The organism is Kitasatospora sp. Root107, assembly GCF_001424875.1.
GTDB lineage: Bacteria > Actinomycetota > Actinomycetes > Streptomycetales > Streptomycetaceae > Kitasatospora.
The window spans coordinates 106,648-160,574 of the sequence record NZ_LMCT01000072.1; the positions used below are offsets into that span (position 1 = coordinate 106,648).

The following is a 53,927-nucleotide window of genomic DNA, read 5'->3' on the forward strand; positions in this document are numbered from 1 at the left end:
ACCGAGGCGCCCCCGGACCGATCGGTCCGGGGGCGCCTCGGTGTCCGGAGGTCAGCGGCCCGCGCGCTCGGCCCAGACCGGGCTCTCGAAGTAGTGGTTGTCGAAGTGCTGCCCGGACTCCCGGATCTCCTGCACGCTCGCCTCGCCCTTGTTCACCCGGTCGAGCAGGCGGTAGTAGTCGAAGCGGTCCATCCCGGGGGTGAAGACCACCAGCACGTCGGCGGTCGAGTCGGCGGCCGGGGCGAACGCGTGCGGGGTGCCGGGCGGCACCGCGAGGAAGTCGCCGCGGCTGAGGGTCTCGATCCGGTCGCCGATCAGGACGTCCAACTGCCCCTCCAGGCCGAAGAAGAACTCGGTGGCCCGGGTGTGGAAGTGCGGGGGAGCGCCGATCGCGCCCTTCTCGAACGTCGCCCGGTTGCTGGTGACCTTGCCGCCGGTCTGCGCGGAGTCGGCCAACAGGGTGATCAGGCTGCCCGGTGCGTCCGCCAGAACCTCGGCATCGGCGGCACGGACCAGGACGACATCGTGAGCGTTGGACATGGTGCGTTCCCCTCGAACTGCTGTGCTTGTCTTGACATCTCCTAACCTACCGAGCCGACGGCCCATCAGTTCGGTGCATTTGATCATCACTTCCTTGGGCCAATTACGCACCGACCGGAGCCCGTACACTTCCGCCATGGACGCCTCCCCCGAGCAGCTCGAACGTCTCCGCAGCCTGGCCGCCGGGAGCTACCTGCTGCTGACCACGTACAAGAAGGACGGCACCCCCGTCCCCACCCCGGTCTGGGTGGTGCGCGACGGCAACGCCCTCGGCGTCTGGACGGTCACCGACTCCTGGAAGGTCAAGCGCATCCGCAACCGCGCGGACGTCCTGGTCGGCCCCTGCGACGTGCGCGGCAAGTCCACCGGCGACTCCGCCCCCGCCACCGCCGAACTCCTCACCCCCGAACAGACCGCCGCCTACCGGACGTTGCTGCGCCGCAAGTACGGCCTGCTCGGCGTGGTCACCCTGCTCGGCAGCAAGCTCCGCCGAGGCGACCGCGGCACCATCGGCATCCGCATCACCCTGAAGGACTGAGGCAGCCCGGCCGGTCCTGGTCAACGAGCAGCCGACCCCGGATCGTAGGCTTCCCGCATGCGAGATTTTGTGGCGGGGATCGGCTACCTGGTCAAGGGTCAGAAGTGGGTGGCGCGGCACGGGCGTTGGTGGGGCTTCGGGATGATCCCGGCGCTGATCGCCCTGGTCGGGTACGTGGCGGCGCTGGCCGCCCTGGTGGTCTGGTCGGGGGACGTGGCCGACTGGGCCACCCCGTTCGCCGACGACTGGGGTTCACCCTGGCAGGGCCTGGTCCGGGGCGCGGTGCTGGTGGCCCTGGTCGGTGCGGGGGTGGGGCTCTCGGCGGTGACCTTCACGGCGGTGACGCTGCTGATCGGGCAGCCGTTCTACGAGTCGCTCTGCGAGCAGGTGGACGAGACCGAGGGCGGCGCCCCGGCGAAGCCGGAGCTCGCGCTCTGGCAGGAGCTGGTGATCTCGGCCCGGGACAGCTTGTACGTGCTGGTCCGGGTGCTGGCGTTCGGGATCGTGCTCTTCCTCTGCGGGTTCATTCCGGTGGTCGGCCAGACCGTGGTGCCGGTGGTCGCGCTCGCCGTCTCCGGCTACTTCATGGCGGCCGAGCTGACCGCCGTCGGTCTCCAGCGGCGCGGTGTCCCGCAGCGGGAGCGGCTGCGGATGCTGCGCGGGCGGCTCGGGCTGGCGCTCGGGTTCGGGATGCCGCTGATGCTGCTGATGCTGGTGCCGTTCGTCACTGTGCTGGCGATGCCCGGTGCGGTCGCTGGCGCCACCCTGCTGGCACGCGACCTGGCGCCGGTGGAGCAGCAGCCGGAGGAGGACGAAGAAGAAGCGGAATTGCCGCACCAGTAAGTAAATATGAGATACCGGTGGGAATTTGACATTCCGTCCGAACCTGCACGATAACTGCCGACATGAGTGCAACGGCGGATATCGGTTCGCGGCGGACGGACCTGGGAATTCCCACCGGCATCGACCTGGCGGACCCGGAGTTCTGGCGGCTCCCGCTGCCGGAGAGAGCCGCCGCCTTCGCCCGACTGCGTACCCTCGGCGGCCCGGTGTACTTCACCGACCTGCGCACCGGCAAGGGCTTCCACGCGCTGGTCCGGCACGCCGACGTGGTCGCCGCCAGCCGGACGCCCGAGGTGTTCATCAGCGGCCCCGGCGTCACCACGCCCGAACCGGCGCGCTGGGTACGGACCCTGTTCGGCGACTCGATGGTCAACCTGGACGACCCCCGGCACGCAGACCTGCGCCGGATCGTCTCCCGGGCCTTCACCCCGCGTCTGATCGCCAAGGTCGAGGACGACATCCGGGCGGTGGCCCGGGAGTTGGTGGACGAGGTGATCGCCCGCCGCCCCACCGACTTCGTCGGCGCGGTCGCCGCCGAACTGCCCTATCGGGTGATCTGCAACATGATGGGCATCCCGGAGCCGCAGCGGAACCGGATCCTGGCCCAGATCAACCACGCCTCGGAGAACACCGGCGTGGCCCGCAGCCGTATCCGTATCCCCGGCAAGGGACTTCGGGCGCTGGCCCGGATGCAGGGCTCGATCGCCGCCCTCGGCCGGGAGCGCCGTCGCCGCCCGACCGACGACCTGATCTCCGCGTTGGTCACCGCCGACGTGGACGGCCGCCGACTCAACTCCCGTGAGCTGGGCGCCTTCTTCTCCCTGCTGCTGGTCGCCGGGGTGGAGACCACCCGCAACGCGCTCGCCCACGGCCTGCACCTGCTCACCGAACACCCGGACCAGCGGGAGCTGTTGCTCACCGACCTGGACACCCACCTCGGCGGCGCGGTCGAGGAGATGGTCCGGCACTCCACCCCGATCATCCAGTTCCGCCGCACCGTCGCCGCCGACCACGAGCTGAACGGCACCCACCTCGCCAAGGGCGAGAAGGTGGTCCTGTTCTTCGGCTCCGCCAACCGGGACGAGGCGGTCTTCACCGACCCGGACGCCTTCGACATCACCCGCACGCCCAACCCGCACCTCGGCTTCGGCGGCGGCGGCCCGCACTTCTGCCTCGGTGCCTACCTGGCCCGCCAGGAGATGAAGGTGCTGTTCCGGGAGCTCCTCACCCGCCTCCCCGACATCCACTCGATCGGCGAGCCCGAGCTGATCCACTCCAACTTCGACAACCGGGTCAAGGCCCTGCGCTTCGGATACCGGGTTCCGTCCAGCTGATCAGTTCGATTACGGTGCCCGGCATGACGACTTCACCCCGCCTCGTACCGGTCACCGCCGACAACCTGGACGCCGTACTCGGTGTGCAGGTGCACCCCGAGCAGGAGGTCGCGGTCAGCCCGGTGGTCAAGTCGCTCGCCGAGGCGTACGTGCACCCGGGGGTGGCCTGGCCGCGCGCGATCGTCGACGGCGAGCGGGTGGTCGGTTTCGTGATGGCCTTCCTCGACATCGACTGGCTCGGGGACGGCCGGGGGACCGACATCCGCTCCGGCCTGTGGCGGCTCAACATCGCCGCCGGCGAACAGGGCCACGGCTACGGGAAGTTCGCGGTGCACGCGGTGGCCGAGGAGATCCGCCGCCGCGGCGGCACCCGACTGACCGTCACCTGGCACCCGGGCGAGCACGGCCCGGAGGGCTTCTACCTCGGCCTCGGCTTCCGGCCCACCGGTGAGCAGAGCGGCGGCCAGACGGTCGCCGAGCTGGAGCTGTAGCGGAGCGACAAGCGGCGGCGCGTACGGTTTCGCGGCGCCGCTTGTCCGTTCCGGCGGGGACCGGCTGCCGGGGAGTGGCCCTAGCGTTCCGGGGCATGAACGAGTGGCTGATTCACGACTACCGCGAGGACGACCTGGCCGCGGTGGTGCACCTGATCGACACCACGGCCGAGCTGGGCCAGGAGTCGGTGTACTCGCTGGCCGAGTGCATCACGGCGCTGACCTCCCGTCAGCCCGCCGTGGTGGCGGTCAGCCGGGGCGTGCCGATCGGGGCGGCGCTGGCGCACCTGGCGGGGGACCGGGCCTGGGTGATGCGGATCGCGATCGCCCCCGCCTGGCGCGGCCGGGGGCTGGCCAGCGGGCTGCTGCGGGAGCTGGAGCGGCGGCTGCTCGAGCGGCGGGTGCGCCGGATCGCGTACGTGCTGCCGGAGGAGGAGCTGCTCGGCGAGGGCCTGCGCAACGCCGGGTACACCAGGCGGCCGGCCGTCGCGTACTTCGAGAAGGCCGAGCCGACCGGGCCCGGCGGCAACGCGCTGGAGGAGCTGGGTGGCCGGCTGCTGCCCGGTGACCTGTGGGGCAAGGTGGCCGGGATGGCGGCCGAGAAGGACCTGATCGAGCGTCGGGTGGTGCAGCCGCTGGCCGAGCCGGAGCGGGCGGCCCGGCACGGGGTGCGGCCGCCCCGGGCGATCGCGCTGTTCGGGCCGCCCGGCACCGGCAAGACCACCTTCGCCCGGGCGGTGGCCTCCCGGCTGGGCTGGCCGTTCGTCGAGCTGCTGCCGTCCCGGCTGGCCGACGAGGGCAATCTCGCGGCGGCGATGCGGACGGCCTTCGGGCGGATCGCCGAGCTGGAGCGGGTGCTGGTCTTCATCGACGAGGTGGAGGAGATCGCGCCGGTCCGGGGCGAGGGGGCGCAGTCGGGGCTGCACGGGGTGACCAACGAACTGCTCAAGCTGATCCCCGGCTTCCGGGAGGGCGAGGAGCGGCTGCTGGTCTGCGCGACCAACTCGATCCGCTCGCTCGACCCGGCCTTCCTGCGGCACGGCCGGTTCGACTACCTGATCCCGATCGGCACGCCCGACCCGGTGGCCCGCGAGGCGATCTGGGCCCGGTACGCCGAGGGCCGGGCCGGGGTCGAGCTGGACCTGCTGGTGCAGCAGAGCGAGCTGTTCACCCCGGCCGACATCGAGCACGCCGCCCGGAGCGCGGCCCAGGCCGCCTTCGAACGCGACCTGGCGGGCGACGGTCCGGCGGGTGCCACCACCGGGGACTACCTGACGGCGATCGACCAGTGCCGCCCGACCGTCACACCCGCGATGATCGAGGACTTCACCGCCGACATCACTTCGCACGCCCGGACGTGACGCCCGGGTGAGTGCCGACCGCGTCGCGGATCTGCTCGCCCAGGCCGCCGTCGCGGCGGGCGCAGTTGGCGCAGCAGAAGAACTTGCCGGAGACCTCGACGCCGTGGCCGACGATCCGGACCTCGCAGTACTCGCAGCGCGGCGCCAGCTTCTCCATCGCGCACTCGAAGCTGTCGAAGGCGTAGGTGTCGCCGGTGACCGTCTTGATCTCGAAGGACAGCCAGTAGTCGTTACCGCAGGTCGCGCAGACCGCCATGGGGAAGCTCCGTCTCTCAGCGGGGATTGCCCGGCCGGGCTCGGCCGTGCTGTCTCCAATCTCCGGGTGGCGGCCGGGCCCGGCAATCGGCGTGCGGCCGAACGGATACTGGAGGCAGTGGGCTCGGAGGTGGTCGAAATGATCGTCCGGATCTGGGAGGCGCAGGTGGCGCCCCGACGGGTGGACGAGTTCTGCGCCAAACTGTGCGACGAGGTGCTCCCCGCGCTGCGGGAGACCGACGGATTCGAGGGCGCCGAACTGCTCAGGTCGGCGACCGAGCAGGACCACCGGGTGCTGCTGCTGACCCGCTGGCGGGACGAGGCGGCGGTGCGGGCGTACGCCGGGCCGATGTGGCGGATCAGGCCGGTCTGGGCGGAGGGCGAGCTCGGCTACCTGGAGCACCCGCCGACCGTCTCGCACTTCCGGCCGACCCTGCTTTAGACCGACCGGTCTTAGCGGGACCGGACGATGCCCGTCGGCAGCCCCTGATCGGCCTTCACCTGCTTCATCGTCAGGTGCGAGTTCACCTGGGCGATCCCGGGCAGCCCGGAGAGCACGTCGGTGATGAACCGCTCGTACGCCGCGATGTCCGCCACCGCGATCCGCAGCAGGTAGTCCGGGTCGCCGAACAGGCGGTGCGCCTCGACCACCTCGGGCAGCTCGGCGACCTGGCGCTCGAAGGCGGCCACCGTCGCTTTGTCCTCGTGCCGCATCACGATGGTCACGAAGGGCTGGAAGCCCCGGTCCAGCGCCGCCCCGTCGAGCAGGGCGCGGTAGCCGCGGATCACCCCGTCCTGCTCCAGCTGCCGGACCCGGCGCAGGCACGGGGACGGAGTCAGGTCCACCCGGGCGGCGAGCTCGGCGTTGGTCAGGCGGCCGTCCTGCTGGAGCTCGTGCAGGATTCTGCGGTCAATTCGGTCCATAGCGCAATATTGTGCCATTCCGCCGCCCTGACGAGCACGAAGTGGCCATCGGCTGCCGGGGCGTTCCGCCTACCTTCGGAGATCGACGGCCCGATCCCACCGAGGAGCCCCACCGCACCATGGCACCGCACACCCTGCTGCTCTTCCTCGGCGTGGATCTGCTGCTCGTCCTCACCCCCGGGCCCGACTGGCTCTACGTCGCCGCGCGCGGCCTCGGCCAGGGCCGCCGGGCCGGCCTGCTCGCGGTGGCCGGGGTCTGCGCCGGGTACGCGGTGCACACCGTGCTCTCCTCCGCCGGTCTCGCCGCCGCGCTCCGGGCGGTGCCCGCCGTGCTGCCCGCGCTGCGCTGGGCCGGCGCGGCGTACCTGGCAGTGCTGGCCGTCACCATGCTGATCGGCCTGCGCCGGACGGGGGGTCGGCTGTCGCCCGCGCCCGCGCAGTCCACCGGCACCGTGCTGCGGCAGAGCATGCTGACCGCGCTGCTCAACCCGAAGGGGCTGCTGCTCTACCTGTCGCTGGTGCCGCAGTTCGTCGAGCCGGGCAGCGGGATGCCGGTCGGCGGGCAGGTGCTCGCGCTCGGCAGTCTGAACGTGCTCTGCTGCGCGGCCGTGTACGGTGCGGTCGCCGTGACGGCGGCCCGGTTCGGCGGCTCGCTGGCGGGTACGCCGACCGCCGCCCGGCGGCTGACGGCTGTCTCGGCGGTGCTGCTCCTGCTGGTGGCCGGGGCGACCGCAACGGCCTGACCGGCCCCGGCTCAGACCCCGATCGGGAGCTCCTTGGCCCGGTGGCGGACCTGCAGGGCGGTGGCGATCTCGATGACGCCGAGCACCAGCAGGCTGCAGCCGGCCAGGATGGTCAGCGCGGTGACCGAGTGGGCCGGCCAGACCATCAGCAGGACCCCGGCCACGGTGCTGACCGAACCGCCGAAGAACTGCCAGCCCCGGGCGGGCATCGCCGGGTCGGAGGCGGCCGCCGCGATCTGGGTGATGCCCCGGAACAGCCAGCCGATGCCGATCCAGATCGCCAGCAGCAGCACCGACTGCGCGGCACTGCGGAAGCAGAGCAGCCCCAGCAGCACGCAGATCGCGCCGCTGATGAAGGCCAGCACCCGCATCGCGGTCGAGGCGTGGGTGCCGAACGAGGCGACCAGCTGGACGATGCCGATGATCAGCAGGTAGAGGCCGAACAGCACGCCGACCACGAACAGGGTCTGCTTCGGCCAGACGAAGACGATCACGCCGAGGATCAGCGAGGCGATGCCCGCCCCGAGCAGCGCCTGCCAGGCGGCGTGCGCGAGCCGCTGGATCGGACCCTCCATCACCTGGCCCTCCAGCGGCGGTGGGACGTTGGGGTCGTGCGGGTTGGTCATGGCGTCTCCTGACGGGCAGTGGTGTTGATCATCCCCACTCTCCCGGTCCGGCAGCGGCCCCGCCGGGTGGGAGCGGCCGTTCGGGGGATACGAACTGATGGCCCATCAGTCGCCCTGCCGACACCCGGTGGACACCCCGCTCGATATGATCGAGGTCAAAGGACTGCGGAGCAGCATGGTCGGGGGGCCGGTGAGTCACTACGTCGTGTGCGGCGGCAACGCGCTCGCCCATCGGTTGATCCGGGAGCTGATCGAGCAGTACGAGGTCCCGGTGGTCGCCCTGGTGCCGGATCTGACCCAGGGTCACGGGCCGCAGATCAGCCAGATACCCGGCCTGTCCGCCGTACACGAGTACGCGACCGTCTCGGCCGAGGCGCTGCGGGCCTGCGGGGTGGAGACGGCGGGCGGCATCGCGCTGGTGGACGGCACCGACGAGGGGAACATCCACGCCGCGCTGGCCGCCGCGAACCGCAACCCCGGGATCCGGATCGTGCTGCGGATGTTCAACCACCGCCTCGGCGAGCACCTGGAGCGGCTGCTGCCGAACTGCGCGGCGCTCTCCGGCTCGGCCACCGCCGCGCCCGCCTTCGCCAACGGCGCGCTGGACCGGCCCAACTCGGTCCGGGTGGGCAGCCGGTACCTCTACGTGGCGTACGACGGCGAGATCCAGGACAACCAGCTCTGCGTGGTCGCTGACCGGATCGACCCACAGGACCTGGGGCGGATGCGGCTGCTGCCGCAGACCGCGGGGCGGGCGGCCGAGTTCATCGCGCTGGCCCGCCGGTTCGGCGACGAGGGGGAGATCGGGCCGAGGTCGCTGGAGGAGCACGAGCAGCGCGGCGGGATCGCCGCCCTCCAGGCGCTCACCGAGGAGCCGCCGCTGCGGATCCCCTGGTGGAGCAGGCTGCGCTGGTGGCTGGTGGACACCCTGCGGTTCTTCACCAGCGCCCGGTTACGGCTGCTGCTCACCATCGCGATGGTGGCGGTGCTGCTCAGCGGCGCGGTGATCTGGTACTCCACCGGGCACCTGGGCTGGGCGCTCTACTACACCCTGCTGGACATGGCGGGCGCGGCCAGCCCGGACCAGCCCGGGCAGACCATGCCCGGCGGCGGCTGGCAGCGGATCGCCCAGGTGGTGATCACCTTCTGCGGCATCACCTTCGTGCCGGTGGCCACCGCGATCGCGGTGGAGGCGCTGGCCAGCGGACGCCGCGGCCTGCCCCGGGCACCCGGCGCGGGCACCAGGGACCACGTGGTGGTGGTCGGGCTGAACCACCTCGGCACCCGGGTGGCTGGCATGGTGCGGGAGTCCGGGGTGCCGGTGGTCTGCATCGAGCGTGACCCGCAGGCCAGGGGCGTGGCGGCGATGCGGGCACTGGGCGTACCGGTGCTGGTCGGTGACGGCCCGTTGGCCGGGCAGCTGGTCCGGGCCAGGGCCCAGCACGCCCGCGCGGTGGTCTCGGTGACCAGGGACGACGCGGCCAACCTGGAGGTGGCGCTGGAGGCCAGGGCGCTGCAGCCCGAGGTCCGGATGATCCTGCGGCTGTTCGACGACGACTTCGCGCACCAGGTGTACGCGACGCTCGGCAACGTCGTCTCGCGCTCGATGTCGTACCTCTCCGCGCCCGGCTTCGCCTCCGCCCTGATGGGCCGTGAGGTGCTCGGGACGCTCTCGGTGTACCGCCGGGTGCTGCTGGTCGCCGAGCTGACGGCGGAGCCGGGCTCCGGCCTGGTCGGCCGCAGCGTGCACGACCTGGAGGAGCCCGGTGGCGTCCGGGTGGTGGCCGTCCGGCTGGCCCGGCTGCCCGACGAGTACCAGTGGAACTACCCCGACCGGGCCCGGCCGCTGAGCGAGGGCGACCACATCCTGGTGGCCGCCACCCGCAGCGGCCTGGCCCGGCTGAACACCGACCAGGCGGCGGGCTGACGCGGGCTGACGCGAATGGCCGGGCAGGCCCTATGCTGCTGAGCTCGCGAGACTACTGGCCGGTAGGACAGGGGAGTTCGGATGACGGGCGAGCGGGTGCACGCGTTCGGGGACGACGCGTTGGGCGAGCACGACGCGGTGGCGCTGGCGGCCGCGGTGCGGGCCGGTGAGGTCAGTGCCCGGGAGCTGGCGAGCGCCGCCGTCGAGCGGGCCCGCCTGGTGGACGGGCGGCTGGCACCGGTGGCGTTCGAGGCGTACGGCAGCCCCCGGGCGGGGCGGGACGGTGCAGATGCCGCGCTGGCCGGGGTGCCCACCTTCCTGAAGGACAACGTCGACCTGCGCGGTATGCCGACCGGGCAGGGCAGCGCGGCCTTGACGGCGGGCTTCGCGGACCAGCTGCTCGGCACCGGGCTGACCGTGCTGGGCAAGACCCGGCTACCCGAGTTCGGCCTGAACGCCTCCACCGAGTACGCCGCCGCCGAGCCGGTGCGCAACCCCTGGCGGCCCTCGCACTCGCCGGGCGCCTCCTCCGGCGGCGCCGCCGCGCTGGTGGCCGCCGGGGTGGTGCCGATCGCGCACGCCAACGACGGCGGCGGCTCGATCCGGATCCCGGCAGCCTGCTGCGGACTGGTCGGCCTGAAGCCGACCCGGGGCCGGCTGGTGGCCAACGAGCAGAGCCGCCGACTGCCGATCGACCTGATCACGGACGGCGTGCTGACCCGGACGGTCCGGGACACCGCCGCCTTCTTCGCGGCGGCCGAACAGCAGTACCGCAACCCGGCGTTGCCACCGCTGGGCCTGGTGGCAGGCCCGGGCGGCCGGCCGCTGCGGATCGGACTGGTGCTGGACTCGCCGCTCGCGGTCACCGACGAGCAGACCCGGCGCGCGGTGGAGCAGACGGCGGCCCGGCTGGAGGGTCTCGGGCACCGGGTCGAGCCGACCGCGCTGCCGTTCGGCGAGCAGTTCGCCCATGACTTCACCCTGTACTGGGGCTACCTCGCGTTCCTGATCGCCGCCACCGGCAAACTGGTGCTCGACCGGGGGTTCCAGGCCCGCAAGTTGGACGGCCTCACGCTGGGGCTGCGCCGCAGCTACCGGCGCGAGTTCCTGCGGACCCCGGGCGTGCTGCGGCGGCTGCGGCAGGCGGAGCGGACGTACGCCGGAATGTTCGAGGCGTACGACGTGATCCTCAGCCCGGTGCTCGGCCATGTCGCGCCGGCGATCGGCCACTTGAGCCCGAACGTGCCGTTCGAGGAGCTGATCGAACGGCTGCGCCGGTACGTCGCCTTCACCCCGGTGAACAACGTGACCGGTGCGCCCGCCATCTCGCTGCCGACCGGCGAGACCGACGACGGCCGGCCGATCGGGGTGCACCTGCTGGCCCCGCACGGCGGGGAGCAAGTACTGCTGGAGCTGGCCTTCGAGCTGGAGCAGGACCGGCCCTGGCGCCGGATCCAGGACTGAGTGGCCGGGCCCGGCTGACGTGACATCAGCCGGGCCGGACAGGCTAGCGGTTCTCGAAGGACGGCTTGCGCTTCTCGGCGAAGGCGGCCATGCCCTCCTTCTGGTCGGCGGTGGCGAAGACGGCGTGGAACAGGCGGCGTTCGAACCGGACGCCCTCGGCGAGGGTGGTCTCGAAGGCCCGGTTGACGCTCTCCTTCATCATCACGGCCGCCGGGGCGGACATCGCCGCCACCGTCTCGGCGGTGGCCATCGCCTCGGTGAGGAGGTCGGCGGCGGGGACGATGCGGGAGACCAGGCCGGCCCGCTCGGCCTCCTCGGCGCCCATCATCCGCCCGGTCAGACAGAGGTCCATCGCCTTGGCCTTGCCGACCGCCCGGGTCAGCCGCTGCGAGCCGCCGATGCCGGGGATCACCCCGAGCTTGATCTCCGGCTGGCCGAACTTCGCGGTGTCGGCGGCGATCAGGATGTCGCAGAGCATCGCCAACTCGCAGCCGCCGCCCAGCGCGAAGCCCGCGACCGCGGCGACCACCGGCTTGCGCAGCCGGCCCAGCTCGTCCCAGGGCCCGAGCCAGTCGTCCAGGTAGACCTGGGGAAAGGCGTTGCCCTGCATCTCCTTGATGTCGGCCCCGGCCGCGAACGCCTTCTCCGAGCCGGTGATCACCAGCGCACCGATCGAAGGATCGCGGTCGAAGGCGGTCGCCGCCGCCACCACCTCGCGCATCAGCTGGTTGTTCAGCGCGTTCAGCGCCTCCGGCCGGTTGAGCGTGATCAGCCCGACCCGGCCCTTCTGCTCCACCAGGATCGTCTGGTACTCGGTCATCGCCGTTGACTCCCTCGGTACTTGAGTTCCGTGACGAGGGACACCATCTCCGACCGACCCACCCGGGCGCCAGTCTCGCGATCCGAGACGATGATCACGTGTCGGCGCGCAGCAGGGTGGCCAGCGGGCGGGCCTGGACCTGGGGAGCGGGTCGGGAGACGTACAGCTCGGCGTGGAACCAGCCCTCGCTCTCCAGCCCCGCCGGGTCGAGGCCCGCGTCGAGCACTGCGCTCAGGACGCCGGCTCGCTCCTCGATGCCGGTGAAGCGGCGCTGCCGGAAGGTCCGGGCGAGCCGCTCGGTGACCAGTCCGTACTCGGCCAGCACCTCGGCGATCGGTCCGTACGGGACGGCGCGCAGTACGAAGGCGGCCACCCAGGGCGGGGTGTCGACGCAGGCCAGCAGGCGGTCGAAGCTCTGGGCCGAGACGTAGCCGACGCCGCCGGTGACGGTGACCAGTCCGGCGTCGGCGACGGTGGCCCGCAGGGCGGGGGAGGGGGCGGTGCGCTCCAGGTTCTCGGCGAACCCGGCGGCCAGCAGCCCGGCCCTGCGGGCGTACTCGACCGGTCCGCTCGCCACGTCCACGCCGACCACCGGGACCGCCTCCGGGCGGCGCCGGGCGGCGTAGAACTGCCGGTCGCGGAGCGAGAGTTCGGGGGTGGAGAGGTCGTCCAGGGCCCGATCGGTGTACCGGTGGTACAGCTCCGCCAGGGTCAACTGGTGGTTGAGCAGAGCCGCGTTGATCCCGTACGAGCAGCACAGGTCCACCACCGTGCGCGGCTCCCGGGCGGCGGTGAGCAGCCGGAACACCCGCTGGGCGTGGTGCGGCGTGACGTACTCGTACGGGCCCAGGGCGCGGAAGTACCCGCGCGGGTCGGGCTGCTCGTAGGCCTCGGCGAAGCTGGCCTTGCCCGGGACGGAGTGGCCGCTGGTCATGGGTGCGCACTCCTCCGTGCGAAGTCGGTGCCGACACCTTCCAGTCAAGCGCTCCGGGGCGCACCGGGCAACGGCTGGTCAGGCGGGTCGGTCAGGTGGTCGGCCAGTTGCGGAGCAGGGCGTCCAGGGCGTCCAGGATGCGGGTCCAGCTGGTCTGCGAGTCGCGGGCGGTGTGGCCGAAGGCACCGGCCTGCTCCAGGGTGACGTAGCCGTGGAAGGTGCTGCCCAGCAGGCGGATCGCGTCGGTCTGGTCCGGCTCGGCCAGGTCGTAGCCGCGCAGGATGGCCCGGGTCATCGCGGAGTGCTTGCCGGCCGCGCTGGCCAGCGCGGTCTCGGCGTCGAGTTCGAGCTGGGCGGCGGCGTACCGGCCGGGGTGCTCCCGGGCGTAGTCGCGGTAGGCGTCCGCGAATGCGGCGAGCGCGTCCTTGCCGGACCGGCCGGCCAGTGCGGCGGCGACCCGGTCGGCGAGTTCGGCCAGGGCGAGCAGGGCGATCCGGGTCTTCAGGTCCTGGGAGTTCCGGACGTGCGAGTACAGGCTGGCGTCCTTGACCCCGAACCGGCGGGCGAGCGCCGAGACGGTCACCTTGTCGAAGCCGACCTCGTCCGCGAGCTCGGCTCCGGCCAGGGTCAGCCGTTCCTTGGTCAGCCCGACTCTTGCCATGGCCATCACTCCGTTTCACTTGGTTGATTAATTATTTGCCTAATACTCCTAGGTATCTTAGCGTCTCTCCCATGAAGCCGTTGACTGAGCAAGAGATCCGGGCCGCGTTCGTGAACTGCACCAAGGGCGAGGCCAAGCGCCTGAACGTGCCGCGCGGGCTGCCCGAGCTGCCCTGGGAGGACCTCGACTTCCTGGGCTGGCGTGACCCTCAGGCGCCCGAACGGGCCTATGCGGTAGCCGAGTTGGACGGCCGGCTGACCGGAGTCGCACTGCGCCTGTCGACCGGCGGGGTCGGGCAGGCCCGCCGGAGCATGTGCTCGCTGTGCCTGACCACGCACAGCGGTGGCGTCTCGCTGATGGTGGCCCCGCTGGCCGGCAAGGCCGGGCAGCAGGGCAACTCGGTGGGCGCCTACATGTGCACCGACCTGGCCTGCTCGCTGTACGTCCGCGGCAAGCGGGACGCCGGGGCCGGCGCCCGGCTGCACGAGTCGCTCACGCTGGAGGAGAAGTCCGAACGGACCCTGGCGAACCTCGCGGCGTTCGTCGCGAAGGTGACGGCCTGACCACCGCTCAGCGGGACAGGCCGAGCTCGCGGTCGCCCAGGTCGGCGAAGAACGCCGCCACCTGGCGGTCCGTCACCTCGGCCAGGGTGGCGGGGGACCAGTGCGGGTTGCGGTCCTTGTCGACCACCTGCGCGCGGATGCCCTCGACCAGGTCGGGGGCGTCCAGCGCGGCGCAGGAGATCCGGAACTCCTGGTCCAGGGTCTCGGCCAGCGTGCGGTGCGTCCGGGCCCGGCGCAGCGCGGCCAGGGTGACCTTGAGCGAGGTCGGTGACTTGGCCCTGATCTGCTCGGCGGCCTCCTTGGCCGCGGTGATCCCTGCTGCGTCCAGCCGGGCCAGGATCTCCTCCACCGTGTCGGCCGCGTAGCAGGCGTCGATCCACTCCCGCTCTCCCCCGAGCGCGGCCTCCGGCGCCTCGGTGGCGTACCGCGCCAGCGCCTCGGCCGGGGCCGACCCGGTCAGTGCTGCGGTGAAGTCGGCCAGCGCGGCCACCGGGACGAAGTGGTCGGCGAAACCGCAGAGCAGGGCGTCGCCCGGGCCCATCGCCGCAGCGGTCAGACCCAGATGGGTCCCGAGCTCGCCCGGGGCGTGCGCCAGCAGCCGGCTGCCGCCGACGTCCGGCATCAGGCCGATCCGGGTCTCCGGCATCGCCACCGTGGAGCGTTCGGTGACCACCCGGACGCCGCCGTGCGCCGAGAGGCCGACCCCGCCGCCCATGGTGATCCCGTCCATCACCGCGACGTACGGCTTCGGGTAGCGGGAGATCAGGTGGTTCAGCCGGTACTCGTCCCGGAAGAACTGCCGGGCGTCCGCACCGCCCAGCTTGGCGTCGTCGTGCAGCGCCCGGATGTCCGCCCCGGCGCAGAGCCCGCGCTCCCCGGCGCCGGTCAGCAGTACGGCCGCCACGCTGTCGTCGGTCGCCCAGACGGTCAGCTGCGCCTCGATCGCCAGCAGCATCCCGTGGGTCAGCGCGTTGAGCGCCCGGGGCCGGTCCAGCGTGATCCGGCCGAGCCGGCCGACCTGCTCCAGCACCACATCCGTCGTCATCGGGGCCCACTCCGTTCGCTTACGTCTGTCGGGAGAACCCCGCCACCGTACCCGTCTAGGATTGGCCCGCTGATCACCAAGGGGGGTGTGCGCGTTGGTCTTCTCACTGCTCAACGACGAACCGGTGCACGGTGCCGGGGACGAGGACGTGCTCGGGACGGCGCGGGCGGCCCGGGACCTGGCGAGGCTGATCCAGGTCTCGCGGGCGGCGACACCGTTCACCATCGCGATCGACGCGGACTGGGGGATGGGCAAGAGCAGTCTGATGCACCAGATCGAGGCGGAGCTCAGTGCGGACCGCAGCGTCGAGTGCGTCTGGTTCAACGCCTGGACGGCGGACGGCACCGACGCCCTGGAGGGCGTCATCAAGTCGGTGCTCCAGCGGTTCGACCGCAGCCTGCTGCGCCGGGTCTGGTACCGGACCGGCCGCCGAGGCCCACTGCTGGCGGGGCTGCGGCTGGGGGTCACCCTGCTGGCAGGGGTGTTCCGGGTGGACCGGATCGTCGACGAGCTCTGGGAGCGGATGGCCGCCGATGCGGCGGCCCGGAACCAGATCCGCGAACTGATCTCGCAGTCGGCCACCGAGTGGGCCGCGGCGCCCGGCAGTTGGGACCAGCGGCGGCTGCTGGCGGTCTTCGTGGACGACCTGGACCGCTGCTCGGACGAGACCATCCTGGCGGTCTGCGAAGCGATCAAGGTCTACCTGGACGTGCCTGGCCTGGCCTTCGTGCTGGGCTGCGACCAGAGCCGGATCGCGGACGTGGCGGAGGCCTCGGGGCAGGCCCTCAGCGCGGACTACCTGCAGAAGATCGTCCAGGTCAACTACCGGATCCCGCCGATGGATCCGGCCCAGGCAGCCCGGCTGGTCCGGAGCTACGCCGAGCGGTCCGGGACGGCCGGGCTGCTGACGCCGCCGCTGGAGGTGCTGCTGGCGGAGCGGATGGGCCGCAACCCCCGGCGGATCAAGCGGCTGATCAACAGTTTCGTGATGGAGTACCACCTCAACGTCGGGTGGCAGGAGTTCGGCGCGGAGGGACTGCTCAGGTCGGTGCTGCTCCAGCACCTGTACCCGGACTTCCACCGGGCGCTGGTCCAGCCCGGCGGTCCGGACCGGGTGGCCGAGTTCGTCACCTACTACGAGGTGCGCGGGCTGGTCCGGCGGGGTGGCGACGGTCTCGACCCGGAGCCCGCGGCCCGGCTGGTGGTGCTGGCGGACCGGCTGGACCTGCGGCTGCCGGAGGAGTGGCCGGCCGCCCTGGAGCAGCTGGAACGGGCGCTGCCGCCGGAGTACCCGCTGCTGGCCGCCGACCGGGGGTTCGTCCGGCTGATCCTGGACCTGGCCCAACTGCCGGACGCCGACGCCCTGCTGGGCTGGCTGCGACGGATCGCACCGCTGGAGCCGGTCCGACCGCGGATGCCGCTGGAGCAAGGCCGGCCGCCCGCGTTCTCGCAGCTAGGCATGACGGCCGCGCCGGCGTTGGCGGGGGCCCCGCCGCTGAACCTGCACGGGGCGCGGGTGCTCTGGGTCGACGACGTGCCGAGCAACAACGCCGAGCTGGCGGGGCTGTTGCGGAGATCCGGGGCGGAGGTCCGGCAGGTCGAGAGCACGGCCGAGGCGCTGGCCGGCCTGGGGTGGCAGCCGCACGTGGTGATCACCGACATGCGGCGGGAGAGCGACAAGCGGGCCGGGATCGACGGCACCAGGGCCGTCCGGGCGCGCGGATTCACTGGGCCGGTGATCCTCTACTCGGAGACCCGGAACCTGACACTGCTGGCCGAGGCCGAGCAGGCCGGGGCGACGTCCGTCCGCTCGCCGACCGCGATGGTGGACCTGATCGAGGAGGCGCTGGCCCGCTGACGCGGGACCGCCGCCCCGCTCGGACGGGAGCGGGGCGGCGGGGCAGTCAGGAAGCCGGCAGGTCAGGGCACGATCCGCCCGGTGACCTCGCCGAACGAGATCAGCGTGCCGTCCGGGCCCGGGGCAGTGGCCGTGATGGTGACGGTGTCACCGTCCTCCAGGAAGGTGCGGGTGGTGCCGTCCGGGAGCTTGACCGGGTTCTCGCCGCCCCAGGTCAGCTCGATCAGCGCGCCCCGGGTCTCCACCTCCGGGCCGCTGACGGTGCCGGAGGCGTACAGGTCGCCCGGGCGCACCGAGGCGCCGTTGGCGGTCAGGTGGGCGAGCTGCTGGGCGGCCGTCCAGTACATCGAGGCGAACGGCGGCCGGGAGATCACGTGGCCGTTCAGTCGGACCGTCAGGGCGAGGTCCAGGCCCCACGGTTCGCTGTCCTGGTCGTCCAGGTAGGGCAGCAGCTCGACGTCGCGCGGCGGCGGGCTGACCCGGGCGTGCTCCAGCGCGTCCAGCGGGACCACCCAGGGCGACAGCGAGGTGGCGAAGGACTTGCCGAGGAACGGGCCGAGCGGCACGTACTCCCAGGCCTGGATGTCGCGCGCGGACCAGTCGTTGAGCAGGCAGACGCCGAAGACGTGCTCGCGGAAGTCGGCCAGCGCGACCGGCTTGCCGAGCTCGCTGCCCGCGCCGACCACGAAGGCCACCTCGGCCTCGATGTCGAGGCGTCGGCACGGGCCGAAGGAGGGCAGCGGCTCGCTCGGTGCCTTGCGCTGGCCGTGCGGGCGGACGATCTCGGTGCCGGAGGCGACGATCGTGCCGGACCGGCCGTGGTAACCGATCGGCAGGTGCTTCCAGTTGGGGGAGAGCGGTTCGGTGCCGGGGCGGAAGAGCTTGCCCAGGTTGGTGGCGTGGTGCTCCGAGGCGAAGAAGTCGACGTAGTCGGCCACCTCGAAGGGCAGGTGCAGGGCGACCTCGCCGACCGGGTACAGGTGCGGGGAGACGGCGGCCCGGTGGGTCTCGTCGCTGAGCCAGCGGGTGAGGGCGGCCCGCACCGAGGTCCAGGTCGGACGGCCCGCCGCGAGCAGCGGGTTGAGGGTGTCGGCGTCCAGCAGGACGGAGGGTTCGCCGACCGCGCGGGCGGCGGCGCCCGCGTCCAGCACGAAGTCGCCGACGGCCACGCCGATCCGGCGCCGGTCCTCCTGGTCGGCGGTGCTGAAGACGCCGTACGGCAGGTTGTGCAGGCCGAACGGGGAGTCCTGCGCGGACTCGAGCCAGCTGGTGGTCAACGGATCTCCTGCGAGAGTAGGCCGAGTTCGGCCAGATCGGTGAGCGGCTCCGCGATGCTGCAGGTGCCGAAAGCGGTGAAGGATGCGCGGGCGGACGCCACCTGGTGGTCGGTCAACTCCCGTGCGGCGTCGGCGAGTACGGCGCCGGAGCGCTCGGCCAGTGCCTCGGCGGCCCGGTCCGGATCGGCGGCGGCGAGCAGCACGTTGAGGAAGCCGTGGTGCTCGAAGCCGGTCACCTTGTCGGTGTGCCGGACGGCGTTGTGCAGACCCGCCGTGCACTTGTACGGCACGCCGAGTTCCGCGCAGGCGGTCAGCGCGGCGGCCAGCTCGGCCACGGTCGGGAAGGCGTCGGCGGTCAGCCCGCCGGTGCGGAACTTGGCCCGGTGCGGTGTCCCGGCCAGCTGGTCGAGCTGCTTGAACAGCTCTTCGCCGTAGGGGAGTTCGAGGGATCCCGGCACTCCGGCGGGCAGTCGGGGCACGACCGTGGCGGCTACCTCGACACCCACCACGTCCAGTCCGGGCAGCGGGACGTACTCGCCGCCCGGCGCCAGCACCAGGGCGACCGGGAACTCCGGCCGCAGCGCGGCCAGTTCACCGGCCCGGCCGGCCCCGCAGAGGAACGGGCCGACCGCGTCGGCGTACCAGGCCGAGCGGTGCCCCAGGTGCGCGGGCACCGCCTCGGCCAGCGGCAGGTCACCGGGCGGGAAGACCGCGGCGTCGTCGAACAGCCCCCGGAACAGCGGCGGTACGGTCATCGCCGACCGCCCGACCAGGTCCAGGCGTAGTTGTCGTCCTCGCTCGCGGCGGCGCCCTCGCCCAGCTCCAGCGGGCGGAAGGTGTCCACCATGACGGCGAGTTCGTCGAAGAACTCGGCGCCGATCGAGCGCTCGTACGCGCCCGGCTGCGGTCCGTGGGTGTGGCCGCCGGGGTGCAGCGAGATCGAGCCCTGGGCGATGCCGGAGCCCTTGCGGGCCTCGTAGTTGCCGCCGCAGTAGAACATCACCTCGTCGCTGTCCACGTTCGAGTGGTAGTACGGCACCGGGATGGAGAGCGGGTGGTAGTCCACCTTGCGCGGCACGAAGTTGCAGATCACGAAGTTGTTGCCCTCGAAGATCTGGTGGGCCGGCGGCGGCTGGTGAATCCGGCCGGTGAGCGGCTCGAAGTCGGCGATGTTCAGCGCGTACGGGTAGAGGCACCCGTCCCAGCCGACCACGTCGAACGGGTGGTGCGGCACCGTGTACCTGGTGCCGGCCACGCCGTTCGGACCGCGGTGCTTCACCAGCACGTCCACGTCACCCTGCTCGACCAGCAGCGGGCCGACCGGCCCCCGCATGTCCCGCTCGCAGTACGGCGCGTGCTCGAGCAGCTGGCCGAACCGGGAGAGGTAGCGCTTGGGCGGGGTGATGTGGCTGTTCGCCTCGATGCAGTACGCGCGCAGCGGCGCGTCCGGGCCCGGCACCCAGCGGTGCGTGGTGGCCCGGGGGATGATCACGTAGTCACCCTCGCCGACCGCCAGCGAGCCGAACACCGTCTCCAGGACGGCGCTGCCGGACTCGATGTACACGCACTCGTCGCCGAGCCCGTTGCGGTACAGCTCGCTCGGCGCCCCGGCCACCACGTAGGACAGCCGGACGTCACCGTTGCCGAGCAGCAGCCGCCGCCCGGCGACCACGTCGGTGTCCTTCCACTCCTCGCCCTGGAACAGCTCGTGCAGCTTCAGGTGACGGGGGATCAGCGGGTGGTTGGGGGTGGTGCGCTGATCGGGGAGCTCCCACGGCACGGCGGCCGTGATCGCCGACGGGATGCCCCGGTGGTAGAGCAGCGAGGAGTCCGAGGTGAAGCCCTCCTCGCCCATCAACTCCTCGTAGTACAGCCCGCCTTCAGGCGTGCGGTGCTGGGTGTGCCGCTTGGGCGGGATGCTGCCCAGCTGCCGGTAGTGCGCCATTGTCCTGATCCTCCCGAGCCGGTCTCAGAGGTTGCCGCGCTTGTCCTGCTCACGCTCCAGGGACTCGAACAGGGCCTTGAAGTTGCCCTTTCCGAAGCCCAGCGAACCATGCCGCTCGATGAACTCGAAGAACACCGTCGGCCGGTCGCCCTGCGGCTTGGTGAAGATCTGCAGCAGGTAGCCGTCCTCATCACGATCGACCAGGATGCCGCGCTTCTTGAGCTCCTCGACCGGGACCCGGACCTTGCCGATCCGCTCGCGCAGCAGCGGGTCGTCGTAGTACGAGTCCGGGGTGTTCAGGAACTCCACGCCGTTGGAGCGCAGGATGTCCACCGTGGTCAGGATGTCGTTGGTGGCCAGCGCCAGGTGCTGGCAGCCGGGGCCGCCGTAGAACTCCAGGTACTCGTCGATCTGCGACTTCTTCTTGGCGATCGCGGGCTCGTTCAGCGGGAACTTCACCCGGTGGTTGCCGCTGGCGACCACCTTGCTCATCAGTGCCGAGTACTCGGTGGCGATGTCGTCGCCGACGAACTCGGCCATGTTCTCGAAGCCCATGACCCGGTTGTAGAAGCCGACCCACTCGTCCATCTTGCCGAGCTCGACGTTGCCCACCGCGTGGTCCAGGGCCTGGAACAGGCGCTTGGGGTGGCCCTCCGGGCGCTGCACCCGGGTCTGCGCGGTGACGAAGCCGGGCAGGTAGGGGCCGTGGTAGCGGGAGCGGTCGACCAGGGTGTGCCGGGTCTCGCCGTAGGTGGCGATCGCGGCGCGGCGGACGGTGCCGTGCTCGTCGGTGACGTCGTTCGGCTCCTCCAGCACGGTGGCGCCGGTGGCCCGGGCGTGCGCGATGCACTTGTCCACGTCCGGGACCTCCAGTGCGAGGTCGACCACACCGTCGCCGTGGCGGCGGTGGTGGTCCAGCAGCGGGCTGTCCGGGGAGACCCCGCCCTTGATCACGAAGCGGCAGGAGCCGGAGCGCAGCACGAAGGCCTTGCGGTCCCGGCGGCCGGTCTCGGGGCCGGAGTAGGCGACCAGCTCCATGCCGAAGACGGCCTGGTAGAACTGGGCCGCCTGGGTGGCGTTGCCCACCACGAAGACGATGGCGTCCTGGGCGATGACCGGGAACGGGTCACCGGCAGCGTCGTGCTCGACCAGACCCACCAGGCGGCGCAGCTGCTCCGCGTCGAGGCCTGCCTCGAGCTCCTCGGGGGTCAGTTCAACGGCGTTGGCGGTCATGGGTTCCTCCACGTTGAGGCTTGCAGTGCGCTGAGCTTGCTCCCGCCCGGGTGATTGGGCAACAGATGGATGATCCGCTGCTCAATGTGTACAAGCTGAGCAGCACCGGGCCGCCTGGGGTGGTCAGATTGTCCAACGGCGATGGTGGCTCTTGTGTCGCGTCCGGTCAGCCGAGTAGGGCGTCCAGCACCTCCGCGTCCGTGGTCTGGTCGAAGTCCGCGTAGAACGCGCCGATGGCCATGAACCCCCTGGGCTCGTGCACGCAGACCAGCTGGTCGGCCTCGCCGCGCAGCTCGTCCCGCCAGTCGGCCGGCGCTACCGGGACGGCCAGCACCACCCGGGCGGCGCCGCGCTGCCGGACGATCCGGCAGGCGGCCTTGGCGGTGAAGCCGGTGGCGATCCCGTCGTCCACCACCACCACGGTCCGCCCGCGCCCGCCCCGGTAGCGCTCGGCCCGGCGGGCCAGCTCGGCCTGCTCGTCGCGCTCCACCGCAGCGAGCTGAGCGTTCGTCACATGGGCCGCCTGGCGGACGTACTCGTTCAGCACTCGGGCCCCGCCCTCGCCGATCGCGCCCATTCCCAGCTCCGGCTGGCGCGGCACCCCGAGCTTGCGCACCACGCAGATGTCCAGCGGGGCCCCGAGCGCCCTGGCCACCTCGGCGGCCACMGGTACGCCGCCACGCGGCAGGCCCACCACCACCGCGTCGGGGATCGTCCCGAGCCGGGCGGCCAGCTGCCGCCCCGCGTCTTTCCGGTCGGTGAAGTACATCGCACTGCCTCCGCATCCCACCGTACGTCCCGGTCGGCCAACGGGACCGGGTGCGGGCGGAGCCCCCGTGTGTCCGGGACCTCGGGATCGCGAAGGTGGAGCTCCGAACCGAGAACGACAGAGGAGGCCACCGTGGCAGGCAGCACGAACACCCCCGCCCACGGCCTGTTCACCACCGGCGAGCCGGTCAACGCCTGGACGGTCAGTACCGCCCTTCCGATCACCTACCAGGTCGGCTTCACCCCGCAGCTGCTCCACCCGGGCAACCCGGCACTCGCCACCGCCGGTGCCACCGCCGGGCGGCGTCTGGTGGTGGTGGAGGAGACCGTGCACGCGCTCTACGGCGAACGGATCCTGGCCTACTTCGGGACCCGCGACCTGGAGGTCGAGCTCTGCGTGCTGGCGGCGCACGAGGAGGTCAAGACGATGGAGTCGGTGTTCCGGGTCGCCGACCGGATGGACCGCTTCGGGGTCTCCCGGCGGGCCGAGCCGGTGATCGCGATGGGCGGCGGCGTCCTGATGGACGTGGTCGGCCTGGCCTGCAGTCTCTACCGCCGCTCGACCCCGTTCGTCCGGGTGCCCACCACGCTGATCGGGCTGGTGGACGCGGGCGTCGGAGCAAAGACCGGGGTCAACTTCGGCCGGCACAAGAACCGGCTTGGCACCTACCACCCGGCGGTGGCCACGCTGCTCGACCCGGCCTTCCTGGCCACCCTGGACCAGCGGCACCTGAGCAACGGCCTGGCGGAGATCCTCAAGGTCGCCCTGATCAAGGACCGGCGGCTGTTCGAGCTGCTGGACCGGACCGGCGAGGCGCTGATCGACCAGCGCTTCCAGGGCCCGGCCCCCGGCGGCGAGGTGCTGGTCCGGGCGGTGCACGGGATGCTCCAGGAGCTCCAACCCAACCTCTGGGAGCACCGGTTGGAGCGCTCGATGGACTACGGCCACTCGTTCAGCCCGACCGTGGAGATGCGGGCGCTGCCCGAGCTGCTGCACGGCGAGGCGGTCTGCCTCGACATGGCACTGACCACCGTGCTCGCCCAGCGGAGGGGACTGGTCGAGGCCGCCGAGCGGGACCGGATCCTCGGGCTGATGCGCCGGCTCCGACTCCCGGTCCGGCACCCGCTGTTGGAGCCGGAGACGCTGGCCGAGGCGCTCACCGACACGATCCGGCACCGGGACGGCCGACAGCGCTTCCCGCTGCCGGTCGGGATCGGCGACGGCTGCTTCGCCGACGACCTGACCGCCGCCGAGATCGGCCGGGCGGCCACCGAACTGGAGGAACTGGCATGCGTGGCACCGTAATTGTCGCCGGCACCCGCGGCCCCGCCGAGGTGCACGGTGTGCACGGCGCCCAGGGGCTGACCCGGTGGGCCTGCCTGGCCCGCAGGCCGGGACTGCTCGGCAACTGGGAGGCGGTCGAGTGGGCCAGCCTTCCGCCCGGCGGTGTCAGCGGTGAGCACCTGCACACCCGCACCGAGGAGGTCTACGTGCTCCTCACCGGCCGAGGGGAGATCATCCTCGACGGCCGGCCCCATCCCGTCGAGGCCGGTGATGTCGTACTCACCGGCCTCGGCACCACCCACGGTCTCCGCAACGCGGGCACCGAGGCGCTGGACTGGCTGGTGATCGAAATGCCCGCACTACCCCGACTGAGGACCCCGATCCTGCGGCACGCCGTGGTGACCAACCTGCGCCGGGTCGGCCCGATCGACCCCGGCGCGGTGCTCACCGGGCCGCTGCGGCACCTCGAACTGGTCCGGCTGCGAGCTGGCCAGCGGGTCGAGCTGGCCGCCGACGCGACCGAGCACACCGTCTTCGTGACGGCCGGCCGCGGCCGGGCCGCCGCCGCGGACGTCCGGGTGCCGCTGGAGCCCGGCCGGTCCGTCACCCTCCCGCTCGGCAGCTCGGCGTCCTTCACCGCCGGGAACGACGGGCTGGAGTACGTCCACGCGGTGCTCACCGTGCCGCCCTCCGAACATCCTGGAGAGCTCCGATGATCGTCACCGACACGGCCCACGCGGCCGTGCACCTCGGCCCCGGCACCCAGCGGGTCCGCACCTGCTGCCTGGCCCGCCGGGGCATGCTGCACAGCGAGACCGAGGCCGTCGACCACGTCCGGCTCAGCCCCGGCGCCTGCTACGACCTGGCCGGCCGGGCCGGAACCGAGGCGGCCTGGTACGTGCTGCGCGGGCCGGTAGCGCTGCTGGACTGCCCTGAGCAGCCGCAGCACCTGCTGGCCGAGGGCGACCTGCTGCTGGCCCCCGAGGGCGGCCGGGTGCACCTGCACGGCGGCCCGCTCGGCGCCGAGCTGCTCTGCCTGACCGTGCTGCCGGACGCGGTCAGTCGCGAACTCCCGGACCGCAAGCCCGAGATCGGGACACCACGCCCTGTTGCCCGGGACAACGGGCAGGACACCGTCGAAGCATCAGGTCCGAACAAGGAGCGTCAGAGATGACCAGCACCGCGATCACCGCCCTCCGCCGGGGCCGCGCCGTGGACCCCGGCCAGGTGCTCACCGGTCCGCTGCGCGGGGTCGGCCTCAGCTGGCTCGACCCGCAGCAGAGCATCGAACTGACCGCCGACGGTGTCGAGCACACGCTCTACGTCACCGCCGGAGCCGGCCGGGCGAGCACCGACGAGACCGACGTGCCGCTGGCCGAAGGCACCGCCGTCACGCTGCCGCTGGGCGGCGAACTCGTCCTCACCGCCGGGGAGTCGGGCCTGGAGTACTTCCACGCCGTCCTGGCCGTACCGGGAGAAGGCCCCCGGTGATCGTCACCACCGCCTCAGCCGCCGCCATGACCGTGGTCGGCCCCGGCAGCGAGCGCACCCGCGTGAGCTGCCTGGCCCGCCGCGACCTGGTCACCGCCGACTGCGAGTCCTTCGAACACCTCCGGCTCAGCCCCGGCGGCACCCACCACCGCGCGGGCCGCCCCGAGACCGAGGCCGCCTGGTACGTGCTGCGCGGCCCGGTGGTCGCCGAGCAGCGGCCGGGCCGGGCCCAATACCTGGCCGACGCCGGTGACCTGCTGCTGGTCCCGGCGAGCCAGAACCTCGACCTGACGGCCGGCCCACTCGGCGCCGAGCTGCTCTGTCTGACCCTCGGCGCCGCCCCGGCCCCGCACCGCCGTCCGCTGCCCCGCCGCCGCACCCGCCCCTGATCCGCTGGGAGTCCTCATGAGCGCCGTCCCCGGTGCCCTCGCCGTGCACCACGTCGCGTACACCGTGCCCGATCTGGACCAGGCGGTCGCCTTCTTCACCGAGGTGATCGGCGCCGAACTGCTCTACCGGACCGGTCCCGTGCACGACCCGGACGGGGACTGGATGACCCGTCAGCTCGGCGTCCACCACCGGGCCGCCGCGTACGTGGCGATGCTCCGGCTGGGCCCGGTGACCAATCTGGAGCTGTTCGAGTACAGCTCGCCGGACCAGCGCCGCGAGCTGCCCAGGAACAGCGACTGGGGCGGTCACCACCTGGCCATCGCGGTCACCGACGTGGACGCCGCCGCCGCGTACCTGCGGGAGCAGCCCGGCGTGCAGGTGCTCGGCCGGCCGGAGACGGTGGCCGACGGCGGCCCGATCGACGGCGACCGCTGGGTCTACTTCCGGACGCCGTGGGGCCTGCAGCTGGAGCTGATCGACCTGCCGCCCGGGCTGCCGTACGAGCGGCAGACCGAGGCCCGGCTCTACCGGCCGACGCAGAACTGGAGTTGAGCGAGATGCCGAACGCCACCGCCGCCGTGGTCCGGGGCCCGGGGCAGCCGTTCACCCTGGAGCCGGTCCGGCTGGACGACCCGCGTCCCGACGAGGTGCTGGTGCGGATCGCCGCCGCCGGGATCTGCCACACCGACCTGAGCGTCCGGGCCGGGCACACTCCGGGCCCGCTGCCCGCCGTGCTCGGCCACGAGGGGGTCGGGACGGTGCAGGCGGTCGGCAGCGCGGTGACCCGGCTGACGGTCGGTCAGACCGTGCTGCTCACCTTCGCCTCCTGCGGGGCCTGCCCCGACTGCCGGGACGGGCAGCCGGTCCGGTGCGCGCACTGGCCCCGGCTCAATCTGTTCGGCGGCAGCCGGCTGGACGGCAGCGCCACGCTCAGCGGCGCGGACGGTTCGCCGCTGCACGGGCACTTCTTCGGCCAGTCCTCGTTCGCCACCCTGGCGCTGGCCACCGAGCGCAACGCGGTACCGGTGCCGGACGGGGTGCCGGCGGAGCTGCTGGCCCCGTTCGGCTGCGGCGTACAGACCGGCGCGGGGGCGGTGCTGAACGTGCTGCGGCCCGGGCCGGGCGACACGGTGGCGGTGTTCGGCGCCGGGGCGGTCGGGCTCTCGGCCCTGCTGGCCGCCCTGCTCACCCCGGCGGCCCGGCTGGTGGCGGTGGACGTCCGGCCGGACCGGCTGATGCTGGCGCGCGAGCTGGGCGCCACCGACGTGGTGGACGCCACGGCCGAGGACCCGGTCGAGGCGATCATGGAACTGACCAAGGGCAGGGGTGCCGGGCACACCCTGGAGACCAGCGGGCAGCTCGGCGCACTCGGCGCAGCGGTCCGCGCGCTCGCGGTCGGCGGCACCTGCGCGGTGGTCGGGGCGCCGCCGACGGGCAGTCAACTCGCCCTGGACGTACCGGCGCTGCTGGACCGGGTACCGAGGATCGTCGGCGTCAACCAGGGCGCGAGCCGGCCCGGGCGATTCCTGCCCGCGCTGGTGGACCTGCACCTGGCGGGCCGGCTGCCGGTCGACCGGCTGGTGCGGACCTTCCCGTTCGCCGATGTGGAGCGGGCCGCGACGGCCGCGACGGCGGGGGAGGTGGTGAAGCCCGTCCTGGTGATGCCCTGACGGGCCGACAGGTGACACTCGGTCATATATCGCTCACTGGTAGTGTCGGCCGGGTGGACGAGCTGCAGCGGGACACCGGTTCGGTGCGGGTACTGATCGTGGACGACCATCCGCTCTTCCGGGAGGGTCTGAAGGCCGCCCTGCAGAGCGCCGACGGCATCGAGGTGGTCGGCGAGGCGGAGACCGTCGCGGCCGTACCGGGCGCGGTGGCCGAGTGCCTGCCCGACGTGGTGGTGCTGGACCTCTCGCTGCCCGACGGCTCCGGTCTGGAGGCGGCCCGCAGGCTGGCCGAGCAGACCCCGACCGTACCCGTCCTGATGCTCACCATGGCCGACGACGACGGCAGCCTGCTGGCCGCCCTGCAGGCCGGAGCACGCGGCTACCTGGTCAAGGGCGCCGGGCGGGACGAGGTGCTGCACGCGGTGCGCACCGTGGCGGCCGGCGGCGCGGTCTTCGGCTCCGAGATCGCGGCCCGGATCACCGCCCTGCTGGCCGGCACCAAGCTGCGCGAGGCGGGCCAGCTGTTCCCCTCGCTCACCGCCCGCGAGGCCGAGGTGCTCGACCTGGTGGCCCGGGGCCTGGACAACCGCCGGATCGCCCGCGAGCTGGTGGTGGCCGAGAAGACCGTCCGCAACCACGTCACCCACATCTTCGAGAAGTTGCACGTCGCCACCCGCGCGGAGGCGGTGGCCCGGGCCAGGGACATGGGGCTGGGCGGCGAATAGGACCACGGCCCCGTGCGGTCGGGACAGCGGGCCGGGGAGCATGGACCGCCCACAGGCAGCCAGGGTCGAGGGAGTGTCGTACATGAGCGAGAACGAGATCACCAGCGCCAGTACGGCCCGGGCACTCGCGGCCGCGGCCTTCGCCCTGCTCTGCGCTCTCGGCTGGTCGGTGCTCGCACTGACCCACCGCGACGCCGAGGGGATCAGTGAGTACTACCTCTTCGACGGCACCGTCGTCGCGCTCGGCCTGACCTTCGCGCTCTCCGGCCTGTTCCTGGTGATCAACCGGAACGGCCGGGGCCTGGGCGTGCTGCTGCTGGTCGCCGGGGGGCTGCAGGTCCTGCAGATGCTCCTGGGGCTCGCCGCCGAGCTGGCGGGAGCGGGGCCCGCGGTGATGAACGCCGTCCTGGCGGTGGTGATCGCCGCCGCGATCGCCAACGCCTTCATGATGCTGGCCTTCCCGCTCTGGCTCCCGGACGCCCGGCTGCCCGGCGGGTTCTGGCGGATCGTCACCGGGCTGGTCGCGGCGTGGTGCGTGGTGGTCGGCGTGCTCAACGCGGGCCTGCACACGGGGTACTACACCCGGGCGAACCCGCTTGAGGGCACCGCACTGCTCGACTGGCTGGAGGAGCACGTCGAGCCGTACTCCTACGACGTCTTCACCGTCGGTGTGGCCCTCACCCTGACCGTCGCCGCCGTCCGCTGGTGGCGCTCGCCGGGACCGCACCCGCACCTGCGGGAGGTGGCCGCGGCCTACCTGGTCTGGGTCACGCTGATCACCGTCCCGCACTATCTCGACGACTACCCCGACTGGGTCCCGTACGCGGTGGTCTTCGTGGGCGAGGCAGTCTGGCTGCTGGTGCCCGTCCTCGGCTTCCGCCGGGACCGCTCGCTCTCGCTGGACCGGGCCACCCGGCGCTATCTGGCCTCGTACGCCTTCTGCACGCTGCTGTTCATCGTCGTCCTGCTGCTCGCCTATCTGATGGGCAGTCTGCTCCCGGACGCCGGGCCCGACGCCGGGCCCGGCGTCCGCTGGTGGCTGCTGCCGGCGGCGGCGCTGCTCGGCGCGCTGCTGCGCCCGGCGGCCCGGTTCGTGGTGCGTGCCGTGGACCGGTACTACTACGGCGAGCGGGCCCACCCGTACCAGGTGGTGCGCAAGCTGGCCGAGCGGATGAGCCAGGCCGTCGGCCCCGCCGAGGCGCCTTCGCTGCTCTGCCAGACCGTGGTGATCGCGCTCGGCCTGCCCGGCGCGTGCGTACGGGTCGGCACCCGCAGCGGGCCCCGCGAGCTGGCCGGGCTCGGTGACGCCGAGCTCCCCGCCGAGAGCTTCCCGCTCAGCTACGAGGGCGTGGTGATCGGCGAGCTGTCCGTGCCGCCGCGCTCCGGGCAGCGCGAGCTGGACCGGCAGGACCGCGAGGTGCTCCGGCTGCTCGCCGACCAGGCCTCGCCCGCGATCGCCTCGCTCCGGCTGTACGAGGACCTGCAGGCCAGCCGGAAGCGGATCGTGCTGGCCCGGGAGGAGGAGCGGCGGCGGCTCCGGCACGACCTGCACGACGGGCTCGGGCCCGCGCTCTCCGGCCTGCGCCTGCAGATCGACGCGGCCCGGACCGGCATCGCGCCCGAGTCGGAGGCCGCGGTCTCGCTCGGCACCGCCTCGGCCGGGATCGGCCAGGCGATCACCGAACTGCGCCGGATCACCGACGGGCTGGCTCCCGCCGCCCTCGGCAGCGAAGGTCTCGCAGGGGCGCTGAGGCGGCTCGCCGACGGCCTCGGCCACCACACCCTCCGGGTCACCCTCGACCTCGACCCCGACCCGCTGCCCACCCTGCCCGCCGCCGTCGAGGTCGCCATCTACCGGATCAGCGGCGAGGCCCTCAACAACGTGGTCCGCCACTCCGGCGCCGCCGCCGCCCGGCTCACCCTCCGGGTCCGCCCCGACGAGGTCACCGTCGAGGCCACAGACGACGGCGCGGGCTTCCCCGCCCACACCGGCGGTGCGGGCGTCGGCCTGCGCTCGATGGCCGAACGCGCCGAGGAGCTGGGCGGCACCTTCACCGCCGCCAACGACTCCGACGGCGCGGTCGTCCGGGCCGTCTTCCCCCGGGTTCCCGCGTAGCGGTCCGCCGGTCCCGGCTCAGGTGGGGACCAGGAGCTCATGTGGGTGGGACCGGGGCGGGGGGACAGTGGTGGAAAGCCCGCCGAGCGGAAGCGAGAGACCTGATGGCAGCGAACCTCGACCCCAGGCAGTCCGGCAAGGGCGGCAGCCCCTGCGGAGGCCCGGGACAGCCGCCGTGCCCGAAGAAGAAGAACGACGACGAACCCGAGGACGAGGAGGAGCATGCGGTGCCGCACCGCTGAGACCCTCTGGATGTGAACCGGCCGCCCGGCCAGGGAATCCCTGGCCGGGCGGCGTGCTGTGCTGTGCGGGTCAGTGCTCGTGGTGCATGCCGCCGTGGCCCATGCCCGGGTCGAGGGCCATCACGGCGGCCGGGGAGACGGTGAAGGGGCGCATCATGCCGTCGTCCTCGTGGTCGAGGATGTGGCAGTGGTACATGAACTTGCCGGTGGCCCCGGTGAACTGGCCTGCCACCCGGACGAGTTCGCGCGGTGCGACGGTGACGGTGTCCTTCCAGCCCTGCTCGGCGGGGTCGATCGGGTTCTGGGCGCCCCAGCTGACCGGCTTGCCGATCGGGGTGCCGCCGCTCACCGGGTCGAAGCCGGTGGTGTCGACGGTGGCCCGGGTGAGGATCTGGAACTGGATCAGGTGGATGTGCACCGGGTGCAGCGCCAGCTGCGCCAGGTTGATGATGGTCCACTGCTCCCAGGCGTCCTCGTCGATCCGCCAGTTGAGGCGGTCGTTGAAGTCGGCCGAGATCCGCCGGTAGGTGTGGACGGCCTGGCCGGCCGCCTGCACCTGGACGATCCCGTCCTGGACGGTGCCGACGGGCGGTACCTCCGCCGCCGGGACCTCCTCCATCTCCCAGAAGTGGAACATCGTGCCGCTGTCCTGAGTGATCATCAGGACCCGGTGGCCGTGGTGCGGGATGTCGTCGTGGGCCAGCCGCCGGAAGCTCGGCGAGAGCACGGCGGGCAGTGCGAACGGCTCGGGCTCGGCGGTGGCCGAGACCCGGAACTCCATCACCTCGGGGTCCGGCAGCCGGTTGGCCGGGTCGGCGATGCCGACCGCGTCGTGCTCGCCGATCGGGGTGCCCTCGGCGGGGGCCGGGGCGGAGTTGACCAGCCGCAGGGTGCGGCCGGCCAGTGCGGTGAAGTCGATCAGCAGGTCGGCCCGCTCGGCCGGGGCCAGGCTGAGGCCGCGCCCCGGCAGCGGGATCGGGGTGCCGAACAGGCCGGCGTCACTGCCGATCTGCCAGGCCACCCCGTTCACCCGCTGCCCGTCCGGGTCGACCAGGTGCAGCCGGTACGGACGGGAGTTGGACGCGTTCAGCACCCGGAACCGGTACCAGCGCGGCTTGACCGCGTGGTACGGCCAGATCACGCCGTTCACCAGGGTGTACCGCCCGCAGTACGGCAGCGGGCCGACCGTCTTGTGCAGCAGCTGCCCGGTCAGCGCACCGTCCGGGCCGGTGGCCAGATTCCGGTCGCAGAGCACCAGCGGGACCTCGAACTCCCCGGCGGGCAGGTGCAGTCGGTCCTCCTCCTCATCCCGGATCAGGTACGTCCCGACCAGCCCGGCGAGCACGTTGAGCCGGGTGACGCCCATCGCGTGGTCGTGGTACCAGAGCGGCATCGCGGCCTGGTCGTTCGGGTACTCGGAGAGCTGGGAGTGGCCGGTGTGGACCGCGTTGTCGGTCCAGCCGTCGTTGCCGCCGTTGGTGACCGCGCCGTGCAGGTGCACCACCAGCCAGGGCGGCAGGGCGGGGCCCCTGGGGTCGATCAGGGTGGGGTCGATGCCCGGCACGTTCTCGGCCGGGGGCATGGTGATGTCGGGGAGATGGCCGATCTGGGCGGGGTAGGGGGTGCTGATCCGGTTCTGCCAGTCGATCCGCAGCCGCTGTCCGCGCCGGACCTCGATGGTCGGGCCGGGGAAGCTGCCCTCGTACGTCCACATCGGGGTCGGGGGCAGCTCGGAGTGCAGTTGCACGTCGGCCGACAGTTGACGGATGGTCAACTCGGCTTCGGGGCGGAGCACCTGGGGGATGCGCAGCGGGTCGGCGAATTTGGTGAGGTCGGTGGTTTCGGGCACGGTTTCGGGCACGGTGGCCTCCGGGGGTCGGTTCGGCTCCAGGGTGGGCCATCCGTTGTCCCGATTTCATGAGGCAGTGGTCCCGGTATGTCCTGGGTGAGGCCGACTCCGGGGACCGGTGCGGGGGTTGGACCCCTTGACGGGATCTCGGTATTCACCCAATCATCATGGTCGCGTCAATACTCGCTGGCCGACCGGACACCGGGACCGGCAGCTTAAGCACGTTCCGTTCTGCCCCACCAGAATCTGGAGCTTCCCTTGTCTCAGCGTGCCTCGCGGCGATCCCGCGTGCTCCGCTCCGCCGTCGCAACCGGTGCCGCCGCCACCCTGGCCGCCGGGTTCCTCGCCACCGCCGCCTCCGCCCAGGTGACCCAGGCCCGCCCGGCCGCCGTCACGGTGCAGGCGGTCCCGGACATCCCGGTCGCCAACGTGAAGGCGCACCTGGCCCAGCTCCAGTCGATAGCCACCGCCAACGGCGGCAACCGGGCGCACGGCCGCACCGGTTACAAGGCCTCGATCGACTACGTGAAGGCCAAGCTGGACGGTGCCGGGTTCACCACCACCCTGCAGACCTTCACCACCAGCGGCGCCACCGGCTACAACCTGATCGCGGACTGGCCGGGCGGTGACGCGAGCCACGTCGTCATGGTGGGCGCGCACCTGGACTCGGTGAGCGCGGGCCCGGGCATCAACGACAACGGCTCCGGCTCGGCGGGCATCCTGGAGACCGCGCTGGCCGTCTCGCGGGCCGGGCTGCAGCCGACGAAGCACCTGCGGTTCGGCTGGTGGGGGGCGGAGGAGCTGGGCATGATCGGCTCCAAGTACTACGTCAACAACCTGCCCACCGCCGAGCGGGCGAAGATCGACGCGTACATGAACTTCGACATGATCGGCTCGCCGAACCCGGGCTACTTCGTCTACGACGACGACCCCAAGCTCGAGGGCGTACTGAAGACCTACTTCTCCGGTGTCGGGGTGCCGACCGAGATCGAGACCAACGGTGACGGCCGCTCCGACCACGCCCCGTTCAAGAACGTCGGCATCAAGGTCGGCGGTCTGTACAGCGGCGGCGACGAGATCAAGACGGCTGCCCAGGCCACCAAGTGGGGCGGCAGCGCGGGCCAGGACTTCGACGCCTGCTACCACGCCTCCTGCGACACCAGCGCGAACATCAACGACACCGCGCTGGACCGGGGTGCCGACTCCATCGCGTACGCGGTCTGGACGCTGGGCACCGAGGCCCCGCCGCTGCCCGGCACGGTCTTCGAGAACACCGCCGACGTGCAGATCCCGGACAACGGCGCGGCGGTCACCTCCTCGGTCACCGTCAGCGGCGTCACCGGCAACGCACCGGCCGCCCTTCAGGTGGGCATGGACATCAAGCACACCTGGCGCGGTGACCTGGTGGTCGACCTGGTCGCCCCGGACGGCAGCACCTACCGGCTGAAGAGCTCCAGCTCCAACGACTCGGCCGACGACGTGGTGGCCACCTACACGGTGAACGCCTCCAGCGAGGTCGCCAACGGCGTCTGGAAGCTCAAGGTGCAGGACATCGCGGCCCAGGACACCGGCTACATCAACAGCTGGAAGCTCACCTTCTAGCCGACGGAACGTCAGTGCCGGGCCCCTGCTGCCCAGGGGCCCGGCACTGTCATGCGTCAGGGACGCATCTCGTACGCGCCGGAGAGCTCCTCGACCCGGGCCCACAGCTTCGCGGTGCGCTCGGCGTCCGCCACCGGGCGGCGGACCTGGGAGAGCGCCCAGGCGGCCTGCGGTTCGCTGGTGGAGGTCTTGCCGTGCAGCTCGGTGGCGTGCGCGGAGAAGTCCCGGACCAGGAAGTCGAAGATGCCGTCCAGCAGGTCGGGCTCGGTGCCGGTCAACTCGGCCTGCTCCAGCACCAGGTGGCCGTAGACCACGAGCGCGAAGAGCTGGCCGATCTCCAGCAGGAAGTCCAGGTCCTGCTGCTGCTCGGCGGTCGGCGCGTGCTCCAGGAGCAGCGCGCACAGGCCGTCGGCCTGCTCGCGGAACCGGGCCACGTTCGGCAGGTGGGCGTGCGCGTCGTAGGCGGTCCGCCAGTCGTGGAAGCGGATCGCACCCAGGCCACGGGCCGGGCCCTGCTGGAACAGGAACGCGTCGTCCGCCGGGTCGAGGCGGGTCGGCACCGGTGCGTAGTCCGCCGGGGCGAACAGGTAGTTGGCCATGAACTTGAGGATCAGGGCCAGGTTGACGTGCACCGTGCCCTCCAGCTTCGGCAGGCCCCGGATGTCCTTGGCGGCCTTGTCGAAGTAGGTGTCCGCCTCGAAGCCCTTGGCCGCGATGACGTCCCACATCAGGTCGATGACCTTCTCGCCCTCGGTGGTGACCTTCATCTTGGTCATCGGGTTGAAGAGCAGGTAGCGACGGTCCTCCGGGGAGGCGCTGCGGAAGTAGTCCACCGCCCGGTCGCTGAACAGCTTCATCGCGTTGAGCCGCAGGTACGCGTCGGTCAACTCCCGCCGCACGTGCGGGAAGTCGGTCACCTTGCGGCCGTACAGCACCCGGTTGTGGGCGTGCGTGACGGCCTCGTACATCGCGTGCTCGCAGATGCCGATGGATGCCGTGCAGAGGTTGAACTTGCCGACGTTCACGGTGTTCAGCGCGGCGTCGAAGGCGGCCTTGCCGGTGTGCAGCACGTCCTCGGCCCGGACGGGGTACTCCTCCAGCCGGAACTCGCTGACGTACATCTGGGCGTTCACCACGTTCTTGACCAGGTGGTACGCCTCGTGGCGGCTGTCCACCGCGAAGAAGACGTAGCCCTCCGGGCCCTCGACGTCCGAGCGACGGCCGAAGACCGAGACCAGACCGGCCACGTTGCCGTTGCCGATGTAGTACTTCGGGCCGGTGGCGGTGAAGCCACCGTCGGCGGTCGGGGTGAGGATCATGTCGGTGGAGTAGATGTCCGCGCCGTGGCTGCGCTCGGACAGCCCGAAGGCCATCACGTGACCCTCCGTCAGCAGCTTGGCAGCCCGGGCCCGGACGGCCTCGTTCTCGCTCTGCCAGACCGGGCCGAGGCCCAGGATGGTGACCTGCCAGGTGTACCAGTAGCCGAGGCCGTAGAAGCCCAGGATCTCGTTCAGCTCGGCGATCCGCGCGGTGTCCCAGCGCTTGTCGGCGTCGGCGGAGGACGGCGTCAGGAACTCCGCGAACAGCCCCTCCTTGGCGGCGAACTCGAGGAAGTCCCCGTACCAGGCGCGGTCGATGTAGCTGTCGATCAGCGCCTGCTTGCCGCGCGACTCGAACCAGTCCACGGTGGCGCGCAGCAGCCGGCGGGTGGTGTCGTCGAACTGCTTCGGGTCATAGGTGCTCGGGTTGAAGAGCATGTGAAGTCCTGTGGGGTGAGGGTCAGCGGGAGAGGCGGTGCAGGGTGGCGAGTACGTCGTCGAGCCAGGCGATGGTCATCCGCTCGTACTCGATGCCGCCGCGCAGCACCACGTGCTGGAGCTGCTGCTGCGGGTCGAGCTCGGTGCCGGGCGGGAAGTCGCGTTGCTCGCCGGTGCGGTAGCGCTCCAGCAGGGCGGCGTGGCTCTCCCGGTGGCGGGTCACCTCGGAGATCAGGGCGGCGGGGTCGTCGAAGGCGGCGGCCCGGATCTTGACGGCCAGTTCGTGCCGGACGGTCTCCGGCTCGACCGGTTCGCGCAGCCAGTCGGAGAGTACGGAGCGCCCGTCCCGGGCCACCGCGTACACCTTCTTGTCCGGCCGCCCGTCCTGGGCGACCTCCTGGGCGGCGATCCAGCCGTCCGCCTCCATCCGCCGCAGCACCCGGTAGATCTGCTGGTGGGTGGCGGTCCAGAACCGTCCGATCGAACGGTCGAACCGTCGCGCCAGCTCGTACCCGGAGCCGGGCTGCTCCAGCAGTGAGACGAGGATCGCGTGCTCCAGTGCCATACCCGCCATCCTCCTATGCAACGAGTTTCATAGGCAACGGCGCCTCGCCGGGTTGAGACGCGGATCACGCCTCGACGGCGGCTCCGGTGTCACCGTCGACCAGCAGCAGCCGGTCGTGCTGCCCGTCGCCCTCGACCAGCAGCACCTGGTCCCCGGTCGGCACCAGGGGGATCACGGACGGCCGGCGGCGGCGCCAGAGCACGGTGCCGTGCCGCAGTGCGATCAGGTGATCGTCGAGCAGGGAGCCGCCTCGTAGGGCGGACGCCTGCGCCTTGGGCCGGACGCGGGTCCGCAGATAGACGTGGTTCCGTCCGGCGGTGAAGCCGTGCCAGAAGTCGATCCGGCGGTCGTGCCGGGGCACGGACTCCGGCCAGCGGAAGGGGCTCAGCAGGGGTGCCGCCGGAGCCGATCGGGTTGGCCAGTAGCCGGTCGCCGTCGTCGATCGCGTACAGCCAGCCGTCGGCCGGTGCGATCGGGACATCGACGTGCGACAGCGGGTGCCGCACCAGGTGGAAGGTGTGTGAGGGCTCCTTGGTCGGGGTGCCCGGACGGAAGCTGAGGACGGCGGCGGCCCGGGAGGCGGCGGCCACCCAGACGGTGCGGCCGCCGTCGATGATCAGCGGGCTGTACTGCTGATCCTTGCGCGGGATCGAGAAGTCGCCGACCGTGGTGCCGTCGGCGACGGCGAGCGAGAGCAGCCGGGCCTTGGTCCAGCCCCAGACGAAGACCAGGGACGGGCCGCTCCGGGCGCCGTTGTTCGGCACGCAGAGGATGCCGCTGGGCTCGGTCCGGCGCCACAGCCCGGCCCCTGTGCGGGCGTCGAAGGCCGAGACGGCGTAGCCCTGAGCATCCTTCACCGAGGCGATCACCCGGCCGTCCACCAGTTCCATGGTCGAGACCGACTCGAAGGTGTGCTCCCAGAGCCGGCTGCCGGTGGTGAGGTCGAAGCCGGCGAGCTGCCTCGGCCGGCCGCCCACCCGGCCGTGCCAGACCACCAGCGTCTCCCGGTCGGCGCGGTACTCGGCCAGCTCGCCCGGGTCGAACTCCCAGAGCAGCGAACCGGATTCGGCCTCCAGCACGCTCAGAGCGGCCGGCCCGGGGCTGGACCGGTCGGTCCGCGCGGTCGGCGCCACCAGGTGGCCGCCGGTCGCGGTCAGCCTGGCCTCCCAGTAGTCCTGCTCACCGATGACCCGGTGCGGGCTCTGCCAGACCACCGTGCCGTCGGCCCGGTCGCAGGCCACCGGCCGCCCGTCCACCAGGACGAACACCCGATTCCCCCGGACCACCGGCCGGGAGAGCGTGTCGGGCGGTGCGATCAGCGTCCACAGCCCGCCGTCCCGCTTCACCCGCATCGGTATCGCGTCCCCGATCACAGCTCCCCCTCGGTCCGTCCTCGACGGAGCAGAATACTGGTGTGATCGACGACGACCAGCTGCCGCGGTGGCGGATGCACAGTCAGTTCCGGACGGGTGGCGACACGGTGGCGGAGATCGCCGCCCGGGCTCCCGGCATCCAGGCGCAGGACGCCGGGGCGGCCCGGCTCGGGCTGCGGGCGCGCGGGCTGGCCGAGGCGGCGGCGGTGCAGCGGGCGTACCGGGCGGGCGAGGTGGTGAGCAGCTGGCTCATGCGCGGCACCCTGCACCTGGTCCCGGCGGGTGAACTCCGGCCGCTGCTGGCCCTGTTCGGTCAGCGCAACGTGGCCGCAGGGGCCCGCAGGCGGCGGGAGCTTGGCCTGACCGAGGCGGTGCTGGCCAGGGCGCTGGCCGCGCTGCCCGAGGTGCTGACCGAGCCGCTGTCCCGGGCCGAGCTGGTGGCGCGGCTGAACGAACGCGGGGTCGGGGTCGAGCCGACCGGACAGGCCCCGGCGCACCTGACCGCGTACGCGGCGGGGCTCGGGGTGCTCTGCCGGGGTGCGGAGGTGGCGCCGCGCGAGCCCGGCTACCAGCTGCTGCCGCCGGGGGAGGAGGCCGACCCGGCCGATGTGGCGGCGGAGCTGGCCGCCCGGTACGTGGCGGCGTTCGGCCCGGCCGGACCGGCGGACTTCGCGGCCTGGTCGGGGCTGACCCTGACGGTCGGCCGCCGGGCCTTCGCCGGGCTGCCCGAGGTCGGGGACGGGCTGTTCGCGACCGGCGAGCTGCCGGAGGAGGGGGAGCCGTTGGTACGGCTGCTCGGTGCGTATGACAACTATCTGCTCGGCTACCGCGACCGGGGCCTGATGCTGGATCAGCGGCACGCGAAGCGGATCAACGCCGGCGGCGGGGTGGTCCGGCCTGCGCTGGTGGTGGACGGGCGGGTGCTCGGCAGCTGGCGCCGGGACGGCGGCACGGTGGTGGTCGAGCCGTTCGAGCCGCTGCCCGAGGAGCTGTGGGAAGCGGAGGCTGCGGCGGTGGAGTCCTTCTGGGTGCAAATGCGGACAAATTGTTAATTCCGACGCAGACTGGGTAATGAGCATGCGCGTGCCAAGTGCCGACTGAGGAGGTGGTCCTGGTGTCAACCCAGCTGCCGATGAGTATGGAGACCCATCCGGACATCGTGGCGATGCGTGATCACTACGAGCGGGTGGTGTCGACTCCTCGGGCGCAGGCGGTCGAAGCGTTGGCCATGCTTTCGGGTCTGTTCCTGGCGATCTCTGCCTGGGTGGTCGGGTTCTCCGGCTCCTCCGGGCTGACGGTCAACAATCTGATCCTCGGGCTGGCCTTCACGGTACTGATGGCGGGCTACGGTTCGGCGTACGAGCGCACCCACGCGCGCGCCTGGGCCGCCACGCTGATCGGTGCATGGACGATCCTCGCGCCCTGGGTGGTCTCCGGTCCGGACGCGGTCCGTCGGACCATTCTCACCAATGTGATCACCGGTGGACTGATGGTCTGTCTCGGTCTGGCCGCCGTCGCGATGGCGGCGGACATGGCCGGGCGGGGTCTCCGCCGGAGCGGATCCGGAGGTATGGCTGCCGGAGGGTGAGTATCTGCGCGGGTGGCGCGGACCGGGAGGTCCGCGCCACCGGTGCGTCCGAGGCAGGGACGCGGGCTCAGGGGTGGGTCATCCGCAGGACGTCCAGCGCCTCGTTCAGCTGCGCCTCGGTCAGCTTCCCGGCCCCGACGTACCCGCGCTCCTGGACCACCTGACGGATCGTCTTTCGCTCGGCGACCGCCTGCTTGGCCACCTTGGCGGCCTCCTCGTAGCCGATGAACCGGTTCAACGGGGTGACCACCGAGGGGGAGGACTCGGCGAACTCGCGGGCCCGTTCGACGTTGGCGGTCAGGCCGTCCACCGTCCGGTCGGCCAGCAGCCGGGCGCTGTTGGTGAGCAGCCGGACCGACTCCAGCACATTGCGGGCGATCACCGGCAGCATCACGTTCAGTTCGAAGTTGCCGCTCGCCCCGGCCACCGTGACGGTCGTGTCGTTGCCGATCACCTGGGCGGCCACCATCAGCACCACCTCGGGCAGCACCGGGTTGACCTTGCCGGGCATGATCGAGGAACCGGGCTGCAGATCCGGCAGGTTGAGCTCACCCAGGCCGGTGCGCGGACCCGAGCCCATCCAGCGCAGATCGTTCGCGATCTTGGTGAAGCCGACCGCGACGGTGCGCAGCTGGCCGCTCAGCTCGACCAGGCCGTCCCTGGCTCCCTGTGCCTCGAAGTGGTCCCGGGCCTCGGTCAGCGGCAGCCCGGTGGTCCTGGCCACCTCGGCGATCACGGCGGCCGAGAAGCCGGGCGGGGTGTTGATCCCGGTGCCCACCGCCGTGCCGCCGAGCGGCAGTTCGGCCACCCGGGGCAGCGTGGCACGCAGCCGCTCGACCCCGTACCCGACCTGGGCCGCGTAGCCGCCGAACTCCTGGCCGAGGGTGACCGGGGTGGCGTCCATCAGGTGCGTCCGCCCCGACTTCACCACCTCGGCGAACTCGGCCGCCTTCCGCGTCAGTGCCGCCGCCAGGTGCTCCAGCGCGGGGATCAGCTCGCCCGTCACGGCGGCGGTGGCCGCGATGTGGATCGAGGACGGGAAGACGTCGTTGGAGGACTGGCTCGCGTTCACCTGGTCGTTCGGGTGCACCGGCCGGCCCAGCCGCTCGGCCGCCAGGGTGGCGATCACCTCGTTGGCGTTCATGTTGGACGAGGTGCCCGACCCGGTCTGGAACACGTCCACCGGGAACTGGTCGTCCCACCGCCCCTCGGCCACCTCCTCGGCGGCCGCCACGATCGCCCCCGCCGTCTCGGCGTCCAGCACACCCAGTTCGGCGTTCACCCGGGCCGCCGCCGCCTTGATCCGGGCCAGCGCCGCGATGTGCGCCCGCTCCAGCCGCTGGCCTGACACCGGGAAGTTCTGCACCGCCCGCTGGGTCTGCGCCTGCCACTTGGCGGACGCGGGCACCCGCACCTCGCCCATCGAGTCGTGCTCGATCCGGTACTCCTGCATGACCTTGCACCTCCTGCCTCTGCCAGCCGCGCGGACGCCTCAGGTATTTCCGGGTCTACTGGCCGAGCAGTGTGGCGAAGTCGTAGCCCACGTCCGCGAGGGTCAGCACGCTGCCCAGGTCGCTGATGGCGCCCACGGGGATGCTGTGCCCGTCGGCGGACGGGACGGCCTGGGCAGGTACGGCGGCGGCCACCAGCAGCAGGGCGGTGGTGGCGGCGAGTCGGATCACGGTGCGCATGACCGGCCCAACACCCGGGGCGCGCCGGGGGTTACGGCTCCGGACGCAGCGTCACACGGGCTGCCCAGCTCAGCCGAACAGCACCTCGCGGTCCGAGCCCAGATGCGTGCGCAGTACCGCCAGCGCGCGCATGCTCTGGGACTTCACCACGGCGGTGCTCACCCCGAGGATCTCGGCGGTCTGCTCCACGCTCTGGTCGTCCCAGTAGCGCAGCAGCACGATCGCCCGGTCCCGCTTGTGGAGCAGCGCCAGCGCGTTCAGCAGAGTGAGCCGGTCGGCCGTCGGGTCGGTCGGGTCGGGACGGTCCGGCAGCTGGTCCACCGTCAGCTCGGTGCTGCTGCGCAGCCGCTTGTGGTCCAGCAGGGTGTTCAGCAGCACCTTGCGGGCGTAGCTGAAGGGGTCGCCGCCCTGGCGGTTCAGCCGGTTCCAGGCCAGGTACATCTTGGTGAGGGTGCCCTGGGTCAGGTCCTGGGCCAGGTGCCAGTCCCGGCACATCAGGTAGGCGGTCTGCCGCAGGCGGGTCACGTTGGCCTCGGCGAAGGCTATGAACTCGGATTCGGTGCGCACCATCGGGCTCCGGGTCTCGGTGGGGACATGGAAGGAGCCGCGGCCCCGGATCGGGGCCGCGGCGGTAGTGGTGCGTTACGGAGTCGGCAGTGCCGGGTACTTCGCGTTGGCGGCCTCGACGAAGGAGGCCGGCATGGTGGTGCCGATCAGCGGGCTGCTGGCCAGCGCGACGGCCTGCTGGTGGGTCAGGGCCGGGACGGCGTGCGGGTTCTTGGCCCCGTCCCAGTTCAGGCAGTCGGAGATGGTGACCGAGACCTCGAAGCCGCCCGGGCGGTGCACCCGGACGTCGGTGGCCTGCATGCAGTTGCTCGGGTTGACCTCGACCTCCACCACGTCACCAGCGGGGCTGGTGGTGCAGCTGACCGTGTTCGTCGCGATGTAGCGCGAAGGGCCGGGGGTGCACGGAGCCGGTTCCTCGGGGATGTACGCCGCGACCGAGATCCGGCCGGTGCCGGTCGGGGTGTTCACGTAGGCGAAGATGCTCGAGGCTCCGCTCTCCGGCGGGTCTGCGGCGTGGTGGTCCGTGGTGTACCCGGCGGGCAGGGACTGCACCACGGCCGCCAGCAGAGCGGCGGTGGTGGCCGGGACCTGCGGTGCTGCCGGGGTCACCACGGGGGACGGGGTCGCACTCGACGGGGCCTCGGGCGTGGCGGAGCCCGACGCCGGTGCGGCGGCGGGCGGTCCGGCGGCGGGGCCCACCGCGGTCGACTGCGCCGGGCCCGTGCCCAGCGACCCGACCAGCACCGCCAGCGCGGCCACCGCGGTCACCGACCCGAGGGCCGCACCGGCGGCGCGCAGGCGCCGCTTCCGACGGCCGCCCCGGGCGGCCAGGCCGACCAGGTCACCCAGCGGCGGGGCGGTGAGGGTGGCCAGCTCGGAGTCCAGGGCACGATGGAACCCGTCGGGTCGGAAATCGACTTCTTCGCTCATTTTCGGTTGCTGTCCTTCTGAGGGAGTGTCAACCGCACGCCGGCCATGCGGACCCGCTTCGGTGCGGGCTCTGCCCCCTAGGACGGGTCGGGTCCCGCTTTTGGTCGCAGCCTTCGCGAGAGCAGTGGACGTCGGTCAGCCGCGTACGGTTCCCGGCCGCCGGAACCGACGGTGCACCAGCAGGCAGCTCGCCGCCCCGACGGCGTACCAGAGCAGGTCCGGCGCGTTGAAGGTGGAGCCGAGCACGATCCGCAGCACGGGGGGTATCCGGGCGAGTTGGAGGAACTCGACCGCGAAGCTCAGTCCGAGCGCGAGCCCGGCTGCGGCGAGGGGCCTGGCCCGGGGGACGGCGAGCAGCACCAGCAGGTACAGCAGGGTGGTGTAGAGCGCGTCCCCGAGCGCGTCGGCCACGGCGCCGCCGGTCAGGGCGGGCAGGCCGAGACCGGCGACGACGGTCGCCGCGACGAGTGCCAGAATCCGGAAACGCACAGCCCACCCCCGTGCGACCAGACGTTCTGAGCGCGTTCAAAACGCTATCAAGGCTGATCCACCGTCATGGGTGCCGCGCGGTCCGAATGTGGCGGGTGTCTCGTGCCTTGCCATGTCCCTGTTGCCCGCGTGTTACGCGATACTCGTGCCACTCTCACCCCGCCCCGAGGAGCGCGACATGGCACGCACCAGCCCCGACCCGGCCGACCTGCTCGCGGTGGGCGAGCTGCTCACCGACGAGGAGCGGCTGATCCGGGACACCGTACGGAAGTTCGCGGACGAGAAGATCCGGCCGTACGTGGGGGACTGGTTCGACCGGGGGGTCTTCCCGGCGAAGGAGCTGGCGCCCGAGCTGGGGAAGCTCGGGGTGCTGGGCATGCACCTGGACGGATACGGCTGCGCCGGGTCGACCGCCGTCGAGTACGGCGTCGCCTGCATGGAGCTGGAGGCGGCCGACTCCGGGCTGCGCAGCTTCGTCTCGGTGCAGGGCTCGCTCGCCATGCGGTCCATCCACGCCTACGGCTCGGAGGAGCAGAAGCAGCGCTGGCTCCCGGAGATGGCGGCCGGCCGGGCGATCGGCTGCTTCGGGCTGACCGAGCCGGACTTCGGCTCCGACCCCGCCAACATGCGCACCCGGGCCAGCCGCAAGGGCACCGACTGGGTGCTCTCCGGCACCAAGATGTGGATCACCAACGGCTCGATCTCGGACGTCGCGGTGATCTGGGCACAGACCGAGGAGGGCGTGCGCGGCTTCCTGGTCGAGCGCGGCACCCCCGGCTTCTCCACCACCGACGTGCACGGCAAGCTCTCGCTGCGCGCCTCGGTCACCAGTGAGTTGGTGCTGGACGAGGTGGTGCTGCCCGCCGACGCGGTGCTACCCGGGGTGCGCGGCCTGCGCGGCCCGCTGTCCTCGCTGGGCGAGGCCAGGTACGGCATCCTGTGGGGCACCGTCGGTGCGGCCCGGGACTGCTACACCACCGCGCTCGAGTACGCGAAGACCCGGATCCAGTTCGAACGCCCGATCGCAGCCTTCCAACTGACGCAGCAGAAGCTGGTCGAGATGATGCTCGAGGTGGAGAAGGCGTACCTGGTGGCCCACCGGATCGGCCGCCTCAAGGACGCCGGCAAGTGCGGCCCCGCGCACATCAGCTTCGGCAAGCTCAACAACGTCCGCACCGCGATCGAGGTGGCCCGCACCGCCCGCACGATCCTGGGCGCCAACGGCATCACGGTCGAGTACCCGGTGCTCCGGCACGCCAACAACCTGGAGTCGGTGCTCACCTACGAGGGCACCTCCGAGATCCACACCCTGGTCCTCGGCGAGACCATCACCGGCGAGTCCGCCTACCGCTGACCGGCGGAAATCCGGTGGGTGGCCGGGGGACCGGCCGCTACGGTGGGGCGTTCGTCGAGCGGCAGAGGAGAGGACCATGACCGCGACCACCACCCTGTGGCGCCCCACCGGGCCCGAGGAGCTCGCGTTGGTCGAGGCTTCCGGGTGGCGGGCCTGGCCGCCGAGGCTGCCGGACCAGCCGATCTTCTACCCGGTGATGAACGAGGACTACGCCGTCCGGATCGCCCGGGACTGGAACGTGCCCGCCTCCGGCGTCGGCTACGTGACCCGGTTCGAGGTGGAGACCGACTTCCTGGCGCGCTACCCCGTCCAGCAGGCCGGGGGCCGGACCATCCTGGAGCTCTGGGTGCCGGCCGAGGAGTTGGCCGAGTTCAACGAGCACATCGTCGGCCTGATCGAGGTGGTCCGGGAGTTCCGTCCCTGAGGGGTGCGGCGCAGCCAGCGGCAGGGGGCGGGGTGCGGAGGCGGGCGGGGCTGGGGTAGGACTTGAGGCACCGACCAGACCCGAGGAGCCCCATGACAGGCCCGACCGCCGAGATCCCCGAGCGGACCACGGCCGCCGACAGCACGGCCGACGGTCCCCAGCCGGGGCGGGCCACGGTGGTGGTGCTCGGCAGCCTGGTCGCGCTCGGACCGCTCACCACCGACCTCTACCTGCCCGCGATCCCGGCGCTGGCCGGTGACTTGGGCTCGACCGCACCCGCCGTACAGCTGACGCTGACCGCTTCGCTGTTCGGTCTGGCGATCGGTCAGCTGGTGTTCGGGCCGCTGAGTGACCGGCTCGGCCGCCGTCGGCCGCTGCTGGCCGGGATGGTGCTGTACACGCTGTCCACGCTGCTCTGCGCGTTCGCCGGGTCGGTGGCGGTGCTGGTGGGCGGACGGTTTCTGCAGGGCCTCTCCGGGGCGGCCGGTCTGGTGATCGCCCGGGCGGTCGCGCGGGACCGCTTCGAGGGCGTGGCGATGATCCGCTTCATGGCCTCGCTGGGCCTGATCAGCGGGCTGGCCCCGATCTTCGCCCCGGCGGTCGGCGCCCAGCTGCTCCGGTTCACCGACTGGCGGGGCTCGTTCCTGGCCCTGGTGCTGTTCGGCGCGGTGCTGACCGCCTGGGTCCTGCTGGCCCTGGACGAGTCGCTGCCACCGGAGCGGCGGCACAGCGGCGGCCTGGGCACCACGCTGCGGGCGATCGGCGGGCTGATCCGGGACCGGCGTTTCACCGGGTACGTGCTGACCAGTGCGTTCAGCTTCGGCGCGCTGTTCGCGTACGTGGGCGGGTCCTCGGTGGTGCTGCAGAGCGAGTACCAGATCTCGCCGCAGACCTACAGCCTGATCTTCGCGGTCAACTCCGTTGCCGTGGTGGGCTTCAGTCAGCTGAACGGGAGGGTGCTGGTGCAGCGGCTGCCGATGAACCGGCTGATGCCGATCGGGCTGGTCGCGACGCTGCTGGCCGGTCTGGCGCTGGTGCTCTTCACCACCGTCTGGGATCTCGGACTGGCCGGGGTGTGGCCCGCGCTCTTCCTGCTGATGGCGGGCATGGGCATGGTGCTGCCCAACTCCTCGGCCCAGGCCCTCACCATGGCTCCGCACGCGGCCGGTTCGGCCTCGGCGCTGATCGGCGTCTCCACCTTCACCTGCGGCGCGCTGGTGGCCCCGCTCAGCAGTCTCGGCGAACGCCCCTCGGTCGCGCTGCTCGGCGTCGTGGTGGCCGGCTGCGGGGCGATCGCGCTGACCGCCTTCGTCGTGCTCTGCCGACCCTGGGCGAAGAACTGACGCCAGGTCAGCGCCCCGGCACCGGGTCCTGGCCGCCCCGGGTGCCCGGCCGGCAGCGCAGCAGCCGGCCCGCGGTGAGCCGGGCGCCGCGTACCGCACCGTGGCGGTGCAGCGCCTGCACGGCATAGGTCGAGCAGGTCGGGGTGTACGGGCAGCAGGCCCGCCGGGTCGGACTGATCCGGGTGCGGTAGTGGTGCACGGCGCCGTACAGCGCGGCCGCCGCCAACCCGTCCGGGACCGGCGCGGCCGGATCGGCCCCGGCCCGCCGCCCACCCACGGCGAACCGGACGGCAGAGGTCAGCACCACCGGGATCAGCGCGATCAGACAGGGGTCGCCGCAGCCGTCGCCCACGCAGTCGCAGCCGTCGCAGTTGTCGCTCTTCTGCTGCCGGGCCTTCCAACGCTGGTACGCCCGGCGGCGCTCGGCCCTGGCCCGCCGCTCGTGTTCGGGCAGCCACCACCAGGAGCGGCGCCGCTCGCGCGGCGGCGGCGGGTCCACGGGACTGCTGAGGTGCGGGTGCATCGTTGTCTCCCCCCGAAGGCAACCGGTCAGGACGCCGGCAGCGGTAGCGTACGCGCCCGCCCGGGACGCTGTCTGCGGAGGTCCGTTCCGGAGGTGGTCCGGTGGCGGAGCGTGCTGCAGGGGGTGAGCCCGACCACAGTGGTTTCGAAGGTGCGGAGCGGCGGTGTGGGCGGGTTCGTCGGTATCCGGGCGGCCGAGCTTCGAAGGCGAAGGCGTGACTACGATGCGGCGTCGTAGCGGGCGACCTTGTCGGCCGGTAGGGAACGCGTTAACACTGGTGGAGTCGCAAGGCGCTCCCGCCTGTCGCACCGGCCACCACTCGGTCGGACCGGTCCGGGGGAGCGCGCCGCCAGGCGCCCGAGGCAGAACGGGGCGCTCACGGCCGGTGGTGCGGCTGCCCCTGGTCACGGCCCTCGGCCGACCGGGCAGCGGTGCGCCCCGAGCCGGTCCACACGATTGAGGTTGTCCTCTTCATGCGTAGCTCCCTCCTTGCCGTGATGCGCCGCCGCACCACCCTCGTGGTGGCCTCCGCCGGTCTGGCGACCGCCTGTGCCGCCTCGGCGGTGGCGGTGGCGCTGCCCGGGGAGAACGCCGTCGCCGCCCCGGTCGCGGTCGCCGCGAGCAACCCGGCCCCGGCCGCGGTGCAGCCTGTCGAGCAGCCGGCGCCCGCCGTGCAGCCGCAGGCCGAGCAGCCGAAGAAGCAGGAGAACCCGGCCGCCGCCTCCCGTTCCGAGCAGCGCTCCGAGCTGTCCGCCGCCACCGTCGGCAGCAGCCCGAGTGCGGTCAAGGAGCTGGCCCGGAGCATCGTCCCGGCCGGTCAGTACGCCGCGTTCAGCAACATCATCAGCCACGAGAGCGGCTGGAACATCAAGGCCACCAACGCCTCCTCCGGCGCGTACGGGCTAGCCCAGGCGCTGCCGGGCAGCAAGATGGCCTCGGTCGGCTCCGACTGGCGCACCAACCTGGCCACCCAGATCAAGTGGGCGCTCGGCTACATGAACGACCGTTACGGCAGCCCGAACGCCGCCTGGTCGTTCTGGCTGACCCACCACTGGTACTGAGCAGCACCCACCAACGGCCGTGGCCCGTATCCGATTTCTCCGGATGCGGGCCACGGCCGTGCTGTGTGTGGACGGTGCGTCAGATCAGGCTGTTGGCCTTCAGCCAGTCCTTGGCAACCGCCGCCGGGTCGGCCTTGTCGACCGCCACGCGCTTCATCAGCTCGGCCAGGCCGGCCGTGTCCAGCTTCGCCGAGACCTTGTTCAGGACGGCGGTCGCGGTGGCGTCCACGCCCGCCTTGTTCACCAGCGGGGTGATGTTCTGGGTGCTGAAGGCGTTCTTCGGGTCGGTCAGCGAGACCAGCTTGAGCGTGACGATCTTCGGGTCGGTGGTGAAGACGTTGCCGACCTGGATGGAGCCGTCCTTGATCGCGTTGGCGGTGGTCTCGCCGGTCGGCTTCCACTCCTTGAAGGTGAGGCCGTAGGTGTCCTTCAGCAGCGGCTCGCTGCGGTTCTTGAACTCCGGCGGGCCGCCGATCACGAACTCGGCGGACTTGCCGGCCAGGTCGGCGATGCTCTTCAGGTTGTACTTGGCGGCGGTCTCTGCGGAGACCGTCAGCGAGTCGTTGTCCTGGGCGGCCGAGGAGTCCAGCAGCGCAAGCTCGGCCGGCAGCTTGAGGACGAGCGCGGCGTTGACGGCCTCGGTGCCGCCGGTCAGCGCCGGGTTCTTGGCATCCAGGTAGGTCAGCAGTGCGCCGTTGTACTCCGGCAGCACGGTCAGGCCGCCGCTCTTGAGCTGCCCGTAGAGCACCTCGCGGCTGCCGATGTTGAACTTCTCCTCGACCTTGACGCCCTTGGCCTTGAGGGCCTGCGAGTAGATCGAGGCGAGCAGCTCGTTCTCGGGGAAGTTGGCCGAGCCGATCACCACGGTCTTGCCCGAGCCACCCGCGGACGAGCCGGAGGGGGCGGCCAGCGGGTCGCCGCCGGAGGAGGAGCTGCACGCCGCGGCGCCGAGCAGGAGGGCGGCGGCCGTGGCAGTTCTGATCAGACGGGCGGTCATGAAGGTTCCTTCGCATTCGGGATGAGCAGTCGGGACGAACAGGGGCCGGACGCGGTCAGACGGTGCGGCCGGGCCGGATGCCGGGTGGCAGCGCGTACCGGATCAGCCCCGCGAACAGCAGTTGGGTGAGCAGCGCGAGCACCACCACCAGCACCGCCCCGCCGGCCACGGCGGGGAAGTCGTGCAGGGCCAGGCCGTCGATCACGTAGCGGCCGAGGCCGCCGAGACCGACGTACGCGGCCACCGTGGCGGTGGCGATCACCTGGATGGTGGCGCTGCGCAGCCCGGCCAGCAGGGCGGGCAGGGCAGCGGGCAGGCAGACCTGGAACAGCACCTGAGGATGGGTCAGGCCGATCCCCCGGGCGGCGTCCCGCAGGTCGGGGTCGGTGCCCCGGACCCCTTCCACCGCACCCACCAGCAGCGGCGGGATGGCCAGCACCACCAGCGGGATCAGCACGGCGCCGTCGCCGACGCCCGCCAGCAGGACGACCAGGGTGACCAGCCCGAGTGTGGGCAGGGCCCGCGCGGTGCCGGTCAGTACGGTGACCAGCGCGGCGCCCCGGCCGGTGTAGCCGAGCAGCAGCCCGGCCGGCACGGCCAGCAGGCCCGCGTACAGCAGGGCCTCGCCGGTGAAGGCGAGGTGCTCGGCGAGGCGGTGCACCATCGAGTCGGGCCCGCTCTGTCGGGCGGGGGCGGTGAAGAAGGCGTGCAGCCAGTCGATCCAGTTCACTGCGCGGCCCCCTGTTCCCGGATGGCCCACGGTGCGAGCACCCGTCTGGCCAGCACCAGCACCAGGTCGACCGCCAGGGCCAGCGCCACGATCAGCACGATCCCGACCAGGATCGGCGTGGTGAAGGTGAGTTGGAACCCGTTGATGAACAGGTAGCCCAGCCCGCCCCGGCCGATCAGGGCGCCGACCGCCGCCATCGAGATGCTGGAGACCGCGGCGACCCGCAGCCCGCCCACCAAGTAGGGGACGGACGACGGGAGTTCGACGGCGACCAGCCGTCGCCAGGGGCCGTAGCCGAGGGCGACGGCGGCCTGCCGGACGGCCTCCGGGGTGGACCGGATGCCCTCCACGGTGGTGGGCAGCAGCAGAGCCAGCGCGTAGAAGGTCAGCGGGATCATCACGGTGGGCAGGTTGGCCAGCCCGGTGTACGGGATCAGCAGCATGAACAGCGCCACCGCGGGCAGCGCGTACAGCGTGTTGGAAACCACCGCGAACGGCTGGTAGAGCCGGGGGAAGCGGGCGCAGACCAGTCCGAGCGGGACCGCCAGCAGCAGGCCGATCAGCACCGGGACCAGCGACATCACCGCGTGGTCCACAGTGAGCCCGCCCAGGTAGCCGAGGCGGTCGCCGATCCAGTCCCAGCGGACCAGCGGTTCGTCGTCAGGCACGGCCGGCCACCCGCTGCTCGGATCCCGGGGCGGCCAGCGCCGCCAGGACGGCGGCCCGGTCGGCGGTGCCGGTGGCCAGGCCCTGGGCGTCCAGCACCACGGCCGCGCCCGCCGGGGAGAGCACGGCGGCGTCCAGCGCGGTCCGCAGGGTGTCCGCCTCCGGCCTGAATCCCGGTGCGGGGCAGGAGGGTTGGTCGGGGTGCCGCCACTCGACCGGGCGGCCCGCCGGGTCCAGGGCCAGCTGCCAGCCGCCGTGCTCGGTGCCGTCCGCGAGCGGGCGGACCGCGACGCCGGTGGCTGGCCGCAGGCCCAGGCCGCGCAGGCCGCGGTCCCGGCCCAGGAAGGCGGCCACACCTTCGTCGACCGGGGCAGTCAACAGGGTGTGCGGGTCGGCCTGTTGGGCGATCCGGCCGTGCTCGCGGAGCACCACCACCTGGTCGCCGAGCCGGACCGCCTCCTCGATGTCGTGCGTGACGAAGAGCACTGTCTTGTTCAACTCGCCCTGCAGCCTGAGCAGTTCCTCCTGGAGACCGGCCCGGACCACCGGGTCGACCGCGCTGAACGGCTCGTCCATCAGCAGCACCGGCGGGTCGGCCGCGAGCGCCCTGGCCACCCCGACCCGCTGCTGCTGGCCGCCGGACAGCTGGAACGGGTAGCGCTTGGCGGTCTCCGGCGCGAGGCCGACCAGCTCGAGCAGCTCGGAAGCCCTGGCCCGGGCCCGCTTCTTGTCCCAGCCGAGCAGGTAGGGAACGGTGGCGATGTTGTCGATCACCCGGCGGTGCGGGAAGAGACCGGCCTGCTGGATCACGTAGCCGATGCCCCGGCGGAGCTTGGCCGCGTTCAGCTCGGCGACGTCGGTGCCGTCCAGCAGCACCCGACCGCCGGTCGGCTCGACCATCCGGTTGACCATCCGCAGCAGGGTGGTCTTACCGCACCCGGACGGGCCGACCAGCACGGTTATCCGGCCGGCGGGCACATCCAGGTCCAGCCCTTCGACGGCAACCGTGCCGTCGGGGTGGCGCTTGGCTGCGCCGTCGAATCTGATCACGTCAGGGTCCTCGGTCGGGGTCGTCCGGCTCCGGGGCGCCGGTGGCGTCCGGTGCCGCTGGGTCAGACAGGTCGGTCGGTACGGATCTTGAAGACGTTATGGCCTGCCCGGGCCAGGATGGCGGCAAACCTCAGTGGCCGGTCGGATCTTCACCAATCCCGTCACTTCGGGTCAGCTGCACCTCGTCGTAGGAGGGTTGGCCCCCCGGTCGGGTCGGCAGACCGGCGGCCGCCCAGGCCACGAAGCCGCCGTCCAGGTCGGTGGCCAGCGGCAGCCCGATCTCGCGCAGGGCGGCCGCCGCCAGGCTGGAGGCGTAGCCGCCGGAGCAGACCACGATCACCGCCAGGTCGGGCCCGGTGGCCTGCGGGATGCGGTGACTGCCCGTCGGGTCCAGCCGCCACTCCAGCACGTTGCGCTCGATCAGCAGCGCGCCGGGGATCTCGCCCTCCCTGGCCCGCTGCCCGACCGGCCGGATGTCCACCAGCAGCGCGCCTTCCGCCGCCGCCCGGTACGCCTCCGCCGGGCCCGGCCGGTGCACGCCCTCGCGCGATCGCTCCACCAGGTCGTCGATGCCGCTCATGACCACTCCTCAGCTCGCTCCGAGGCGGTCTGCACCAGACCGCCGGCCCGCAGTTCGTACCTGGCCATCTCGCTCAGCGGCGGCGAGTACGCGTGGATGGTGACCGCCGGTCCGGTGGTGGTGTTGCGCACGTCGTGCAGGTACTCGGGGCCGAAGGAACGTACCGTTCCCGGCGTCAACCGCCGTACCAGCAGCCCGTGTTCGGGCCCGCCGAGGGAGAGCTCCTCCAGCTCGCCGAGCGCCACCGTGAAGGCGCCCTGGGAGTCCCCGTGGTCGTGGAAGCCGGTCGACTGGCCGGGCAGCCAGCTGATCAGCCAGACCTCGTGGTCCTCGGTCAGGCTCAGCCGCTCGTACCAGCGTTCCTCGGCGGAGAGCCGTACCCGGGGCAGCCAGTCGCCCGGGTGGTCGGCCGCTGCCTGGACGATCTCCCGCAGCGCGGCGGGGGAGAGCGCGGCAGGTGTGGCGCTCGAAGGGGTGGCGAGGTCAAGGCTCATGACGGGTCCTCGGGTGGCCGAAGCGGACCGGCAGACGTGCGGCAGCACGTGACGGCCGAGCGAAAGGGAAGACGGGTGGAGCAGAGCCGACGCGGCGGCTCAGGCCCTGGCAGTGGTCACAGGGAACGAGGTGGAACCGTCAGCAGGCACACATGTCGCTCGCCTGGCGTCGCAGATCGACGTGCAGGCGGCAGACGAGAGTGGTGCCGGTGTCCATGGGGTGATCCTGACGGTGCGGGGCGGCCGCGTCAAGCGTGTCCCGGCAGGCGGTCGCCCACCCGGAGCAGTGCAACCGGGTGGGCGACGACCTGCGTCCTGCTCTCCGAGACCGCACACGCATGGGCGGCGGAGGGGAAGGGCAGGAACAGCATCATGGGAATCCTCAGCTGGATCATCCTCGGCCTGGTCGCCGGGGGCATCGCCAAGTTCATCCTCCCGGGCCGCGACCCGGGCGGCCTGATCGTCACCACCCTGATCGGGATCGCGGGTTCGTTCGTCGGGGGCTGGCTGTCCTCGGCGGTGCTCGACCGCCCGGTTTCCACCAGCTTCTACGACCCGGCTACCTGGATCGCCGCCGTCGCGGGCGCCTTCGTCCTGCTGGTCGGTTACCGAATCGTGTTCGGCAACTCCCGCGACTGACCCGGTAGTTGCTCCGGTGCGCCCCACCAATCGGCCGGGACCTGGCCGAGAGGCCGTGGCCGGGAACCGAGCCGCGATCCGCAGTCCGGGACCGTACGTCGCTCTCCGGCAGCCACCCGGCGACCTCGGCGAGGAAGTCCGCGCGCTCCGGCGCCGACCCGCCCCGGCTGCGGACGGCCAGCGCGGCCGCCACCGCGACGGCAACCGCCCCGGCCACCGCCTCCGGGTTGAAGTGCGTGACCAGCGCCGACAGTCGGGCCTGCTCGACCACCCGGTCGAGGTCGTCCGCGAACCACGCCCCGAGCGGCGCCACCCGCATCGCGGCCCCGTTCCCGTACGAGCCCTGCCCGCCGAACATCTCCGACGTGACCGTGCGCCAGTCGGCGCCGGCGTCGATCTGCCGCAGCACCTGGTGCATCGAGGGCCCGTACTTGCGGCCCGGGTTCACCGGAACAGCACCAGCGCCATCGCGGTGTCGTCTCCTCGGGGCTGGGCAGGAGGCGCCATCCTCGCTGGTGGGCCCGCCCGGGCGCGACCGGGTTTTCCGGCTCAGCCGGTGGCGCTGAGGCCGCTGAGCAGGAGGGTCCAGACGGCCTCGAAGTCGGTCTCGCTGCGCGGGTCGGACCACTCGGTGGCGTGGGCCGGGTCGTGGAAGTGGGCGGTGGCCTGGAAGACCGCGCGGGCGGTGGCGGCGGGGTCGGTGGGGCGGAACTCGCCCTGGCGGATGCCGTCGTCGAGGATGACGGCGATCTGGGTGACCAGGGTGTCGATGTGCGCCTCGACGGTGCTGGAGAGTTCGCCGACCAGGGTGAGATAGGTGGCGAACATCTCGGGGTCGTCCAGGGCCTTGCGGCGCTTGGCCGCGAACAGCGTGGCCAGCCAGCGGTGCAGCCGCTCGGCGGCCGGGCCTGCCTGGGTGCTGATGGTGGCCAGGTCGTGGTGCGCCTGGTCCAGCCAGCGCTGGGTGACGGCCTCGCGGAGCGCCGCCTTGCTGGGGAAGTGCCGGTAGACGCTGCCATGGCTGACGCCGAGGGCGCGGGCGATGTCCACCACCGTGGCCTTGCCAGGACCGAACCGCCGCAGCACGTCCTCGGCGGCGCTGAGGATCTGCTCGGAGGTCAGGGCACTGTCGCTGGTCACGGTCTTCCTCTGGTTCGGGCTGGCGTCAGGTCGACGGCGGGGCCGACGGCGGGTCAGTGCTCGCTGTCGAGGTGGGCCATCTGTGCCGCAGCGTACCTGTCCCCGGCGGCGGACCCGGCCGGGACGGCCGCCTCGATGGCCGCAAGTTCGCCCTCGGTGAGCTGCACGTCCAGCGAACCGAGCGCCTCGGCCAGCCGGTCCCGGCGGCGGGCGCCGACCAGCGGCACGATGTCCGAGCCGCGCGAGGCGACCCAGGCGATGGCGACCTGGGCGACACTGGCGCCCTTGGCCCCGGCGATCGCCCGCAGAGCCTCGACCAGGGTCAGGTTGTGGGTCAGGTTCTCGCCCTGGAAGCGCGGGCTGAAGCCACGGAAGTCGGTGGCCGCGATCTCCCGGTCGCTCTGCCAGTGGCCGCTCAGCAGACCGCGCGAGAGCACCCCGTACGC

General features: G+C 72.2%; 60 protein-coding genes and 1 pseudogene (1 of these 61 running past the window's edge). 29 read left to right on the plus strand and 32 right to left on the minus strand.

From position 1 onward, the window contains the following. Positions 1-51 precede the first annotated feature (51 nt). Positions 52-540, minus strand: coding sequence for a cupin domain-containing protein (locus tag ASC99_RS33945; RefSeq protein WP_057239405.1), 489 nt, complete (start codon positions 538-540; stop codon positions 52-54). Between the two features lie 136 nt (positions 541-676). Here ASC99_RS33945 and ASC99_RS33950 point away from each other — a divergent pair, with 136 nt between their 5' ends. The 5 genes from ASC99_RS33950 to ASC99_RS33970 all read left to right on the plus strand — a co-directional run bounded on the left by ASC99_RS33950 (position 677) and on the right by ASC99_RS33970 (position 5,107). Then, positions 677-1,078: a PPOX class F420-dependent oxidoreductase gene (locus ASC99_RS33950; RefSeq protein WP_057239406.1), complete on the plus strand. Its 402-nt coding sequence runs from the start codon at positions 677-679 to the stop codon at positions 1,076-1,078. Positions 1,079-1,135: 57 nt separating this feature from the next. Next, positions 1,136-1,921 carry an EI24 domain-containing protein gene (locus tag ASC99_RS33955; RefSeq protein ID WP_057239408.1) on the plus strand — a complete coding sequence of 262 codons (786 nt, stop codon included), beginning with the start codon at positions 1,136-1,138 and terminating at the stop codon, positions 1,919-1,921. Positions 1,922-1,983: 62 nt separating this feature from the next. Continuing rightward, positions 1,984-3,255: a cytochrome P450 gene (locus ASC99_RS33960; protein WP_057239410.1), complete on the plus strand. Its 1,272-nt coding sequence runs from the start codon at positions 1,984-1,986 to the stop codon at positions 3,253-3,255. A 23-nt stretch (positions 3,256-3,278) separates the two neighbouring features. Continuing rightward, the gene (locus ASC99_RS33965; RefSeq protein ID WP_057239412.1) at positions 3,279-3,746 is read left to right on the plus strand and encodes a GNAT family N-acetyltransferase; all 468 of its coding nucleotides are present in this window, start codon (positions 3,279-3,281) and stop codon (positions 3,744-3,746) included. A gap of 95 nt (positions 3,747-3,841) precedes the next feature. After that, entirely contained in the window at positions 3,842-5,107 is a 1,266-nt protein-coding gene (locus ASC99_RS33970) for an ATP-binding protein (RefSeq protein ID WP_057239413.1), read from the plus strand. On the opposite strand, the gene ASC99_RS33975 is transcribed toward ASC99_RS33970, so the two are convergent. Further along, positions 5,085-5,363 carry a hypothetical protein gene (locus ASC99_RS33975; RefSeq protein WP_057239415.1) on the minus strand — a complete coding sequence of 93 codons (279 nt, stop codon included), beginning with the start codon at positions 5,361-5,363 and terminating at the stop codon, positions 5,085-5,087. The genes ASC99_RS33970 and ASC99_RS33975 overlap by 23 nt on opposite strands. A gap of 138 nt (positions 5,364-5,501) precedes the next feature. On the opposite strand from ASC99_RS33975, the gene ASC99_RS33980 reads away from it, so the two are divergent. After that, positions 5,502-5,804 carry an antibiotic biosynthesis monooxygenase gene (locus ASC99_RS33980; protein WP_157531930.1) on the plus strand — a complete coding sequence of 101 codons (303 nt, stop codon included), beginning with the start codon at positions 5,502-5,504 and terminating at the stop codon, positions 5,802-5,804. 11 nt (positions 5,805-5,815) lie between these two features. Here ASC99_RS33980 and ASC99_RS33985 read toward each other — a convergent pair whose 3' ends face one another. Further along, the gene (locus ASC99_RS33985; protein ID WP_057239419.1) at positions 5,816-6,286 is read right to left on the minus strand and encodes an Lrp/AsnC family transcriptional regulator; all 471 of its coding nucleotides are present in this window, start codon (positions 6,284-6,286) and stop codon (positions 5,816-5,818) included. 119 nt (positions 6,287-6,405) lie between these two features. On the opposite strand from ASC99_RS33985, the gene ASC99_RS33990 reads away from it, so the two are divergent. Then, positions 6,406-7,029: a LysE family translocator gene (locus ASC99_RS33990; RefSeq protein WP_057239421.1), complete on the plus strand. Its 624-nt coding sequence runs from the start codon at positions 6,406-6,408 to the stop codon at positions 7,027-7,029. Between the two features lie 11 nt (positions 7,030-7,040). On the opposite strand, the gene ASC99_RS33995 is transcribed toward ASC99_RS33990, so the two are convergent. Then, entirely contained in the window at positions 7,041-7,655 is a 615-nt protein-coding gene (locus ASC99_RS33995) for an HdeD family acid-resistance protein (protein WP_057239423.1), read from the minus strand. 190 nt (positions 7,656-7,845) lie between these two features. On the opposite strand from ASC99_RS33995, the gene ASC99_RS34000 reads away from it, so the two are divergent. Together ASC99_RS34000 and ASC99_RS34005 are read left to right on the plus strand one after the other, a co-directional pair. Next, complete coding sequence (locus tag ASC99_RS34000; protein ID WP_162257956.1) at positions 7,846-9,582, plus strand: NAD(P)-binding protein; 1,737 nt, start codon at positions 7,846-7,848, stop codon at positions 9,580-9,582. An 81-nt stretch (positions 9,583-9,663) separates the two neighbouring features. Continuing rightward, on the plus strand, positions 9,664-11,046 hold the full coding sequence (locus tag ASC99_RS34005) for an amidase (RefSeq protein ID WP_057239426.1): 1,383 nt from the start codon (positions 9,664-9,666) through the stop codon (positions 11,044-11,046). A 43-nt stretch (positions 11,047-11,089) separates the two neighbouring features. Here ASC99_RS34005 and ASC99_RS34010 read toward each other — a convergent pair whose 3' ends face one another. From ASC99_RS34010 to ASC99_RS34020, 3 genes are all read right to left on the minus strand, one after another. Then, positions 11,090-11,866, minus strand: a complete 777-nt coding sequence (locus tag ASC99_RS34010; protein WP_057239427.1) for an enoyl-CoA hydratase — start codon at positions 11,864-11,866, stop codon at positions 11,090-11,092. Between the two features lie 94 nt (positions 11,867-11,960). Then, positions 11,961-12,800 (minus strand): hypothetical protein, encoded by an 840-nt coding sequence (locus ASC99_RS34015; protein ID WP_057239428.1) that lies wholly within the window; start codon positions 12,798-12,800, stop codon positions 11,961-11,963. 91 nt (positions 12,801-12,891) lie between these two features. After that, complete coding sequence (locus tag ASC99_RS34020; protein ID WP_057239429.1) at positions 12,892-13,461, minus strand: TetR/AcrR family transcriptional regulator; 570 nt, start codon at positions 13,459-13,461, stop codon at positions 12,892-12,894. Positions 13,462-13,532: 71 nt separating this feature from the next. Here ASC99_RS34020 and ASC99_RS34025 point away from each other — a divergent pair, with 71 nt between their 5' ends. Continuing rightward, positions 13,533-14,024, plus strand: coding sequence for an FBP domain-containing protein (locus tag ASC99_RS34025; RefSeq protein ID WP_057239439.1), 492 nt, complete (start codon positions 13,533-13,535; stop codon positions 14,022-14,024). A gap of 7 nt (positions 14,025-14,031) precedes the next feature. Here the strand turns inward: ASC99_RS34025 and ASC99_RS34030 are convergent, their stop codons facing one another. Next, positions 14,032-15,069, minus strand: a complete 1,038-nt coding sequence (locus ASC99_RS34030; RefSeq protein ID WP_057239441.1) for an enoyl-CoA hydratase/isomerase family protein — start codon at positions 15,067-15,069, stop codon at positions 14,032-14,034. 94 nt (positions 15,070-15,163) lie between these two features. On the opposite strand from ASC99_RS34030, the gene ASC99_RS34035 reads away from it, so the two are divergent. Continuing rightward, positions 15,164-16,927: a P-loop NTPase fold protein gene (locus ASC99_RS34035; RefSeq protein ID WP_057239442.1), complete on the plus strand. Its 1,764-nt coding sequence runs from the start codon at positions 15,164-15,166 to the stop codon at positions 16,925-16,927. 62 nt (positions 16,928-16,989) lie between these two features. Here ASC99_RS34035 and fahA read toward each other — a convergent pair whose 3' ends face one another. From fahA to ASC99_RS34060, 5 genes and pseudogenes are all read right to left on the minus strand, one after another. Then, positions 16,990-18,204, minus strand: a complete 1,215-nt coding sequence (gene fahA / locus ASC99_RS34040) for a fumarylacetoacetase (RefSeq protein ID WP_057239443.1) — start codon at positions 18,202-18,204, stop codon at positions 16,990-16,992. Continuing rightward, on the minus strand, positions 18,201-18,959 hold the full coding sequence (locus tag ASC99_RS34045; RefSeq protein WP_057239445.1) for a hypothetical protein: 759 nt from the start codon (positions 18,957-18,959) through the stop codon (positions 18,201-18,203). The genes fahA and ASC99_RS34045 overlap by 4 nt, the downstream gene beginning before the upstream one ends. Then, the gene (locus tag ASC99_RS34050; RefSeq protein WP_057239447.1) at positions 18,956-20,149 is read right to left on the minus strand and encodes a homogentisate 1,2-dioxygenase; all 1,194 of its coding nucleotides are present in this window, start codon (positions 20,147-20,149) and stop codon (positions 18,956-18,958) included. The genes ASC99_RS34045 and ASC99_RS34050 overlap by 4 nt, the downstream gene beginning before the upstream one ends. A 24-nt stretch (positions 20,150-20,173) precedes the next feature. Further along, complete coding sequence (gene hppD, locus ASC99_RS34055) at positions 20,174-21,310, minus strand: 4-hydroxyphenylpyruvate dioxygenase (RefSeq protein WP_369824411.1); 1,137 nt, start codon at positions 21,308-21,310, stop codon at positions 20,174-20,176. A 247-nt stretch (positions 21,311-21,557) separates the two neighbouring features. Continuing rightward, positions 21,558-22,151 (minus strand): annotated as a pseudogene (locus ASC99_RS34060) (phosphoribosyltransferase); the annotation flags it as partial. Between the two features lie 132 nt (positions 22,152-22,283). Between ASC99_RS34060 and ASC99_RS34065 the strand changes: the two are divergent. The 10 genes from ASC99_RS34065 (at position 22,284) to ASC99_RS39215 (ending at position 30,069) form a co-directional block, all read left to right on the plus strand. After that, positions 22,284-23,456: a sedoheptulose 7-phosphate cyclase gene (locus ASC99_RS34065; RefSeq protein ID WP_082598860.1), complete on the plus strand. Its 1,173-nt coding sequence runs from the start codon at positions 22,284-22,286 to the stop codon at positions 23,454-23,456. Beyond that, positions 23,441-24,151, plus strand: a complete 711-nt coding sequence (locus ASC99_RS34070) for a cupin domain-containing protein (RefSeq protein ID WP_057239453.1) — start codon at positions 23,441-23,443, stop codon at positions 24,149-24,151. The genes ASC99_RS34065 and ASC99_RS34070 overlap by 16 nt, the downstream gene beginning before the upstream one ends. After that, entirely contained in the window at positions 24,148-24,609 is a 462-nt protein-coding gene (locus ASC99_RS34075; RefSeq protein ID WP_057239454.1) for a hypothetical protein, read from the plus strand. Before ASC99_RS34070 ends, ASC99_RS34075 begins: the two co-directional genes overlap by 4 nt. Beyond that, on the plus strand, positions 24,606-24,926 hold the full coding sequence (locus ASC99_RS34080; protein ID WP_057239456.1) for a hypothetical protein: 321 nt from the start codon (positions 24,606-24,608) through the stop codon (positions 24,924-24,926). Before ASC99_RS34075 ends, ASC99_RS34080 begins: the two co-directional genes overlap by 4 nt. Next, positions 24,923-25,315, plus strand: a complete 393-nt coding sequence (locus tag ASC99_RS34085; protein WP_057239458.1) for a hypothetical protein — start codon at positions 24,923-24,925, stop codon at positions 25,313-25,315. Before ASC99_RS34080 ends, ASC99_RS34085 begins: the two co-directional genes overlap by 4 nt. A gap of 16 nt (positions 25,316-25,331) precedes the next feature. After that, positions 25,332-25,868, plus strand: coding sequence for a VOC family protein (locus ASC99_RS34090; protein WP_057239460.1), 537 nt, complete (start codon positions 25,332-25,334; stop codon positions 25,866-25,868). A gap of 5 nt (positions 25,869-25,873) precedes the next feature. Then, a complete protein-coding gene (locus ASC99_RS34095; protein ID WP_057239461.1) occupies positions 25,874-26,986 on the plus strand; it encodes an NAD(P)-dependent alcohol dehydrogenase in 1,113 nt (370 codons plus the stop codon). 53 nt (positions 26,987-27,039) lie between these two features. After that, positions 27,040-27,711, plus strand: coding sequence for a response regulator transcription factor (locus ASC99_RS34100; protein WP_235502955.1), 672 nt, complete (start codon positions 27,040-27,042; stop codon positions 27,709-27,711). Between the two features lie 82 nt (positions 27,712-27,793). Beyond that, positions 27,794-29,827 (plus strand): histidine kinase, encoded by a 2,034-nt coding sequence (locus ASC99_RS34105; RefSeq protein WP_057239462.1) that lies wholly within the window; start codon positions 27,794-27,796, stop codon positions 29,825-29,827. A gap of 104 nt (positions 29,828-29,931) precedes the next feature. Next, on the plus strand, positions 29,932-30,069 hold the full coding sequence (locus tag ASC99_RS39215; protein WP_157531931.1) for a hypothetical protein: 138 nt from the start codon (positions 29,932-29,934) through the stop codon (positions 30,067-30,069). Between the two features lie 70 nt (positions 30,070-30,139). Here the strand turns inward: ASC99_RS39215 and ASC99_RS34110 are convergent, their stop codons facing one another. Then, complete coding sequence (locus tag ASC99_RS34110) at positions 30,140-31,930, minus strand: multicopper oxidase family protein (RefSeq protein ID WP_057239463.1); 1,791 nt, start codon at positions 31,928-31,930, stop codon at positions 30,140-30,142. A 276-nt stretch (positions 31,931-32,206) separates the two neighbouring features. Between ASC99_RS34110 and ASC99_RS34115 the strand changes: the two genes are divergently transcribed. Further along, the gene (locus ASC99_RS34115) at positions 32,207-33,520 is read left to right on the plus strand and encodes a M28 family metallopeptidase (RefSeq protein ID WP_057239466.1); all 1,314 of its coding nucleotides are present in this window, start codon (positions 32,207-32,209) and stop codon (positions 33,518-33,520) included. Positions 33,521-33,576: 56 nt separating this feature from the next. On the opposite strand, the gene ASC99_RS34120 is transcribed toward ASC99_RS34115, so the two are convergent. The 3 genes from ASC99_RS34120 to ASC99_RS34130 all read right to left on the minus strand — a co-directional run bounded on the left by ASC99_RS34120 (position 33,577) and on the right by ASC99_RS34130 (position 37,215). Further along, positions 33,577-35,277 (minus strand): acyl-CoA dehydrogenase family protein, encoded by a 1,701-nt coding sequence (locus ASC99_RS34120; protein ID WP_057239468.1) that lies wholly within the window; start codon positions 35,275-35,277, stop codon positions 33,577-33,579. A 22-nt stretch (positions 35,278-35,299) separates the two neighbouring features. Further along, positions 35,300-35,842: a PadR family transcriptional regulator gene (locus ASC99_RS34125; RefSeq protein WP_057239470.1), complete on the minus strand. Its 543-nt coding sequence runs from the start codon at positions 35,840-35,842 to the stop codon at positions 35,300-35,302. 89 nt (positions 35,843-35,931) lie between these two features. Next, positions 35,932-37,215, minus strand: coding sequence for a PQQ-binding-like beta-propeller repeat protein (locus ASC99_RS34130; protein WP_057239472.1), 1,284 nt, complete (start codon positions 37,213-37,215; stop codon positions 35,932-35,934). A 41-nt stretch (positions 37,216-37,256) separates the two neighbouring features. Between ASC99_RS34130 and ASC99_RS34135 the strand changes: the two genes are divergently transcribed. Next, positions 37,257-38,267: a winged helix DNA-binding domain-containing protein gene (locus ASC99_RS34135; RefSeq protein WP_057239474.1), complete on the plus strand. Its 1,011-nt coding sequence runs from the start codon at positions 37,257-37,259 to the stop codon at positions 38,265-38,267. 86 nt (positions 38,268-38,353) lie between these two features. Further along, positions 38,354-38,803, plus strand: a complete 450-nt coding sequence (locus tag ASC99_RS34140; RefSeq protein WP_082598862.1) for an SPW repeat protein — start codon at positions 38,354-38,356, stop codon at positions 38,801-38,803. A gap of 67 nt (positions 38,804-38,870) precedes the next feature. On the opposite strand, the gene ASC99_RS34145 is transcribed toward ASC99_RS34140, so the two are convergent. The 5 genes from ASC99_RS34145 to ASC99_RS34165 all read right to left on the minus strand — a co-directional run bounded on the left by ASC99_RS34145 (position 38,871) and on the right by ASC99_RS34165 (position 42,480). Continuing rightward, the gene (locus tag ASC99_RS34145) at positions 38,871-40,256 is read right to left on the minus strand and encodes an aspartate ammonia-lyase (RefSeq protein WP_057239476.1); all 1,386 of its coding nucleotides are present in this window, start codon (positions 40,254-40,256) and stop codon (positions 38,871-38,873) included. Positions 40,257-40,311: 55 nt separating this feature from the next. After that, the gene (locus ASC99_RS34150; RefSeq protein WP_057239477.1) at positions 40,312-40,494 is read right to left on the minus strand and encodes a hypothetical protein; all 183 of its coding nucleotides are present in this window, start codon (positions 40,492-40,494) and stop codon (positions 40,312-40,314) included. A 69-nt stretch (positions 40,495-40,563) separates the two neighbouring features. Beyond that, positions 40,564-41,064, minus strand: coding sequence for a SigE family RNA polymerase sigma factor (locus tag ASC99_RS34155; RefSeq protein WP_057239479.1), 501 nt, complete (start codon positions 41,062-41,064; stop codon positions 40,564-40,566). A 72-nt stretch (positions 41,065-41,136) separates the two neighbouring features. After that, a complete protein-coding gene (locus ASC99_RS34160) occupies positions 41,137-41,991 on the minus strand; it encodes a hypothetical protein (protein WP_057239480.1) in 855 nt (284 codons plus the stop codon). 135 nt (positions 41,992-42,126) lie between these two features. After that, complete coding sequence (locus ASC99_RS34165; RefSeq protein ID WP_369824404.1) at positions 42,127-42,480, minus strand: DUF2809 domain-containing protein; 354 nt, start codon at positions 42,478-42,480, stop codon at positions 42,127-42,129. A gap of 178 nt (positions 42,481-42,658) precedes the next feature. Here ASC99_RS34165 and ASC99_RS34170 point away from each other — a divergent pair, with 178 nt between their 5' ends. The 3 genes from ASC99_RS34170 to ASC99_RS34180 all read left to right on the plus strand — a co-directional run bounded on the left by ASC99_RS34170 (position 42,659) and on the right by ASC99_RS34180 (position 45,601). Then, positions 42,659-43,834 (plus strand): acyl-CoA dehydrogenase family protein, encoded by a 1,176-nt coding sequence (locus ASC99_RS34170; RefSeq protein WP_057239485.1) that lies wholly within the window; start codon positions 42,659-42,661, stop codon positions 43,832-43,834. A gap of 76 nt (positions 43,835-43,910) precedes the next feature. Continuing rightward, a complete protein-coding gene (locus ASC99_RS34175) occupies positions 43,911-44,258 on the plus strand; it encodes a hypothetical protein (RefSeq protein ID WP_057239486.1) in 348 nt (115 codons plus the stop codon). Between the two features lie 92 nt (positions 44,259-44,350). After that, a complete protein-coding gene (locus ASC99_RS34180) occupies positions 44,351-45,601 on the plus strand; it encodes a multidrug effflux MFS transporter (RefSeq protein WP_082598863.1) in 1,251 nt (416 codons plus the stop codon). Positions 45,602-45,608: 7 nt separating this feature from the next. On the opposite strand, the gene yidD is transcribed toward ASC99_RS34180, so the two are convergent. After that, entirely contained in the window at positions 45,609-46,124 is a 516-nt protein-coding gene (gene yidD, locus ASC99_RS38120) for a membrane protein insertion efficiency factor YidD (protein WP_082598864.1), read from the minus strand. A gap of 473 nt (positions 46,125-46,597) precedes the next feature. On the opposite strand from yidD, the gene ASC99_RS34190 reads away from it, so the two are divergent. Next, the gene (locus ASC99_RS34190) at positions 46,598-47,185 is read left to right on the plus strand and encodes a transglycosylase SLT domain-containing protein (protein WP_082598865.1); all 588 of its coding nucleotides are present in this window, start codon (positions 46,598-46,600) and stop codon (positions 47,183-47,185) included. A gap of 79 nt (positions 47,186-47,264) precedes the next feature. Here ASC99_RS34190 and ASC99_RS34195 read toward each other — a convergent pair whose 3' ends face one another. The 6 genes from ASC99_RS34195 to ASC99_RS34220 all read right to left on the minus strand — a co-directional run bounded on the left by ASC99_RS34195 (position 47,265) and on the right by ASC99_RS34220 (position 51,702). After that, on the minus strand, positions 47,265-48,182 hold the full coding sequence (locus ASC99_RS34195) for an ABC transporter substrate-binding protein (protein ID WP_057239489.1): 918 nt from the start codon (positions 48,180-48,182) through the stop codon (positions 47,265-47,267). Between the two features lie 55 nt (positions 48,183-48,237). Further along, positions 48,238-48,912, minus strand: coding sequence for an ABC transporter permease (locus ASC99_RS34200; protein ID WP_057239491.1), 675 nt, complete (start codon positions 48,910-48,912; stop codon positions 48,238-48,240). Beyond that, positions 48,909-49,580: an ABC transporter permease gene (locus tag ASC99_RS34205; protein ID WP_057239493.1), complete on the minus strand. Its 672-nt coding sequence runs from the start codon at positions 49,578-49,580 to the stop codon at positions 48,909-48,911. The genes ASC99_RS34200 and ASC99_RS34205 overlap by 4 nt, the downstream gene beginning before the upstream one ends. Continuing rightward, a complete protein-coding gene (locus ASC99_RS34210; protein WP_057239494.1) occupies positions 49,573-50,628 on the minus strand; it encodes an ABC transporter ATP-binding protein in 1,056 nt (351 codons plus the stop codon). Before ASC99_RS34210 ends, ASC99_RS34205 begins: the two co-directional genes overlap by 8 nt. A gap of 130 nt (positions 50,629-50,758) precedes the next feature. Beyond that, the gene (locus ASC99_RS34215; protein WP_057239495.1) at positions 50,759-51,208 is read right to left on the minus strand and encodes a rhodanese-like domain-containing protein; all 450 of its coding nucleotides are present in this window, start codon (positions 51,206-51,208) and stop codon (positions 50,759-50,761) included. Continuing rightward, a complete protein-coding gene (locus ASC99_RS34220; protein WP_057239496.1) occupies positions 51,205-51,702 on the minus strand; it encodes a cysteine dioxygenase family protein in 498 nt (165 codons plus the stop codon). Before ASC99_RS34220 ends, ASC99_RS34215 begins: the two co-directional genes overlap by 4 nt. A 372-nt stretch (positions 51,703-52,074) precedes the next feature. On the opposite strand from ASC99_RS34220, the gene ASC99_RS34225 reads away from it, so the two are divergent. Beyond that, a complete protein-coding gene (locus ASC99_RS34225) occupies positions 52,075-52,341 on the plus strand; it encodes a GlsB/YeaQ/YmgE family stress response membrane protein (RefSeq protein WP_057239498.1) in 267 nt (88 codons plus the stop codon). Here the strand turns inward: ASC99_RS34225 and ASC99_RS38125 are convergent. The 3 genes from ASC99_RS38125 to ASC99_RS34235 form a co-directional block, all read right to left on the minus strand. Further along, the gene (locus ASC99_RS38125) at positions 52,262-52,789 is read right to left on the minus strand and encodes an ADP-ribosylglycohydrolase family protein (RefSeq protein ID WP_369825215.1); all 528 of its coding nucleotides are present in this window, start codon (positions 52,787-52,789) and stop codon (positions 52,262-52,264) included. The genes ASC99_RS34225 and ASC99_RS38125 overlap by 80 nt on opposite strands. Before the next feature lie 101 nt (positions 52,790-52,890). After that, complete coding sequence (locus ASC99_RS34230; protein ID WP_057239500.1) at positions 52,891-53,481, minus strand: TetR family transcriptional regulator; 591 nt, start codon at positions 53,479-53,481, stop codon at positions 52,891-52,893. A 53-nt stretch (positions 53,482-53,534) separates the two neighbouring features. Next, positions 53,535-53,927, minus strand: the 3' portion of a protein-coding gene (locus tag ASC99_RS34235; protein WP_057239502.1) for an aldo/keto reductase. Its footprint extends 615 nt past the window's final position; the window shows 393 of its 1,008 coding nt (coding positions 616-1,008); its start codon lies off the right edge, out of view; its stop codon occupies positions 53,535-53,537.

Bases quoted from the DNA above. Each gene is read 5' to 3' on its own strand.
- ASC99_RS33950 (WP_057239406.1), top strand. From the start codon at position 677: ATGGACGCCTCCCCCGAGCAGCTCGAACGTCTCCGCAGCCTGGCCGCC.
- ASC99_RS33980 (WP_157531930.1), top strand. From the start codon at position 5,502: ATGATCGTCCGGATCTGGGAGGCGCAGGTGGCGCCCCGACGGGTGGAC.
- ASC99_RS34095 (WP_057239461.1), top strand. From the start codon at position 25,874: ATGCCGAACGCCACCGCCGCCGTGGTCCGGGGCCCGGGGCAGCCGTTC.
- ASC99_RS33960 (WP_057239410.1), top strand. From the start codon at position 1,984: ATGAGTGCAACGGCGGATATCGGTTCGCGGCGGACGGACCTGGGAATT.
- ASC99_RS34050 (WP_057239447.1), bottom strand. From the start codon at position 20,149: ATGGCGCACTACCGGCAGCTGGGCAGCATCCCGCCCAAGCGGCACACC.
- ASC99_RS34225 (WP_057239498.1), top strand. From the start codon at position 52,075: ATGGGAATCCTCAGCTGGATCATCCTCGGCCTGGTCGCCGGGGGCATC.
- ASC99_RS34220 (WP_057239496.1), bottom strand. From the start codon at position 51,702: ATGAGCCTTGACCTCGCCACCCCTTCGAGCGCCACACCTGCCGCGCTC.
- ASC99_RS33955 (WP_057239408.1), top strand. From the start codon at position 1,136: ATGCGAGATTTTGTGGCGGGGATCGGCTACCTGGTCAAGGGTCAGAAG.
- ASC99_RS34175 (WP_057239486.1), top strand. From the start codon at position 43,911: ATGACCGCGACCACCACCCTGTGGCGCCCCACCGGGCCCGAGGAGCTC.
- ASC99_RS34005 (WP_057239426.1), top strand. From the start codon at position 9,664: ATGACGGGCGAGCGGGTGCACGCGTTCGGGGACGACGCGTTGGGCGAG.
- ASC99_RS34030 (WP_057239441.1), bottom strand. From the start codon at position 15,069: ATGACGACGGATGTGGTGCTGGAGCAGGTCGGCCGGCTCGGCCGGATC.
- ASC99_RS34140 (WP_082598862.1), top strand. From the start codon at position 38,354: ATGGAGACCCATCCGGACATCGTGGCGATGCGTGATCACTACGAGCGG.
- ASC99_RS34150 (WP_057239477.1), bottom strand. From the start codon at position 40,494: ATGCGCACCGTGATCCGACTCGCCGCCACCACCGCCCTGCTGCTGGTG.
- ASC99_RS33970 (WP_057239413.1), top strand. From the start codon at position 3,842: ATGAACGAGTGGCTGATTCACGACTACCGCGAGGACGACCTGGCCGCG.
- ASC99_RS34070 (WP_057239453.1), top strand. From the start codon at position 23,441: ATGCGTGGCACCGTAATTGTCGCCGGCACCCGCGGCCCCGCCGAGGTG.
- ASC99_RS34155 (WP_057239479.1), bottom strand. From the start codon at position 41,064: ATGGTGCGCACCGAATCCGAGTTCATAGCCTTCGCCGAGGCCAACGTG.
- ASC99_RS33965 (WP_057239412.1), top strand. From the start codon at position 3,279: ATGACGACTTCACCCCGCCTCGTACCGGTCACCGCCGACAACCTGGAC.
- ASC99_RS34080 (WP_057239456.1), top strand. From the start codon at position 24,606: ATGACCAGCACCGCGATCACCGCCCTCCGCCGGGGCCGCGCCGTGGAC.
- ASC99_RS34105 (WP_057239462.1), top strand. From the start codon at position 27,794: ATGAGCGAGAACGAGATCACCAGCGCCAGTACGGCCCGGGCACTCGCG.
- ASC99_RS34180 (WP_082598863.1), top strand. From the start codon at position 44,351: ATGACAGGCCCGACCGCCGAGATCCCCGAGCGGACCACGGCCGCCGAC.
- ASC99_RS34090 (WP_057239460.1), top strand. From the start codon at position 25,332: ATGAGCGCCGTCCCCGGTGCCCTCGCCGTGCACCACGTCGCGTACACC.
- ASC99_RS34015 (WP_057239428.1), bottom strand. From the start codon at position 12,800: ATGACCAGCGGCCACTCCGTCCCGGGCAAGGCCAGCTTCGCCGAGGCC.
- ASC99_RS34125 (WP_057239470.1), bottom strand. From the start codon at position 35,842: ATGGCACTGGAGCACGCGATCCTCGTCTCACTGCTGGAGCAGCCCGGC.
- ASC99_RS33975 (WP_057239415.1), bottom strand. From the start codon at position 5,363: ATGGCGGTCTGCGCGACCTGCGGTAACGACTACTGGCTGTCCTTCGAG.
- ASC99_RS33945 (WP_057239405.1), bottom strand. From the start codon at position 540: ATGTCCAACGCTCACGATGTCGTCCTGGTCCGTGCCGCCGATGCCGAG.
- ASC99_RS34010 (WP_057239427.1), bottom strand. From the start codon at position 11,866: ATGACCGAGTACCAGACGATCCTGGTGGAGCAGAAGGGCCGGGTCGGG.
- ASC99_RS33995 (WP_057239423.1), bottom strand. From the start codon at position 7,655: ATGACCAACCCGCACGACCCCAACGTCCCACCGCCGCTGGAGGGCCAG.
- ASC99_RS34215 (WP_057239495.1), bottom strand. From the start codon at position 51,208: ATGAGCGGCATCGACGACCTGGTGGAGCGATCGCGCGAGGGCGTGCAC.
- ASC99_RS33990 (WP_057239421.1), top strand. From the start codon at position 6,406: ATGGCACCGCACACCCTGCTGCTCTTCCTCGGCGTGGATCTGCTGCTC.
- ASC99_RS33985 (WP_057239419.1), bottom strand. From the start codon at position 6,286: ATGGACCGAATTGACCGCAGAATCCTGCACGAGCTCCAGCAGGACGGC.
- ASC99_RS34075 (WP_057239454.1), top strand. From the start codon at position 24,148: ATGATCGTCACCGACACGGCCCACGCGGCCGTGCACCTCGGCCCCGGC.
- ASC99_RS34195 (WP_057239489.1), bottom strand. From the start codon at position 48,182: ATGACCGCCCGTCTGATCAGAACTGCCACGGCCGCCGCCCTCCTGCTC.
- ASC99_RS34045 (WP_057239445.1), bottom strand. From the start codon at position 18,959: ATGACCGTACCGCCGCTGTTCCGGGGGCTGTTCGACGACGCCGCGGTC.
- yidD (WP_082598864.1), bottom strand. From the start codon at position 46,124: ATGCACCCGCACCTCAGCAGTCCCGTGGACCCGCCGCCGCCGCGCGAG.
- ASC99_RS34025 (WP_057239439.1), top strand. From the start codon at position 13,533: ATGAAGCCGTTGACTGAGCAAGAGATCCGGGCCGCGTTCGTGAACTGC.
- ASC99_RS34160 (WP_057239480.1), bottom strand. From the start codon at position 41,991: ATGAGCGAAGAAGTCGATTTCCGACCCGACGGGTTCCATCGTGCCCTG.
- ASC99_RS34190 (WP_082598865.1), top strand. From the start codon at position 46,598: ATGCGTAGCTCCCTCCTTGCCGTGATGCGCCGCCGCACCACCCTCGTG.
- ASC99_RS34020 (WP_057239429.1), bottom strand. From the start codon at position 13,461: ATGGCAAGAGTCGGGCTGACCAAGGAACGGCTGACCCTGGCCGGAGCC.
- ASC99_RS39215 (WP_157531931.1), top strand. From the start codon at position 29,932: ATGGCAGCGAACCTCGACCCCAGGCAGTCCGGCAAGGGCGGCAGCCCC.
- ASC99_RS34170 (WP_057239485.1), top strand. From the start codon at position 42,659: ATGGCACGCACCAGCCCCGACCCGGCCGACCTGCTCGCGGTGGGCGAG.
- ASC99_RS34145 (WP_057239476.1), bottom strand. From the start codon at position 40,256: ATGCAGGAGTACCGGATCGAGCACGACTCGATGGGCGAGGTGCGGGTG.
- ASC99_RS34120 (WP_057239468.1), bottom strand. From the start codon at position 35,277: ATGCTCTTCAACCCGAGCACCTATGACCCGAAGCAGTTCGACGACACC.